At 46.0% G+C, this 54,145-nt stretch carries 74 protein-coding genes and 1 pseudogene (1 of these 75 cut by a window edge); 14 read left to right on the top strand and 61 right to left on the bottom strand.

The window, feature by feature from the left end:
- From DFQ00_RS11080 to DFQ00_RS11020, 13 genes are all read right to left on the bottom strand, one after another.
- Window positions 1-291: the 5' end (the start) of a phage tail tape measure protein gene (locus DFQ00_RS11080; RefSeq protein WP_110896528.1), read on the bottom strand. Its footprint begins 3,009 nt before the window's first position; the window shows 291 of its 3,300 coding nt (coding positions 1-291); its start codon is at window positions 289-291; the stop codon falls past the left edge of the window.
- Window positions 292-449: 158 nt separating this feature from the next.
- On the bottom strand, window positions 450-860 hold the full coding sequence (locus DFQ00_RS11075; protein WP_110896527.1) for a hypothetical protein: 411 nt from the start codon (window positions 858-860) through the stop codon (window positions 450-452).
- Window positions 861-981: 121 nt separating this feature from the next.
- Window positions 982-1,332 (bottom strand): hypothetical protein, encoded by a 351-nt coding sequence (locus tag DFQ00_RS11070; protein WP_110896526.1) that lies wholly within the window; start codon window positions 1,330-1,332, stop codon window positions 982-984.
- A gap of 133 nt (window positions 1,333-1,465) precedes the next feature.
- Window positions 1,466-1,909, bottom strand: coding sequence for a phage tail tube protein (locus DFQ00_RS11065; RefSeq protein ID WP_110896525.1), 444 nt, complete (start codon window positions 1,907-1,909; stop codon window positions 1,466-1,468).
- A 3-nt stretch (window positions 1,910-1,912) separates the two neighbouring features.
- Window positions 1,913-3,265, bottom strand: a complete 1,353-nt coding sequence (locus tag DFQ00_RS11060) for a phage tail sheath subtilisin-like domain-containing protein (RefSeq protein ID WP_110896524.1) — start codon at window positions 3,263-3,265, stop codon at window positions 1,913-1,915.
- Entirely contained in the window at window positions 3,246-3,494 is a 249-nt protein-coding gene (locus tag DFQ00_RS11055) for a hypothetical protein (RefSeq protein ID WP_244213783.1), read from the bottom strand. The genes DFQ00_RS11060 and DFQ00_RS11055 overlap by 20 nt, the downstream gene beginning before the upstream one ends.
- Entirely contained in the window at window positions 3,491-3,961 is a 471-nt protein-coding gene (locus DFQ00_RS11050) for a hypothetical protein (protein ID WP_244213782.1), read from the bottom strand. Before DFQ00_RS11050 ends, DFQ00_RS11055 begins: the two co-directional genes overlap by 4 nt.
- Window positions 3,961-4,485: an HK97 gp10 family phage protein gene (locus DFQ00_RS11045; protein ID WP_110896522.1), complete on the bottom strand. Its 525-nt coding sequence runs from the start codon at window positions 4,483-4,485 to the stop codon at window positions 3,961-3,963. The genes DFQ00_RS11050 and DFQ00_RS11045 overlap by 1 nt, the downstream gene beginning before the upstream one ends.
- The gene (locus tag DFQ00_RS11040) at window positions 4,475-4,798 is read right to left on the bottom strand and encodes a hypothetical protein (protein ID WP_110896521.1); all 324 of its coding nucleotides are present in this window, start codon (window positions 4,796-4,798) and stop codon (window positions 4,475-4,477) included. The genes DFQ00_RS11045 and DFQ00_RS11040 overlap by 11 nt, the downstream gene beginning before the upstream one ends.
- Window positions 4,795-5,181, bottom strand: a complete 387-nt coding sequence (locus DFQ00_RS11035; RefSeq protein WP_110896520.1) for a head-tail connector protein — start codon at window positions 5,179-5,181, stop codon at window positions 4,795-4,797. The genes DFQ00_RS11040 and DFQ00_RS11035 overlap by 4 nt, the downstream gene beginning before the upstream one ends.
- The gene (locus tag DFQ00_RS11030; RefSeq protein ID WP_110896519.1) at window positions 5,150-5,476 is read right to left on the bottom strand and encodes a hypothetical protein; all 327 of its coding nucleotides are present in this window, start codon (window positions 5,474-5,476) and stop codon (window positions 5,150-5,152) included. Before DFQ00_RS11030 ends, DFQ00_RS11035 begins: the two co-directional genes overlap by 32 nt.
- Entirely contained in the window at window positions 5,476-6,408 is a 933-nt protein-coding gene (locus tag DFQ00_RS11025; RefSeq protein ID WP_110896518.1) for a phage major capsid protein, P2 family, read from the bottom strand. The genes DFQ00_RS11030 and DFQ00_RS11025 overlap by 1 nt, the downstream gene beginning before the upstream one ends.
- A 29-nt stretch (window positions 6,409-6,437) precedes the next feature.
- Entirely contained in the window at window positions 6,438-7,679 is a 1,242-nt protein-coding gene (locus DFQ00_RS11020) for an XkdF-like putative serine protease domain-containing protein (RefSeq protein ID WP_110896517.1), read from the bottom strand.
- A 65-nt stretch (window positions 7,680-7,744) separates the two neighbouring features.
- On the opposite strand from DFQ00_RS11020, the gene DFQ00_RS11015 reads away from it, so the two are divergent.
- Window positions 7,745-8,029, top strand: coding sequence for a hypothetical protein (locus DFQ00_RS11015; protein WP_110896516.1), 285 nt, complete (start codon window positions 7,745-7,747; stop codon window positions 8,027-8,029).
- Here DFQ00_RS11015 and DFQ00_RS11010 read toward each other — a convergent pair.
- The 10 genes from DFQ00_RS11010 to DFQ00_RS10965 form a co-directional block, all read right to left on the bottom strand.
- Window positions 8,026-8,856: a phage minor head protein gene (locus DFQ00_RS11010; RefSeq protein ID WP_110896515.1), complete on the bottom strand. Its 831-nt coding sequence runs from the start codon at window positions 8,854-8,856 to the stop codon at window positions 8,026-8,028. The two genes, DFQ00_RS11015 and DFQ00_RS11010, sit on opposite strands and share 4 nt — an antisense overlap.
- A complete protein-coding gene (locus tag DFQ00_RS11005) occupies window positions 8,849-10,330 on the bottom strand; it encodes a phage portal protein (RefSeq protein ID WP_110896514.1) in 1,482 nt (493 codons plus the stop codon). The genes DFQ00_RS11010 and DFQ00_RS11005 overlap by 8 nt, the downstream gene beginning before the upstream one ends.
- Window positions 10,331-12,019, bottom strand: coding sequence for a terminase large subunit (locus tag DFQ00_RS11000; RefSeq protein ID WP_244213781.1), 1,689 nt, complete (start codon window positions 12,017-12,019; stop codon window positions 10,331-10,333).
- Window positions 12,016-12,903, bottom strand: a complete 888-nt coding sequence (locus tag DFQ00_RS10995; protein WP_110896512.1) for a phage terminase small subunit-related protein — start codon at window positions 12,901-12,903, stop codon at window positions 12,016-12,018. Before DFQ00_RS10995 ends, DFQ00_RS11000 begins: the two co-directional genes overlap by 4 nt.
- Window positions 12,904-12,947: 44 nt before the next feature.
- On the bottom strand, window positions 12,948-13,496 hold the full coding sequence (locus tag DFQ00_RS10990; RefSeq protein ID WP_110896511.1) for a hypothetical protein: 549 nt from the start codon (window positions 13,494-13,496) through the stop codon (window positions 12,948-12,950).
- Window positions 13,497-13,552: 56 nt separating this feature from the next.
- Window positions 13,553-13,762 carry a hypothetical protein gene (locus DFQ00_RS10985; protein WP_110896510.1) on the bottom strand — a complete coding sequence of 70 codons (210 nt, stop codon included), beginning with the start codon at window positions 13,760-13,762 and terminating at the stop codon, window positions 13,553-13,555.
- Between the two features lie 133 nt (window positions 13,763-13,895).
- The gene (locus DFQ00_RS10980; protein ID WP_110896509.1) at window positions 13,896-15,203 is read right to left on the bottom strand and encodes a site-specific DNA-methyltransferase; all 1,308 of its coding nucleotides are present in this window, start codon (window positions 15,201-15,203) and stop codon (window positions 13,896-13,898) included.
- A gap of 57 nt (window positions 15,204-15,260) precedes the next feature.
- Window positions 15,261-16,046 carry a hypothetical protein gene (locus DFQ00_RS10975; RefSeq protein WP_110896508.1) on the bottom strand — a complete coding sequence of 262 codons (786 nt, stop codon included), beginning with the start codon at window positions 16,044-16,046 and terminating at the stop codon, window positions 15,261-15,263.
- Between the two features lie 117 nt (window positions 16,047-16,163).
- Entirely contained in the window at window positions 16,164-16,412 is a 249-nt protein-coding gene (locus DFQ00_RS10970; protein WP_110896507.1) for a hypothetical protein, read from the bottom strand.
- Between the two features lie 252 nt (window positions 16,413-16,664).
- Complete coding sequence (locus DFQ00_RS10965; protein WP_110896506.1) at window positions 16,665-16,916, bottom strand: hypothetical protein; 252 nt, start codon at window positions 16,914-16,916, stop codon at window positions 16,665-16,667.
- Window positions 16,917-17,460: 544 nt separating this feature from the next.
- Here DFQ00_RS10965 and DFQ00_RS10960 point away from each other — a divergent pair.
- Window positions 17,461-17,712, top strand: a complete 252-nt coding sequence (locus tag DFQ00_RS10960; RefSeq protein ID WP_110896505.1) for a hypothetical protein — start codon at window positions 17,461-17,463, stop codon at window positions 17,710-17,712.
- On the opposite strand, the gene DFQ00_RS10955 is transcribed toward DFQ00_RS10960, so the two are convergent.
- The 7 genes from DFQ00_RS10955 to DFQ00_RS10930 form a co-directional block, all read right to left on the bottom strand.
- Window positions 17,684-17,959 carry a hypothetical protein gene (locus DFQ00_RS10955; protein WP_110896504.1) on the bottom strand — a complete coding sequence of 92 codons (276 nt, stop codon included), beginning with the start codon at window positions 17,957-17,959 and terminating at the stop codon, window positions 17,684-17,686. The genes DFQ00_RS10960 and DFQ00_RS10955 overlap by 29 nt on opposite strands.
- Window positions 17,960-18,220: 261 nt before the next feature.
- Window positions 18,221-18,973, bottom strand: coding sequence for an FRG domain-containing protein (locus DFQ00_RS10950; protein WP_110896503.1), 753 nt, complete (start codon window positions 18,971-18,973; stop codon window positions 18,221-18,223).
- 55 nt (window positions 18,974-19,028) lie between these two features.
- The gene (locus tag DFQ00_RS10945; protein ID WP_110896502.1) at window positions 19,029-19,508 is read right to left on the bottom strand and encodes an ArpU family phage packaging/lysis transcriptional regulator; all 480 of its coding nucleotides are present in this window, start codon (window positions 19,506-19,508) and stop codon (window positions 19,029-19,031) included.
- A gap of 86 nt (window positions 19,509-19,594) precedes the next feature.
- The gene (locus DFQ00_RS30135; RefSeq protein ID WP_279630400.1) at window positions 19,595-19,720 is read right to left on the bottom strand and encodes a hypothetical protein; all 126 of its coding nucleotides are present in this window, start codon (window positions 19,718-19,720) and stop codon (window positions 19,595-19,597) included.
- Entirely contained in the window at window positions 19,721-19,900 is a 180-nt protein-coding gene (locus DFQ00_RS10940) for a hypothetical protein (RefSeq protein ID WP_110896501.1), read from the bottom strand. It abuts the gene before it with no gap.
- Window positions 19,900-20,277: a LexA family protein gene (locus DFQ00_RS10935; RefSeq protein ID WP_167433669.1), complete on the bottom strand. Its 378-nt coding sequence runs from the start codon at window positions 20,275-20,277 to the stop codon at window positions 19,900-19,902. The genes DFQ00_RS10940 and DFQ00_RS10935 overlap by 1 nt, the downstream gene beginning before the upstream one ends.
- Window positions 20,274-20,738 carry an ASCH domain-containing protein gene (locus DFQ00_RS10930; protein ID WP_110896500.1) on the bottom strand — a complete coding sequence of 155 codons (465 nt, stop codon included), beginning with the start codon at window positions 20,736-20,738 and terminating at the stop codon, window positions 20,274-20,276. The genes DFQ00_RS10935 and DFQ00_RS10930 overlap by 4 nt, the downstream gene beginning before the upstream one ends.
- A gap of 85 nt (window positions 20,739-20,823) precedes the next feature.
- Between DFQ00_RS10930 and DFQ00_RS10925 the strand changes: the two genes are divergently transcribed.
- Complete coding sequence (locus DFQ00_RS10925) at window positions 20,824-21,723, top strand: HNH endonuclease (RefSeq protein ID WP_110896499.1); 900 nt, start codon at window positions 20,824-20,826, stop codon at window positions 21,721-21,723.
- A 1-nt stretch (window position 21,724) separates the two neighbouring features.
- A complete protein-coding gene (locus DFQ00_RS10920; RefSeq protein WP_110896498.1) occupies window positions 21,725-22,027 on the top strand; it encodes a hypothetical protein in 303 nt (100 codons plus the stop codon).
- Window positions 22,028-22,111: 84 nt separating this feature from the next.
- Here DFQ00_RS10920 and DFQ00_RS10915 read toward each other — a convergent pair whose 3' ends face one another.
- The 20 genes from DFQ00_RS10915 to DFQ00_RS29135 form a co-directional block, all read right to left on the bottom strand.
- Window positions 22,112-22,963, bottom strand: a complete 852-nt coding sequence (locus DFQ00_RS10915; protein WP_110896497.1) for an ICP22 family protein — start codon at window positions 22,961-22,963, stop codon at window positions 22,112-22,114.
- A gap of 21 nt (window positions 22,964-22,984) precedes the next feature.
- Complete coding sequence (locus DFQ00_RS10910) at window positions 22,985-23,401, bottom strand: RusA family crossover junction endodeoxyribonuclease (RefSeq protein ID WP_110896569.1); 417 nt, start codon at window positions 23,399-23,401, stop codon at window positions 22,985-22,987.
- A gap of 141 nt (window positions 23,402-23,542) precedes the next feature.
- Complete coding sequence (locus DFQ00_RS29145; protein ID WP_174812143.1) at window positions 23,543-23,698, bottom strand: hypothetical protein; 156 nt, start codon at window positions 23,696-23,698, stop codon at window positions 23,543-23,545.
- Window positions 23,699-23,736: 38 nt separating this feature from the next.
- Window positions 23,737-23,895: a DUF6906 family protein gene (locus DFQ00_RS29140; protein WP_167433668.1), complete on the bottom strand. Its 159-nt coding sequence runs from the start codon at window positions 23,893-23,895 to the stop codon at window positions 23,737-23,739.
- Window positions 23,896-23,907: 12 nt separating this feature from the next.
- The gene (gene dnaB / locus DFQ00_RS10900) at window positions 23,908-25,293 is read right to left on the bottom strand and encodes a replicative DNA helicase (RefSeq protein ID WP_244213780.1); all 1,386 of its coding nucleotides are present in this window, start codon (window positions 25,291-25,293) and stop codon (window positions 23,908-23,910) included.
- Window positions 25,294-25,306: 13 nt separating this feature from the next.
- Window positions 25,307-25,642 (bottom strand): hypothetical protein, encoded by a 336-nt coding sequence (locus tag DFQ00_RS10895; RefSeq protein ID WP_110896494.1) that lies wholly within the window; start codon window positions 25,640-25,642, stop codon window positions 25,307-25,309.
- Window positions 25,629-26,636: a MarR family transcriptional regulator gene (locus DFQ00_RS10890; protein WP_110896493.1), complete on the bottom strand. Its 1,008-nt coding sequence runs from the start codon at window positions 26,634-26,636 to the stop codon at window positions 25,629-25,631. The genes DFQ00_RS10895 and DFQ00_RS10890 overlap by 14 nt, the downstream gene beginning before the upstream one ends.
- A gap of 12 nt (window positions 26,637-26,648) precedes the next feature.
- On the bottom strand, window positions 26,649-26,912 hold the full coding sequence (locus DFQ00_RS10885) for a hypothetical protein (protein ID WP_110896492.1): 264 nt from the start codon (window positions 26,910-26,912) through the stop codon (window positions 26,649-26,651).
- Window positions 26,909-27,103 (bottom strand): hypothetical protein, encoded by a 195-nt coding sequence (locus DFQ00_RS10880; RefSeq protein WP_110896491.1) that lies wholly within the window; start codon window positions 27,101-27,103, stop codon window positions 26,909-26,911. Before DFQ00_RS10880 ends, DFQ00_RS10885 begins: the two co-directional genes overlap by 4 nt.
- A gap of 2 nt (window positions 27,104-27,105) precedes the next feature.
- Entirely contained in the window at window positions 27,106-27,294 is a 189-nt protein-coding gene (locus DFQ00_RS10875) for a hypothetical protein (RefSeq protein WP_110896490.1), read from the bottom strand.
- A gap of 4 nt (window positions 27,295-27,298) precedes the next feature.
- Window positions 27,299-28,006 carry an MBL fold metallo-hydrolase gene (locus DFQ00_RS10870; protein WP_110896489.1) on the bottom strand — a complete coding sequence of 236 codons (708 nt, stop codon included), beginning with the start codon at window positions 28,004-28,006 and terminating at the stop codon, window positions 27,299-27,301.
- Window positions 28,006-29,040 carry a recombinase RecT gene (locus DFQ00_RS10865; protein WP_244213779.1) on the bottom strand — a complete coding sequence of 345 codons (1,035 nt, stop codon included), beginning with the start codon at window positions 29,038-29,040 and terminating at the stop codon, window positions 28,006-28,008. Before DFQ00_RS10865 ends, DFQ00_RS10870 begins: the two co-directional genes overlap by 1 nt.
- The gene (locus tag DFQ00_RS10860) at window positions 29,041-31,119 is read right to left on the bottom strand and encodes an AAA family ATPase (protein ID WP_110896488.1); all 2,079 of its coding nucleotides are present in this window, start codon (window positions 31,117-31,119) and stop codon (window positions 29,041-29,043) included.
- Entirely contained in the window at window positions 31,116-31,322 is a 207-nt protein-coding gene (locus DFQ00_RS10855) for a hypothetical protein (protein ID WP_110896487.1), read from the bottom strand. Before DFQ00_RS10855 ends, DFQ00_RS10860 begins: the two co-directional genes overlap by 4 nt.
- Window positions 31,323-31,414: 92 nt before the next feature.
- Window positions 31,415-31,660, bottom strand: a complete 246-nt coding sequence (locus tag DFQ00_RS10850) for a hypothetical protein (protein WP_110896486.1) — start codon at window positions 31,658-31,660, stop codon at window positions 31,415-31,417.
- Between the two features lie 81 nt (window positions 31,661-31,741).
- On the bottom strand, window positions 31,742-31,972 hold the full coding sequence (locus tag DFQ00_RS10845) for a hypothetical protein (protein WP_110896485.1): 231 nt from the start codon (window positions 31,970-31,972) through the stop codon (window positions 31,742-31,744).
- Window positions 31,969-32,241, bottom strand: a complete 273-nt coding sequence (locus DFQ00_RS10840; RefSeq protein ID WP_110896484.1) for a hypothetical protein — start codon at window positions 32,239-32,241, stop codon at window positions 31,969-31,971. The genes DFQ00_RS10845 and DFQ00_RS10840 overlap by 4 nt, the downstream gene beginning before the upstream one ends.
- 4 nt (window positions 32,242-32,245) lie before the next feature.
- Entirely contained in the window at window positions 32,246-32,485 is a 240-nt protein-coding gene (locus DFQ00_RS10835) for a helix-turn-helix domain-containing protein (protein WP_110896567.1), read from the bottom strand.
- Window positions 32,486-32,592: 107 nt separating this feature from the next.
- The gene (locus tag DFQ00_RS10830) at window positions 32,593-32,877 is read right to left on the bottom strand and encodes a hypothetical protein (protein WP_146236147.1); all 285 of its coding nucleotides are present in this window, start codon (window positions 32,875-32,877) and stop codon (window positions 32,593-32,595) included.
- Window positions 32,864-33,025 (bottom strand): hypothetical protein, encoded by a 162-nt coding sequence (locus DFQ00_RS29135; RefSeq protein WP_167433667.1) that lies wholly within the window; start codon window positions 33,023-33,025, stop codon window positions 32,864-32,866. The genes DFQ00_RS10830 and DFQ00_RS29135 overlap by 14 nt, the downstream gene beginning before the upstream one ends.
- Before the next feature lie 145 nt (window positions 33,026-33,170).
- Here DFQ00_RS29135 and DFQ00_RS10825 point away from each other — a divergent pair, with 145 nt between their 5' ends.
- Window positions 33,171-33,443, top strand: a complete 273-nt coding sequence (locus DFQ00_RS10825; protein WP_110896482.1) for a hypothetical protein — start codon at window positions 33,171-33,173, stop codon at window positions 33,441-33,443.
- Window positions 33,444-33,698: 255 nt separating this feature from the next.
- On the opposite strand, the gene DFQ00_RS10815 is transcribed toward DFQ00_RS10825, so the two are convergent.
- Entirely contained in the window at window positions 33,699-33,923 is a 225-nt protein-coding gene (locus DFQ00_RS10815; RefSeq protein ID WP_167433666.1) for a helix-turn-helix domain-containing protein, read from the bottom strand.
- Between the two features lie 154 nt (window positions 33,924-34,077).
- Here DFQ00_RS10815 and DFQ00_RS10810 point away from each other — a divergent pair, with 154 nt between their 5' ends.
- The 4 genes from DFQ00_RS10810 to DFQ00_RS10795 all read left to right on the top strand — a co-directional run bounded on the left by DFQ00_RS10810 (window position 34,078) and on the right by DFQ00_RS10795 (window position 38,151).
- Window positions 34,078-34,452, top strand: coding sequence for a helix-turn-helix domain-containing protein (locus tag DFQ00_RS10810; protein ID WP_110896479.1), 375 nt, complete (start codon window positions 34,078-34,080; stop codon window positions 34,450-34,452).
- Window positions 34,453-34,770: 318 nt separating this feature from the next.
- The gene (locus DFQ00_RS10805; RefSeq protein ID WP_110896478.1) at window positions 34,771-36,132 is read left to right on the top strand and encodes an SNIPE associated domain-containing protein; all 1,362 of its coding nucleotides are present in this window, start codon (window positions 34,771-34,773) and stop codon (window positions 36,130-36,132) included.
- A 20-nt stretch (window positions 36,133-36,152) separates the two neighbouring features.
- Window positions 36,153-36,497, top strand: a complete 345-nt coding sequence (locus DFQ00_RS10800) for a hypothetical protein (protein WP_110896477.1) — start codon at window positions 36,153-36,155, stop codon at window positions 36,495-36,497.
- Window positions 36,498-36,603: 106 nt separating this feature from the next.
- Entirely contained in the window at window positions 36,604-38,151 is a 1,548-nt protein-coding gene (locus DFQ00_RS10795) for a recombinase family protein (protein WP_110896476.1), read from the top strand.
- Between the two features lie 6 nt (window positions 38,152-38,157).
- Here the strand turns inward: DFQ00_RS10795 and sigK are convergent.
- The 5 genes and pseudogenes from sigK to DFQ00_RS10770 form a co-directional block, all read right to left on the bottom strand.
- Window positions 38,158-38,589, bottom strand: a pseudogene (gene sigK / locus DFQ00_RS10790) (RNA polymerase sporulation sigma factor SigK); the annotation flags it as partial.
- Between the two features lie 239 nt (window positions 38,590-38,828).
- Complete coding sequence (locus DFQ00_RS10785; RefSeq protein WP_110896475.1) at window positions 38,829-39,521, bottom strand: GNAT family N-acetyltransferase; 693 nt, start codon at window positions 39,519-39,521, stop codon at window positions 38,829-38,831.
- Window positions 39,522-39,699: 178 nt separating this feature from the next.
- On the bottom strand, window positions 39,700-40,251 hold the full coding sequence (locus DFQ00_RS10780; RefSeq protein WP_110896474.1) for a TetR/AcrR family transcriptional regulator: 552 nt from the start codon (window positions 40,249-40,251) through the stop codon (window positions 39,700-39,702).
- Window positions 40,252-40,267: 16 nt separating this feature from the next.
- On the bottom strand, window positions 40,268-40,450 hold the full coding sequence (locus DFQ00_RS10775; protein WP_244213778.1) for a hypothetical protein: 183 nt from the start codon (window positions 40,448-40,450) through the stop codon (window positions 40,268-40,270).
- A 194-nt stretch (window positions 40,451-40,644) separates the two neighbouring features.
- On the bottom strand, window positions 40,645-41,580 hold the full coding sequence (locus tag DFQ00_RS10770; protein WP_110896473.1) for an alpha/beta hydrolase: 936 nt from the start codon (window positions 41,578-41,580) through the stop codon (window positions 40,645-40,647).
- A gap of 427 nt (window positions 41,581-42,007) precedes the next feature.
- Between DFQ00_RS10770 and DFQ00_RS10765 the strand changes: the two genes are divergently transcribed.
- Window positions 42,008-44,410, top strand: a complete 2,403-nt coding sequence (locus DFQ00_RS10765) for a galactose-binding domain-containing protein (protein WP_110896472.1) — start codon at window positions 42,008-42,010, stop codon at window positions 44,408-44,410.
- Window positions 44,411-44,502: 92 nt separating this feature from the next.
- Here the strand turns inward: DFQ00_RS10765 and DFQ00_RS10760 are convergent, their stop codons facing one another.
- Window positions 44,503-45,786 (bottom strand): MFS transporter, encoded by a 1,284-nt coding sequence (locus DFQ00_RS10760; protein ID WP_244213777.1) that lies wholly within the window; start codon window positions 45,784-45,786, stop codon window positions 44,503-44,505.
- Window positions 45,787-45,819: 33 nt separating this feature from the next.
- Window positions 45,820-46,746 (bottom strand): ADP-ribosylglycohydrolase family protein, encoded by a 927-nt coding sequence (locus tag DFQ00_RS10755; RefSeq protein WP_110896471.1) that lies wholly within the window; start codon window positions 46,744-46,746, stop codon window positions 45,820-45,822.
- A 467-nt stretch (window positions 46,747-47,213) separates the two neighbouring features.
- Here DFQ00_RS10755 and DFQ00_RS10750 point away from each other — a divergent pair, with 467 nt between their 5' ends.
- The gene (locus tag DFQ00_RS10750; RefSeq protein WP_110896470.1) at window positions 47,214-47,882 is read left to right on the top strand and encodes an HAD family hydrolase; all 669 of its coding nucleotides are present in this window, start codon (window positions 47,214-47,216) and stop codon (window positions 47,880-47,882) included.
- A 46-nt stretch (window positions 47,883-47,928) separates the two neighbouring features.
- Window positions 47,929-49,101 carry a mannitol-1-phosphate 5-dehydrogenase gene (locus DFQ00_RS10745; protein WP_110896469.1) on the top strand — a complete coding sequence of 391 codons (1,173 nt, stop codon included), beginning with the start codon at window positions 47,929-47,931 and terminating at the stop codon, window positions 49,099-49,101.
- Between the two features lie 219 nt (window positions 49,102-49,320).
- Here the strand turns inward: DFQ00_RS10745 and DFQ00_RS10740 are convergent, their stop codons facing one another.
- The 3 genes from DFQ00_RS10740 to DFQ00_RS10730 form a co-directional block, all read right to left on the bottom strand.
- Entirely contained in the window at window positions 49,321-50,211 is an 891-nt protein-coding gene (locus DFQ00_RS10740) for a hypothetical protein (protein WP_110896468.1), read from the bottom strand.
- Window positions 50,212-50,362: 151 nt separating this feature from the next.
- On the bottom strand, window positions 50,363-51,019 hold the full coding sequence (locus DFQ00_RS10735; RefSeq protein ID WP_110896467.1) for a YkyA family protein: 657 nt from the start codon (window positions 51,017-51,019) through the stop codon (window positions 50,363-50,365).
- Window positions 51,020-51,060: 41 nt separating this feature from the next.
- On the bottom strand, window positions 51,061-51,963 hold the full coding sequence (locus tag DFQ00_RS10730; protein WP_244213776.1) for a polysaccharide deacetylase family protein: 903 nt from the start codon (window positions 51,961-51,963) through the stop codon (window positions 51,061-51,063).
- Between the two features lie 316 nt (window positions 51,964-52,279).
- Here DFQ00_RS10730 and DFQ00_RS10725 point away from each other — a divergent pair, with 316 nt between their 5' ends.
- Both DFQ00_RS10725 and DFQ00_RS10720 read left to right on the top strand, forming a co-directional pair.
- The gene (locus tag DFQ00_RS10725; protein WP_110896466.1) at window positions 52,280-53,224 is read left to right on the top strand and encodes a DMT family transporter; all 945 of its coding nucleotides are present in this window, start codon (window positions 52,280-52,282) and stop codon (window positions 53,222-53,224) included.
- A gap of 157 nt (window positions 53,225-53,381) precedes the next feature.
- Window positions 53,382-54,145: sulfurtransferase (locus DFQ00_RS10720; RefSeq protein WP_110896563.1), on the top strand; the 764-nt coding region annotated here is incomplete at its 3' end.

Below are 54,145 nucleotides of genomic sequence, written 5' to 3'. Positions count from 1 at the left end.
TCGAAATGCTTCTGCACTCGATCGGGCCCGGCGGAACAAATCTCCGACTACTGCACGCCCCAGTTGCCTGGTCTCGTCAGCGGCCTGTCCGACTCTGGCCCCCAAATCCCGGGCTGACTCACTTGCACGATGAATGGAGGAAGAGAATTCGTGTCCCATCCGATCCGCAGCACGGCGCAGACCTCCAACATCGTCCTGCGTGTTTCTTAGCCCACTCTGCATGCGGCGCAGCGTACCAGATACGAGATCCCTTGCTTCAATTGGTACGGTTATCCTACTGGCCGTTGCCATAGTATGCACCCCCTTCCCGACCTATTTTTTGTTAAGCTTTTTCAACTCTTCCTCGGCCAACATCGATGCGGCCAAGCAAAAATGATATTGCCTGTTCTTGTTCACCTCATACGGCAAGACGTCCGCGGGCAGTTTTTTCTGGTTGATCCAAAAGGATGCTACCCAGCTCGCTTCTCCGTCTCGCCGGATGAGTTTTTTGCTTCTTTGAGCAATTCTTCCTTCGTTTCCCGGAAGTTCCGAACAGCTTTGGACAAGATGAAATAATGATCTGGATCGTTGAATATACGTGGTGGAAGTTCATTTTTATTCACGCAATTGTAAGCCTTCAAGAGTTCAATGTTCTTCCAGTCAAAGTCATGCTCTGTGGCTTTTACAATCATTGCATCGATGTCATTGAATGAACCTTTTGCAGTACCGTCATCGTTGTATGCTGCTTCATAGGCCCGCCGTAAATCCATTGTAGTCAGACGACGCACAGACCATTTCTCTCCGTCTACTGTCACTTCTATTTGTTCTGGTTCGGCTGCAGCTGTGCCGGCAGTAAGATATTTCTGTAACTTGTCGCTCATTGTTATTCCTCCAGTTAATATGTGATTTCTGTTTCATAGCATGTAAAAAGCCTGTAGATTACTCCTATTGGAGCTCGTCTACAGGCTTTTATAATGGTTTTTATTCTATCATTCTTAATTACTATCTTATATGAATATAATAAAAAACTCTCCCTACTCCACCCGGCAAGTCTGCTACCACGACAGCTTCTCCTGCTTTAAGACCAAGTACAAAACCGTTCCGATCTAAATAAATAGGGCTATTATTCCCTTGATCTCCACTAATCGAAAAATTTGAACCTGACAGATTCCTCGATTCCCCTACTCTAAGAGTAATTTCTATAATGACATCGTTCATAGCACTAACTTGAGAAGTCATTGATTGCGAGACTTGAGAACTTGTTGGGACTATTGAAGCATCAGCAAAAGATGTAGATCCCAAAGAGAAGCAGGCCGCAATAGAAACAATTCCTAACAATAATTTTTTACTCATTTTACATTCTCCCTTCATATTTGGAATACATTTCTATTTTATAATATATTTCCAAATTTATGAAGAGGGTTTTATTGGTAGTTTCGAACTTTGTGTGAACTATTCCTTTATCTCCATGAACTAAAATGAACTTTTATGCCATGTAATCTGGAAATTTCTCTACAAATTCAAAGTCTGTAGCCGTTCCCTCAAGTGTGATATCAATACCCGTATTGCTGTCGATCTGAGCAACCAAGATATCCATGTTCCCGTGGATATGAATACCTGTGAGCAAGACACGTTCTGTATTTCCGGTCTGCATATCTTCCAATGCGCCGGTAATGCGATCCAAGAACATTGTCTTACCTGCCTTGAAGTCCTCCAACAAACGGTAACGCAGACGGGATTCCAGCTTGGACATAACCAGTTTAACCGGGATTTCGTAGCCCACGATTTGTTTGGTCTTGGACATGCGCCGCGCCCGGACCACATCCAATGTTTCAGGATTCAGTGTGACTTCAATTTCCTTGATCGTTTGGATAGCATCGCCGTTGTCATCTTCCACGGATAGATTCCGGCCAATAAGTTCGCGTTCCATTTACTATGCCACCTCCCATGTAATGTAGAATGCTTCGATGGCATCAAGCGGTTTAGCGTAAAGTTTAAAGTATGCATAATCGAAGTCACTTACGTTGTTCGGATCTTCTACAAACGTATACCCTTCATCAATCGCCTTTTGGTTCCTACGGATCGCCAGATACTCCAAAACAGCTGCGATAAACATACCTCTGCCATCTTTGTCGTTATCCAGTTTGGCTTTCCACTTCTTCGCTGTGGAATAGATGTCGTTCAGGACCTGATCAATCGTCATTGAGACACGGATCTTGCCAAAGTCCTCACGTTCACCTGCGCCCATCGTAGTCAGTGTATTGACCGCCGACTCAATGATGTAGTCGTATCCGTCCCGCGTTGCCATCAGCGTACCCTCAGCAAGTCCTTTGATGACCTCGCTGTGGCTCCAATCAATGGCAGCCTGTGTCATCGGCACTTTAACCCCTGTAAAGGACTTATTTGCAGGCGTACCAGCCATTAGACCAGCCACCCATGCAGCCCATTGCACTGAGTTGTATGTTTTGCCGTTGATGTGTGTACCGGCAAGGGAGCAGTTGACGATGTAACGAGCGTTCATAGCCCTGCTGCGGGCATTATGTTTCTCAATGTCCGTATCATCCAGCGCAAGCCCTGCAACGACCAACTGAGCGAGTCTGCGGGCTTTTGTACGCCGATCCAGCAGCCATTGTTTGGCAGCAGCCTGGACAGCCGCATCCGTAGATGGCAGGTAGAACACGTCAAATGTCAGACCATCCACCCGATTAAAAATACGACTCCAATCGGATGCCGTGATCGATGCGGTACCGGACACAGCACCTGTCAGTGGTGTATATGCCACATCTGCCCAGGCAGCTGCTCCGGCTGACTTAAAGCGAACCATACTGGACTTCTTCAGCGCTTCTTCTGCAGCTGCTTTATCAGCCACGGTATAAGTCTCCGTGTCATAAATCCCTTTGGTATCACGTATGATGATCTCTTTTTTGCTGGCGTCCACCAAGCTTGCCCGGATCATGTACTCAAAATCATTCCCGCGTAATCCTGGATAACGCGCTTCAATCGTGTAACTATCCGTGACAGTAACAGCGGCAGCCTTCTCAGATCCATTCGTCACGCGATACCCGACCACAGTTGCCCCTGTTTCGGATGCCAGTTCCAACTCATCCACCTGCAGGCCGCTTTCCTTCAAACGTTCGGACGTATCCGCCATATCAACAGCTTGATTGACTGCGCCCCATTCTGCTTGATACGGGATCAGCACGCGACCCGTAACGGGTACTACTCTGGCCTTCGCCAGCGCAATCAGTTCCACATATCCGCCTGGCCTAACTCTCTGAATCGACATTCAACGTTTCCTCCTTCTGTGCCGATGGACGCAAGTATGCATCCAATCGGTTTTGTACTTCCTGGTGGGATAGCAGGACATCTGCTTTGTAATCAAAAAGGGCGCCCGCCACCTCGAAGCGTTCATGCTTCAATGCAGCTGCACCCTCAATCCATTCCTGCTTAGTCCGCTTGTTCAGGTCTTCCTGGACAGCGGCAGCGACAAGTTTTTCCTTGCGTGTTGTGCTCATGGGTTGAGCTCCTTTCCTTCATAGCCGATATGAAATTCATTGATCTTCGGTACCGGAATCTTCGGAACACTGAGCAGGTAGGAATACCTGAAGGTGACCTCAACCCTATCCTTTTCAGGTCGGTTGCGTGGTGGCTCCATAATCAGTGCAACACCAAAGCGTTTCGAAGCGTAGAGGTACTTCCTCTGGCGTAAGAACATGAAGAATGGCGTTAGATCAAAGGGAATAGGTTCCCCATCGTCTTCTTCCGCGATCCGTTCCTTATCAAAATGGAACACCAGACCCACGTCCTCCACAATTCGGTTAGCACGCGGGGTAATGACTCTATCAGATACGAGATCCGTTTCAATAAACACCGATGGCGTATCGAAGTTCCCCGCCAGCCACTGCGTCCGATCCCGCAAAATCGTCAGGTCCGGGTACACAATACGTACAATTTCAGCCCATGTTTTTAATCCAGCATCCATCAGCGCAACACCCTTTCCATTTCTCTATCGAGTCGTTGAATGATGAGCTGATTCATACCGCCTTCAAACTGGGTCACAGCAATGTCAAAGTATTTCCGACCGATGAAGCTGCGAGGCTTTGCCATAAATCCGCCTTTAGCATTACGGTCATACACAAAAGACCCACCTCTGTTCCAATACCCCGGAACAAAGTGAGCCTTATGGATTGTGTAGCCATCATTGATTAGCCGCGGATAGCCCCATGCCCCCTGATCGTTGGAACCAGACCTTAAATCAGATCCAACTTCCAAGGTGATCGCATTTCGGTCAACGTCCCATTCCCACACATTGCCGTCACCGCCTCGAGTAAACGAGTTCCACATCAGACCTGTATCAATTAGGCCTTGCCTATCGATCTCATCAATGATGTGGTTCAACAAGCTCTCACCCATCGCTTCAGCAACGTTGGTCAGAACACGTTTCATACCTTGATCAGCCAGCTTCCTGAATCGCCTGGCCAACCCGTCAAAGTCATTAACGATCATTGCCCTTCACCTCACACGTCAGCAGCAGTTCCATCCAGTACCGGCGCGGATTAGCATCCACCACCAAATAGCGGCGACCGAACAGTACAACCTCATCACTGATTCGAACATCAGCCGTTTTGGACACGCCAACTGTTTTCTTGACGATATACACAACAGGTTTAGCATCAGCCTGGCCAGATGTCTCCGTCTTGATCACATGACATTTGAGGTCCGCAATTTTGCTGCTCTTACGATCGTTAAACAGATCGTCACCGTCTCGCTTGCTGCCAACCCGGTAAACAGCAAGCGGCGTTTTAAATCGGTGATTCACAGTAGATAGGCCGTGATGTTGCCATCGTCCGGCCCTTCCTGTTGTTTCTTCACCCACAAGAATAGGATTGCATCCACGTCCGGGTTTCCCGTGGTCTTACCTGCTATGGCCTGCCGGGTGTATGTCCAAGCCCCATCGCTCTCGGAAGCATAGTTCCGGGCGACAGCTGCCAAATATTCCTCGCTATCCTGCAGGGCAAGCCCCTCAGCCAGCTTCACCCATGCGAGCATGAGCTGCCGATCCACGATTTCAGGGAAAGGAATGGGCAAATACAACTCTATCCGCACCTGGGCGTCATCGATGTACTGCTCCAGTTGTTCAGGCGTTGCTTCCTGAACGGGAGTTACACGGCTACGCTGTTGGAGGATCGTTGCTGTCAGCATTTTTACCGTCAGCTCCCTCCTCAGCTACCTCTCCACCTTTCAGCGCTTTAAGCAATTCGGGTTTCCTCATATCAGCGAAGCCCGGAATTCCTGCTAATTTCGCTTTATCCTTCAACTGCACAACAGATAACTCTTCCAAAGGAACAACCTTTTCCTGTTGCACTTCGAAGTCTTCACATTCACGGAAGTGCTTAACTACAGATTCACTTTCAACCAAGACAGGCACTTTCGCAACGAACCGGATTCCATGAAGCATTAGTGATGCATTTTTCCCACAATAAGTGATGTATGGCATTAGAACGTCACCCCTTCCGCATAACCTACAGCAGCAGGCTCTTCGAAAATAGCATCCAAGTCAGAATGGATAGCATAGAATCGTTTATCCGCATAGATGGCTTCTTTACCTTCCGTCGTTTTGCGGATTTGCATGTCATAGGTATTTACCAAAGCAAAGTTCTGGTGGTATGTGAAGATCACCGCACCTTCAGGCATGTGCGGCACTTCCTCAACGTCATAGGAGTTGATTTTTTTCACGCCGCCCATGATCTGCAGCTGGATGGATGCGCTGGTATCTTTTTCAGCCAGTTTTTGCAGACGCTCACTAAATGTGTTCGGGTGCATGAAATATTTGAACACCCCAGCTGCACGCAGACGCGTTGGAATAGAACGTTCCAATTCGAAGAAGATACCCACCTTTTTATCAGTAGGCAGTGTTGACCAGTCAATGACATTACCTTTTGTTTTCGCAACTTTCAACCAACCATCGTTAATTTTAAGGAAGTCATAATCGGGATCTGTATTCGGTGTGGCAACATCCCCGTTAAAGCCCAAGTCCTGCATATTGTCTCCGTAGTTCTTCGTCATTGCCGTCATGATGATAGCTTCAGCATCTTGACCGCGAACGCGCTGCGTTTGGCGGATGAACTCTTCCGTAATCTCGAACGGCAACACAACTGGTGCAACCGCATAAGGAACCTGCGGGAATGTAGGTCCTGTAATATTGGTGGCCATGTTGTTTTCTACCTTACCCCGCAGGTTACGACCAGTTACCCCAATTTTGTCGATTGTGCCCTTGGCGCTTGTGCGGGTAATCGTGCGAACGCCTTTCAAGAACTCCGTCGAATCGTAAGCCATGGCCATAAATGCATCCACTTGCTGATAGTTGAGGGCCGTTTGGTCCATGGATGTTACGGTAGTCGATTTAATGATTTGTCCATTGGTTTTCATATGTTTAATAGTCTCCCTTCGAATTTGAACTACAGCAGGTTGCCGAAGCTAACGTCGCCATCAGCTTTGTGAATATTCTCATCCTGCGCACCACCCTGTGCAGATCCACCTCGGCTGTTTTTAACAATCTGCACATCAGCTGCCAGTGTGGACATTTGTTCGGTCAGTGGTGCTAATGCCTTGGCGATAGCATCAGTTAAATCATCTGCTTGCGGCTCTGTTCCAGTGCCTGCATCCGGTGTAACAACATCAGGAGTACCTTCACCCTCCTGTTTCTTCAGCTCCGTAATCTCGTTGGTCAGGTCCGTTACCTGCTTGGCAATAGGTGCAACGGCTGCCTGAACGGCTTTTGCAATATCTTCCGGTTTCAAATCGTTTTCCTCCCCTTCGTCCTGCTCATCATCTGCAGGCGCTGTTTTGTTTTTAAGTTCCGTTAATGCAGCAATGGCGTCATCAACATGCTTGAGATTGCCCGCGGATATCTTTTTACCAGCCTTGGCGATCTGCTCAGGCGGCTTTCCGATGGCTTTCACAATGTCTTCCTGCACCAATACGTCTTGGGCGATCTCCACGAAATCCTGCAAGGCATCACGAATGATTTCGGGGTCTGTTTCCATCCCCGATTCCCACGAATCCCAACGAAAAAGAACCGCGTTCAAGGCGTCTTGAGCTGCCCAGAATTCACGGTTCTTTCGGTTCTTGTGGTACTTATCAGCAACTGCGCCCTTCTCAATCAGGCCGAGCGCTTTGGCAATACGTTTCATGAGGCTTTTAGAAACAGTCGTGTCTTCCTCGACTTCTTCACGCTTACCAACGCCCCACATACTGAATCCGGTGATTTCACCTTTCTGGATATCTTCCCAGGTACCGTCGTCAGTCACCTTCACACCGGCTACCCATGAACCTTTTGCAATTATCTGGTCGCCAATCTCCATATCACACGGGGCAATATAGGATTCAACTACGTACCCTTTGTCAGCGTCCAGGTCATGCTGCTTATCAATGTTGTAGGTGTGTTGATTCTCCATGAACAAGTGGGCTGCCTTCTCGATCTCAACAGCATCCATCATGTCACCATGGGCATCCTCAACATCAGGTTGGTATACAACACCGATAACGATGTGCTTTGTGTCGTCCACCTTTGCGATCTGTACTTGCTTCTGGATAGCATCTTTGCCCGCTGCCTTGATAATGGCAAATGGTACGCCATTGGCGCCCTTATCTACCAGCGACAAGTGCGTAATCTTTGCGTCTTTCATTTTGTAGGTCATCTCTTCTTTCACCTCCTCTCAAAGAAACATGGTATAATATCCCAAAACACATAAGGAGTGATTTCATGGCTACTTGGACCCCCATTGAGAATGCTAAAATTGTAGGAATATTGCCTGAATACAGAAGTTTATTGAAAAACGATGAGACTAATAATTCAGCTGGTCGTATTTGTGCTCAAGAACTTATCGACAATGACAAGCTAAACATTTTTACGGATCGTATAAACAAGGTTAAGTATCCGATAGACACACTAGCTAAGCACATTATCAGAATGGATGATATTGTTTCAGGAAATGCCATTCCTGAACACGCTGATGAATCGAACTGGGCAAACTGCTACAAATACTAATCAAGTACCAACTGCATCGTGCAGCGGCAATTTATGATTTCTTCAGGATCACCTGCAGTATCACCTGGATACATAAGTTTGCTCGACCCCACCTTAAATGGCTTGTCCAGCGCAACGATCTGGCCATTCGCTCTCCGGTGGGTTTTTCGTGTCCGAGTACCGACAGCCGACCGCCATTTCTTGCCCTTTGCGATTTCAGACTGTTTCCAGCCTTCCAACTTGCCTCCGTTAGCCGCTGCAGTGCTCATGGTCCGTGAAATCCGCTGAGCTCGTTGCATGGAAAAAGGACCATCTTCTCCCCCGGCTGCCTGTGCGCTGATTTCTTGAACCAGTAATGCACGTTCTGAAGGAGTGTTCCCTTCCTCGATCGCTTTTTCAAAACTTCGCAGCAATGTGTCCGTCGAAGACTGATTCATATCGGGAACCAGGCTGCGGATCTCCTTCACGAATTTCTTGGCCGCCTTATTCTTGGTAGTCCAAACCTTTTCCTTGTCCAGCTGCAGCAGCTCAGATTCTCCAGCCAGATTAAACAACGGTTCAAAAGCTTCTTGCACCGCTGTTTCAAACATGTCTGAAAACACGTCGGTCGCATGCAAGGCAATAAGAACTTTGCCCAACTCACCGATGTCACCAAGCGATTCCTCGCTCAGTTCAGCTATCGCGTCTTGAAGGGCTTGTCCCTGAAGCTCCAGAATCTCCATGATTCGATCCTCGCCCTGCTTGTACAACTCTTCGAGCAATTTGCGTTCCACATATGTCAACTCAAGACTATCCAGAAACTCATCATCATCTGCTTTAGCTATGAGTTCCCAGCAAGCTTCACACATGAGCGCCCACCTCGGCAGATCCTTTGCGAAGCAAACGCTTGGCGATGATAGACACACGCTCCTGCAGGTCGTCTGTATCCCCTGTTCCCTCCGAATCCAGAATAGACGGTTGGCTTCCTGCCAGCTGAGCAATCGGCGTATCCAGGTATTCCTGGCTGAACTTGCTCTCATCGATCGTCGTACCAAGGACATCCTCTGCGATTGGAATCAGGTCACGAACCAGCATAATTCCACGGTCAGCGATAAATTCAAGCATTGCCTTACGATCCTCTGGATCAATGATGCTTGGTGCCCGAAGCACCGCTTTAACCCGGAATATCCCCATAGCCGGGAACAAACGCTTATTGAAAATCTCATTCATAATCCACTTGCGATAAGGTTCAAAAACCTGTTCCTCTGCAAACTGCAGGGCTGCCTGAGCTGTCGCCCGGTTATAGTCTGAACTTTGACCGACAAGGATAGGAGGAAGCCGGAAAGATGACAGGATATCAGCTTTCTTCTCCTTTCCATAATCCAAGAACAAGGCATCTTGCTGCAGCAGGTCATTCAGCTTATCCAAATTGACGGATACCTTTTCAACCTTCTCGTCCATCGGTCCGCCCGTCTCTTTTCCTTGGGCTTCGAGGTACAGGATACCACCCTGAGACTGGGAACCCTTCACATTCTTCAGCAGCTCCATGGATTGCTTCGTAAGGCGTCCATTTGTGACCGTTAGGATCATGGACAACATCCTGCCATTGCTGAAATAGGATACGTTCAATTCCTCCGCTTCACGGGAACCGACTACACCAGGTGCGTTCCCAAACCAGCGGGGTTCACCGTAGGCCCCGTCATTGCCAATCTTCAACGGAATAACCTGATTCTCAGTACCTTCAGTACCGAATAACCGAAACCAAACTACGGATGTTCCCCGCTTCATGGCATAACGCCGAGCATAGATTTGTTGCGAGAATTCTTCAATCTTCTTGGTGGAACTGATCCGCCGTTTTCGTTTGATTGTCGCCGGATTACTCTCCTTGGTATAACGAACGTACTTCGGATCCATCCGGAAGATCGTCGGAAACTCACTCCCTGCAGGCCAAGCAACTTCCATGTTAGCCATACCCGTGCTTTCCAAATCTTCAATGAGCTGGCCTATGATCTCTTCTGGATTGTCTTCAAGGTTACAAGTCTCCAAGAAGCGTTCAGCTCGGTTCCATTCATCCTTGGCCGTTTCATCACTTTCCCCAGGCAAATACTCCAATGCGATACCATGTCCAGCTATGTTCCGCTTGTATGCCTCGATGCACTGAGGAATGATGTTGCTGTTCTTAACAAGTTGTCTGCAGCTGGTCGGATCATTACCCGGTTCGAATGGCAAAAGGCCATGTTGATCGTATAAGCTGTCGAATACATCAGGAAGCTGGGCACTGGATGGAATGTGCCTACCTTCTTCCTTTGCAAACGGAACCCAAGTCGCATTGCCTTCACTCAATTAAATCCACCCCGCTCCCCCATTGTGTTCTTCATGCTCCGATTCCTCCTGTTGCTGTTTTTTTTTCTTGAACCATTCAAACCATTTATCAGCTACCTGACGTACCTGCAGGGCAATCGAATATGCCATGATCCGGTCATCATGACAACCACTGTCCGCTTCAGCTTTCCCTTTGTTGTCGATGAACGTCATACATTCCCCGTACAACTCTGGACAGTAGATATCGTAAAGCTGATCGCGGATCGCTTCCTTGAAATCACTGATCATCACAGGACGGGTCGCCTTATTGGTTTCCCATCCAAGCTTGCCTTTCTTGTGAAGGAACAGCAGCGGATAATGACATGTGTTGAACAACGTATTTAGTACGGATTCCCCGGTGTTGTTGTTCTCAACAGCAAGCAATGCTGTGTTGTAATACAAACCCAACCTGTTCAGCTTCTTTCCGTACAAGTCCGTGTCCCATTTGCCATGAAGTGCTGCACACATTTCACCAGTTCGGGCATCAATCACGTAAGCAGCATCGTAGTCTCCATCCTCGGTCCCTTTGGCCGTATCTGCAGCTAAGATGTATCGTTTACCCGGTTCAGGTTGCTGATATATGACCAGTTCACCTGCGTGAGCCGGGATAACCTTCTCCTTAACAAAATCAATTTCATACAGGCTGCCTTTAAGTGTGATCGCATCCCGCAATCGCTTGATGAATTTGTTGTCGAAGATTCCTTCCCCGGAAAGCAAGAATGCATCGTCTGGTTCGGATGGGTACTCCTGATCGAATTGCCGCGGATCGCCGCCGCAATCATTTCGGATGGTGTACCGCCGCCACTGAAGTTGTTCATCATCCAAGCCAAATTTGTCTTTCAGCTCCATTTCTTCTTCGGTCAACTCGAAGCCAGGCGGTAACGGTTTGCGATAGTCCGGCATCTCGAACCATGCAAAAAAGAGCGGAGAAAAATCATTCTCGCCCTTAACGGCTGCATCCCATATTTGCTTAAACTCTTCCATGCCGTTCGCCGTGGACTCGATAATCCCGATGCTTCCCGCTTCCTTAGACAACGCGGCCAATAGTGATAACAGGTGTCGCTTCTTTTTTTTCGCTGGCCAAAACGCCACTTCAGATGCATGCAAGTAATGAATCGTGTCGGAACGGGCAAGTACACGGCTTTCAGCTGTTTGTACAGTAATCTTCGATTTTAACCCCGGGTTCCTGCGGCGGTCTGCCGTCCGGATCGCAGGATTCTCAAAGGTCAGCTTCTTGGCGTTGTTCTTACGGCTCATTGGCTGAATCACTGATGGCACACGTTCATAGTAAAGCTGGAACATATCGAATAGGTTGCTTGATGCATCGGAAGACTGAGCAACGATAAAAGCGTTCTTGGCCTCTTGTAGTGAAGTGAAATAGTAGATTAGGGCTTCTGTCACCGTGGAGAATCCCATCTGCCGGGCCTTCAGGATGATTATTCGCACGGGTTTACATGCTGCTATGTCCTCAAACACTTTGGCAGCATAACGCCGTTGGGCATCATTAAGGATCAGAGGAACCATGGTACCAGACTTGTCTTTAATCTTGAGCATGCGGAAGCAGAACTGCTCAAAATCAAGCAGGATCGCCTTTAATTCAGCCAGCTTGTCCGGGCGGTGCTGCAATTTTCGTTTGATCCGACGACGATGTTCATTTGCTAATGCAATCACCAATCTAAATCATCCCCATCGTTGTCTTCATCGTCGTCACCTTCTCCCTCGTCACCGCCATGACCCAATGCCTTATACTTGTCCAGTTCTAGACGTTCACGGGCAATTCTCAATTTCTCTTCTTCTTGTTGCAGGCTGGCAATCAGGTTTATGACCCGCAGCTTCTTATCCCTCGTCTTTACCAAAGCTTCCTCTTGTTTAAGGATTTTGTCCAGCTTAGACGTGACGAGTGTCGTAATCTCAGTGACCTTCATTCCTTCGGTGGTAACAGGCACTGTGATTTGCTTTCCCGTCTTAGGGCTCAACATAGAAACCTTGTCCTGACGTTCCATAAGCTCTTGCTTGATCTTACGTTCTTCATCAGTCAGGCCAGCTTCAAGCAGTTTGACTCGCTTCATATGCCGCCGCTCCTGCAAGGACAACATAATCAACTGTTCGTTGAGCTGCGCCAGAGGGTCAGTGTCAATCTGATTCATCATATCCTGTTCATCAGGCTCCAACGTATCAAGGAAGATCGTTTCATACATACCTGTTTTGAGTGCATGTTTGTTACGATAGGGGCCACCTTCACCCCCGCGGTTTCCCACAGCATTTTTATTCCCGGGTGGAGCACCACCGCGATTGCCCACAGCGTTCTTGTTGCCTTTGGGCGCTCCCCTTGATTTCGGAACGCTCCCATTTGTTCCATTTGGAGCGCTCCCTTTGGAATCTCCCAAAACGCTCCCATTCAGCTCGTCTTCCCAACGATCCATGGACTTCCATTTTCGCACCCGGGATTCGGGAACATAAAGAGCGGCGGCGATGTCTTTAAGCTTCATCGTCCCGCCGCTCTCCAGCCACATCAGTTTAGCCTTGTCCCGCTCGAGACTTCGTTCTCTGCCCATGCTACACCATCACCACCCCCAACAATAGAGTCCTCCGACTTGTCTTAAATATATCTTCTCTGCTTATTTTTTAGTAATGATGAATATTCAATGTGTGCTAATTTATGTGCTTCATCCCAGATATCACGTTCAGCAATTAACTGACCAACAAGTTTCTCTAAAAAAAAGAGATGTCCTGAACTAGAACTTGACCTTTTGAGGTTCTTTAGAATACTCAAAACAAACATTAAAGGAATAATACTCAATATTACTGATCCGCCTACTTGAATATAAGAGTTTATTACCTCTGAGGTTGTTTTAGATACCTCTTTAAGTAAATCTTTTAAACCAGTGATATACAAAGGCAACGCAAACGCTAAACTAGCAACAATTATAGGTGACGAGGTGATTACTTTTTTATCACTTTCTATAGTTGCAATAAGTTCAGATTGAACAATCAATAGTTGACTACGAGACATGACATGAAATTTCTTTTTAATTTCCTTTTCAATAGATTCTGGGAAATCCTTCACACTTTTGGAAGTAGCCTCTAGATATTTGATAGCCTCAATTATTTCTGAAAATCTATCATTCTGCTTTTTCTTTCTAAACAACTAATATCATCCTCCATTTAGATATTTATTACTTTATCGGATGATATCGATATAATTTACATAGAATCTCTTTGTAACCTTATATCCAGTTCAATTAACCGTTCCAAATCGGCAACGGTCTGCATCTGTATATGTCCAGCCTGCAGGTCACGAACCCACTGGGCAATGGCAGCCTTAACGATTTTGCGGTACTGCTCTTTGGATTCGAGGATGCCTTCCATCACCGCGAGCTCGTGCTGCAATAAATCTTCATCTGGTGTTCTCATGCGTACCCCTCGGCTTTCCGTGTAAAATGGAAAACGAGATAGCGGCGGTGTCGATAAATGCCGCGCGCGGCGGGCCGCTATCTCAGCCGGGGGATACCCTGGGTTGATGGGAGGACGTTACCGCGTCCTCCTTTTAATTATGCCTGGGAACAACACGAAGAATTAGCACAGGCTCAATGCCGGTGGACTCTTGGTATCGCTTCTTGATTACATCGCAAAACTTCGGATCAATCTCCATCGTTCTACAGATTCGGCCAAGCTGATCGCAGGTCATAAGTGTGGACCCGCTGCCTCCAAAGAGATCCACCACTGTATTCCCTGGTCGACTGCTGTTCTTAATCGGGATGGCCAATAGTTCCAGTGGCTTCTGCGTAGGATGTACGTACTTGCCGACATCCCCGCGGGACACTTCCCAGACCGTGGACGGTTCACCTTCTTCAACGGGTAAACCAGCTCGCCAAACTGTGCTTTGCCGGCGATCCCCGTACCAAGAAGGAGACTTCTTCTTCAAGTGAGCGTAGAAAACAGGCTCGTGCTGCCAACGATACTGTGACCAGCCGAATGATGCTGCGTTCTTCACCCAGACACATTGACTCCGAACAACAATGCCTGCAGCATTCATTGCATCCTCAAACTCTCGTTGATATGAAGACGGGTGGAATACGTATATCCCAGCTGTTGATGCCATCAAACCCGAATACCTCTCAAAAATGGCATGCAAAAAGCCCGCAAATTCCTCTGCGGGCATATCGTCGTTCTGTATGCTGCTTCGTCCATCTGCAGCCAGACGGGCTGAGTCGCTTTCGATAGCAACGTTATAAGGTGGGTCCGTCACTACCAAGTCGGCTCGCTCCCCATCCATCAAGCAGCCGACATCATCCTCACTGGTTGAATCCCCGCACATCAGACGGTGTGGACCCAGTTGCCAGATATCACCCCGCTGTGTTTCAGGAGTCTGAATATTATCCAGTGCACCTTGAACGTCAAAATCATCCTCAACTACGGGTTCCTCGATCTCTGTATCAGGAACTGTGCCGAAATCTGCAATCAGCTCATTAAGCTCTTCAGTATCAAAGCCAGACAACAAAAGGTCTGCCCCTTCAGCCTGCAGCTCGGCAAGCAGCCTACCCAAAGCCTCATCATCCCAACGACCTGATACCTTGTTCAAAGCGATATTCAGGAGCCGTTCCTGCTGATCATCGAGATCCACCACGGATACCTGCAGCTCAGTGTGGCCAAGCTCGTTGACCATGATCTTGTAGCGTTGATGGCCGCCGACCATGTTCCCGGTACGCTCGTTCCAGACGATAGGCTCCACATACCCAAACTGTTCAATGCTACGCTTCAGCTTCTCATACTCGGGATCGCCTGGCTGAAGGTCCACCCGGGGGTTGTAAGCTGCTGCGTTGATCTGATCGATTGGCACGATTCTGATGTTCATATCAATTACCTCCAAATAAAAAGCCACCCTAACAGGATGGCATGAAAAGTGGTTAAGTTATTTTATTTTTTTGTAACGTGTTAAAAAGCCGCTTGAGGTAAAAAGCCCCATTCTATGTGGGTCATTCCCAAGAGCACGATATATTACCTTTAATTCCTCGTTCGAGGTATCAACATTCAATAAATCTCGTAATAATTTCTTCTGTTCCTCTTTTAGATCATATTCATTAATAAAAGTTAAAATATAATAAAACAAATTAAGATAGGATTCTAACGTTCTTTCGTTTACCCACACTCCTAGCCCTACTTCCGACAAATGACCAAATGCGTCAGTTCCTTTTATCCATCCACTTCCTGCTGAGACGGTTATTCCCTCCATCCTCTTATTCTTTGTTCTAATCAAATCGTTCACTACACTCATGGCTGTTTGGAGATTCGATAAATTCTTCTGTCCCTCCAATTGATCAGCGGATCGAGCAGTTTCTAAAGTCTGCATCTCAATAGCTTTTCTTTGGAGCGCAAGCTCTTCTGTTTGCATTTGTATAGCTTCTCTTTGAAGGGCTAGTTCTTCCGTCTGCATTTTGATGGCTGACACTTGAATTTTCATTTCATCTGTTTGCATATCTATGGACTTATTTTGTGACTGTAGTTCTTGCCTTTGCACTGCAATCGTATAAATAAGGCCAGCAAATGCAAAACCTGAGAATAACGCATTTACTGCTCCAAACATATCTCCGAATGTACCGCGATAACTTGCATTTATCCATGTGTTTATGGCCCATCCTGAGCCCGCCCACACTAAAAATATCACTGAAGCAATAATTGCAATATACTTTTTCTTCATCTAACCACTCCCAACCTATTTCTGATAGAACAACTCCCAGTATCAGACAATAAATAACGATGGTCAAGACCTAACATGAGTGCATAAAAAAAGCACCTAAGGGTGCTCATACAGCAATTAGCTTCTTAGATGTACATGGTAAATGCCGCCTAAATAACTTTTACGATCCTCCGAGTGTCCATCTTTAACCATCGTAATAGAGTCCACAGTTCTTTTTGGACGAATCTTCCCAAAGATTTCATCACCCGGCTCCAAATGATAAAACCAATTGTAAGATTCGTTATGAACCTCTTCTACTGAAAGTTCAACTATCTTTCTGGGACCTTCATAGAAATGAATTTGATCTCCTGTTACGAACTTAGGCAAGGAAATTCCCCCTGAATAGATTATTTTGACAACTCTATCTTCCAGTATCAGACATTAAATAACGAAGGTCAAGAGTGATATTTGTGTTGAGTTGGTTTCAACGTATGGGTGACCTCTGTATTCGTGCGTACGCTCACTCAGCGCCTGTTCTCCGCTCTTCAAATGACTGCTCCCTGCAAACGGACGTTCTGATGCTGTGAAGCTTAAAACGGCTCACATTCTGTCATATGAGAGCTAAAGAAAAAGCACCTATTAAGGTGCTTCCTTTTCAATCGTCAATTGCATTAATCCACTCTGGTGTCTGACTTTGACTAGCTCTTGATTGCTATCGACTCTCACGATTTCATGATCTTTTTTGACAACACAAACCCAATGACCATCTTTATAGGTTCGTTCTTCATATTTTAGATCCCCATTTTCATAAGGTTCTGAAGTATATCTTCCATTTCTTACAAAAACGAATTTTTCACCTATATCATCTTTGTTGTACTCAAAATATGCCATAGACATCCCCCTTGTTAACACCATACTCATTCGACAGCTATGAGGGATTTTCCTTCTTCACACAACAATCAGGAGGTTTAGGACAGAACTGCTTAACGCCATCCCATCTGCCCCATACACAACCTTTGCATTTCTCAGGCTGCTTATTGGGTCGTGCCCGTTTCCTTTTACGTCTTCTGCTGCTGATCACTTGAATTCCTCCAATAAAAAAAGCCGATCCCGAAGGAACGACTTAAATGTGATATGTATTTGTTGGTGTTACGTCCTAAAAGCATGCGCCCGAAACGGTCGCCGCAAAAACGCTGCGCTCTTTGCTTTAAAAGCATACGTGCTTTGTAACTATAGAGGAAGAACAAGACCATTTTACATATGACACAAAATTCAGGTCAAGGAACAGAAAACGGGTGAGTCCCGATGAACTTGAACAAACCCGCCGTTTACTTCTGATTGCTTGCTATTTCGAATTTAATCCAACCTGATATTTCCTCTTTCTGCTAAAATGGAGTTGTCGCACACCATTTCAACCTATGAGGAGAGATTAAGCATGAGTTTTGAGTTTGATTTTGAAAGTAAAGTAAGGAATCTAGTTCCTGAATTAACAAATTCGCTAACTTCTAGACTGGATGAAGCTCTGAAAGATCCAAAGTATACGGAAATGGAATCCATGTTAGGTGATACCAATACTAAAATTGTTATGATGTCGAACATAACATTAGGGATGTCTGCTGAAATGACCCTCCAAATCTTGAAGGAGTATCATAAAGAACTCAGTTCTTATTTAGAGAATCAGAAATAGTATTACTGAGAATCTCTTTTAATGCTAGTTTTCCGTCTGGCTGCTGGAGCTTCTGAATGAATTGTTCAAGGCTCTCAGCGGCTCCTTGATCTTTCATGTGCGTAATCATGTTGCATGCCACTCCTGCAATTTGAGGAACCAAACTCATCGTGTCTATATCGACCGGCTCATTCTCAATCTTATTTCTAGCCCATTTCAGAAATGCGATTGCCGTTTCCTGAAGTTCTTTATCAATAGTAGTATCCATACGATCGTTCCTCCCTTCTAAATACATACTTCCCTACTACACATATCATACCGTCTTTGCTCGAATGCCTCCCGGTTAGCCCATCGGTTGCTTTGCTAAGAACTGGAAAAGGCGAGAAGAGGAACGCCCCAGTCATATGCCGCATGTGCAGCTGTGCGTTTCATTCTCGCCCGATTTCCACAATACAAATATATCAAGTCTAAAGTCCAACGAACTGTCTTTAACCAGCCAAAAACTGGGCATTTTTCGTGCGAAGAACGATCACTCTTCAACGCTCAAATAACGTCTATTTATATCTACACTTAATCCATCCAAATCAGGGTATATGGTAGAGTGGCTAATATTATTTAATTCCAAAAGAAAATGTATCTCCTCAACCAAATCTTTAGGAATAGGAATTTTCTTTAAATATCCATCTTCTACTATTTGCCCGCCCCATTCCATCTCTAATGGAACATTTGTGTCGCCCTGAATAGTAAACATGCCTTGTTGAATTATTTGCCTTGCACTATTTCTAATTGGTTGAATCGCTGCTGTTATAAATTTTTCTGGTTTAAACATAATATCTTCATATTTAGAGAGTAATGGCAAACTGAATATGGAATCTAAAGCTAAATTCATATAATTAAGTTTCGATGGTCGCAACATCCATAATACTGGAGTTATAGGATTTATAGTCGCAAAATATAATGCTGTCATAAGTGATGGCGTCCAGTCCAACAATCTCGTTCTAAGTCCATGATGTTGCATGATAAATAATAGTTCCCAATCGCGTTCACCTTTTAAATATGTATGGCCTTGGCTAATAAATGTTCGATATGCTGTCTCTTCTCTTTTCCTAAGATCATGTATATCCTTGCGTAACTTCTCAGAACGGAATAGTCCTGAATGAAGGGGGAAATCCACACCTTGTCCTCTGAACCAGACGCTTTTTATCGCATCTGTGTTTTTAAATGCTCCAATTTCATTTAAGAAATCTTGCATTGCATTTGTAAATGTATTTAATTGCTCCAATATATCCACCTCCAAGATTGTTAAACAAAAAATAAAGACCAGCTACAAGCTGGTCCTATAATACCATATTTGACTTAGGTTCATCCCATTTAGCCAGCCGCAATTGCATGGCAAGCAAGGACACTGCTTCCTTCTTAATACGTCGGAATGTGCTATCACTCACCCCCATTTCTCCACAGCTAATGTAATCAAACTCACCTTCATTATCCAAATAGCTCCGTTGAATTACCTCCCGTTGAACAGATGATAGCCTTTCCATGGCCAGACTGAGCAAACGGTCTTTCTCCTTCAGTTCCGCTTCTTTATCTACATTGTAAACAGCAATAGTCTCTGTCTGTTTGCTGATTGCATTGGTCGTCTGGTGTTCTCTATATACATACGCTTGTGTGACTGCTGCCTCTCGTCTCACGAAACCGATCTGCCGGTACTGCCGAACTGTCTCTAAATATTCCTCCACTGCCCGGCGGGTAGCTTTTTCATCGATAGGCAGTATGTTAAAAGTCAGTTGTAAGTTGTTTTTTCGGCGTTTCCCCATTTTGATCCCCTCACCGTGTTATAATTTTGGGTAAGGTTTATTCGATGTGTCCCCCGCCTGGCCGCCAAGCTTGCGGGGGATATTTGTTATACTGGAATCACTTCGCTGCAGAACTCGTTCCATTCAGCTTCACATTCTTCCATGCTCCAGCCATTTACCAAATCACTAGGATAATCATATTGCAAAAGCAATGCCCTAAAATCCCGTTCCAACTACCACTCACCTCCTCGCTTGTGATACTTGCTGTTGCTGTTACGCTGCTGTGGGGCAGTAACTGCCTTTTGTAGCTTGTCAGGCCGTTTGGGTGGATGCTCAGCCCCGATTGCTTTCAAATGATCAGCTATCTGCTCCGGTGTCCATACCGTTTTATCAACTTTGCGATAATCAACCATCAGGAGATCCTCCCCGTTTGTATGCCCTCCTGTAGATCAGCGAGCAATGCATACGCCGCCGCATCCTTGGCGTGTTGGTTACTCTGTTGCGCGATCCAATCCATGACACCTGCCTGGCTCACCATTGCAATCTTCTTGCCCGATTTATCTGTCAATGAAAGAGTGCGCACGCCACCTGCTTTATGATTGAGATATCCTTTTTGAATCAGCATATTGACATGTCTGAAAGCCGACGAAGGAGATTCGAACATAAACGCATCTGCAATCTCCCGAATACTTGGACCATAACCTTTTGATCCAATAAAACCCGATATAAAATCGTATACTTCTTGCTGCCGGCGGCTGAGCGGCTTGTCTGCTATGGATTTCTTTGTCATCTTACTTCCTCCCAATTCCATAAGCTGAGCTGGCCTTTCGCTGGTACCGGCTCCTGCAGCTGAACAACATCGTCAAGCTGCCAAGCAAAACGTCCGTCACTGTAGTCTCCAAAATGGTACTCATTGGGCATGTAGCCGCCCCATACATTTGTCCAACCTGTGTCGATGCTTAATCTTTCCACTATTCCTTCATCTCCGTAAGGGCGTTCTATGGTCCATACGTCGTTCAGATTCCCCTTTGCAATCACTGCCCCTGTTGGCAGCTCGCTCCAATCGTTAATACCATGTTTCAGTAACGCCTCGCGTATTTGAGGGATCAGGCAAGCTTCCTTGTCCACTTTTTGACCTGCATGGATCGCAATCGCTCCGCGATGCTTCGTCGCCCAGCTCCGGGTCTCCAGTGTTTTGACGCGCAATGCAACAAGTGTCGCCCATGGTTGAATGATGGTGACTGCCTTCATATCTATCTCCTTCCAAAGATTAATTGCCTATAAGGCAAAATCATGTAAAAATATATGAATTAAACATAGAGTAGGTGGTAGTTACATGACAGAATCAATAAGTATTGAATTAGCTAGAAGAGATTCCATGTGGAATCGTTTAGTAAGCGAGAACGACCCTAACAATGTAGAACCAGGAATACTTCGTGGGCTACGCTTCTTCTCAGGGCAAGCAGGCATATATCGAGATGCCACGACCACGCAGAGTTACACCGAAGATAACGCAGGAATAGCAGTTTCAATATTACATACAGGTAGGCATTATCCTGATGAAGTCTCTGAAAACGAAATAATATATCATTATCCAGTTACAAAGAGACATAGCTCGTTTGATAAGAATGAAATCCAATCTGCTAAAAATGCCTCTATCTTTAACCTACCGATTTTCGTGATTTCTGAAGTAGGAAAGATGAGGAAAGTGCAGCTGGGAAAGGTCGTTTCTTGGGATGACCTAGCTCAGAATTTTCTAATAGAATTGAACCCATTAGATTTTTCAACTCAACCAAATGAATTAGATCATCTTGATGATATCCCTTTTAAACCAACTGTTCCTCGTGCACCTTCCAGGACCGTTACAGTGAGTAACAGAGCCGGTCAGCCAAGATTCAAATTTAATGTAGTTAAACGTTATGGTCCCTGCTGCGCGGTATGTGCAATGCAAGCACTACCACTGCTCCAGGCTGCTCACATTATCCCAAAAAAATCAAATGGTTCTGACGATCCACGTAACGGACTTGTCTTGTGTGGAAATCATCATTTGGCATACGATTCAGGACTGTTTTCTTTTGACCCTGATACGTTAAAGATTCATGTCTCGACTAAAACCACCATGCAGAGCATACAAATCACTCGTCAAGATTTGAGCCATCTTCAGAAGTTACCTCATGACAAAGCTCTCAAATGGCACTGGAAGCAGTGGCAAGCTGCACAGAAGGAGCTTGAATAATATGAAAATAAAGACAGTATGGAAATGGACAAAGATTATTTGGGGACTAACGTATATAGGTTTTGTTGTAATATTTGTAATAGTACTAGGCTTCTTTATTGCTGGAATGCTCCAAGACAAAACAGCATTAATTGATACCGTAGCTATGAGCACTGTTACATTGTTACTTGCGTTTGCTTCACTACCTAATTTGTTAATCCAGCTACTCTCGCTTCTCGAAATCAATCAAAAGAAGACTTTTACTGCTACTAAAAAGTGTCCCAACTGTAGACATACTATTGACTTGAAAATCACTGAAGATTAAAAGTTTTGTACGTATGTTCTGTTTCATAGATCTAACTCTTCACCCCGACCAACTTTTGGCCGGGGATTCTGCTATGTGAAAGGTTTAGACTGCTACACCATCCTGCATCATTTTAGTGACACGCTTTTTGTATGCGCCATATTTGGAACTGATCTGGCCACTTGGAACGTTGATCTCTTTAGAAATCTCCATCCACGTCTTACCCTCGTTCCGTTGTTGTAGCAGTGCAGGGAAATCAGCAGGAGCGTCAGCAAGTTTGATGTCTTCAAAGATCGGGCGCTGAGAAAGGATGAACTTTTCAAGCTGCTCCTTATCGATTTCAGTCTTAACAACTTCTTTGTCACCCGCAGGCGGTTCTGTTTGGACAACCTGCTGTGAATCTTCAGGCAACTGCTGGTCGCCTTCATCACCCTCAGAAGTAAAGTCCATTTCTTTAGAACCAGACTCGTCCCCGCCTTCCTTCATCCAGTCTGGTAGATCGTCCGTTGGCGGCTCTCCTGCGCCTTCTTCGCTGATACGCTCCCCTTCGCCTTCTGGTGGCACTTGGGAAGCATCTCCGTCCTGCTCAGCTCCGTCTCCTTCTGGTTCTTGCGGATTGCCTTCACTATCAAAGAGTTCCGCTTGGTTCTCGTCTTTCTGCTCGTCACCTTGGCCTTCAATCTTGGTAACCACTCCAGACGAATCAGTTGTTACGCGGCGCCCGCTGTCCCAAGTATTGTACATGGGGTCACGCTGTTGGTTTTGGTCTTCGAAGTTAAACGACGCTTGCGGATCGCCGAGGTAAACCATGACTTCTTTTTCCTGAAGCTTAGCCAAAGAAGACAACTTCGCCTCAACTGCAGCAAGCGGGATAAGCAACTTGATTGTGACATCCTTTGTACCAACACTGATTCCTTTTGCTACCTCTGCTGAAAATTTCACCATATCGTTTGCCATGATCGTTCATCTCCTAAGAATTTATTTGGATAAGTCCTTGATTTTCACTTCGATTCGTGGTCGGAAACTGTATCTTTTTTGAGCAAATACCTCGACCACTTGGCTATCGTCCTTCCACATCACACCTTTTAACGCATCCTTAACACCCTTCAGGTAATTGTCCACGTCTGGTTTGCTGACTGGCCTAATCTCCCCCGCCTCAGCCAGTGCCGCCTTCTTCTTGCTGAATGATTTGGGTATCGGCCTGTACACTGTCAGCATCATTCCAAGTGGGCCTAACAGCAATGCATCCGGTGCATGTTCAGCGGCTGCCAATCGGACATAATCCTTGTAGTCCTTCGACTTCTCTGGATCGTACATTCGGACGAAACCACCCTGCGTTGACGCCCGGGGCCGCCCCTGCGCCACTGGCTCCCCGTAAACAGTAAAATAGATAATCATGTTTGCCGTAACTCCTTTACTCGTCGCTTGCGCCGTTGGCGCGCCGGCAGCATGTCCCGCCGAATGACGAAAATCTCGGCCAGTTTCCGACCATCGTCACCACGTACGACATAACTCAAATGTGTTTGGTGGTGCGGATCAATCGACTTCCGCATGCTGCACACCTCCGGTACCGACAATTGCATCAAACTCAGCGATCCCTTCAAGAAGCTCAGTTTGATCAATTCCCGCAAATTCTGCCTGCAGCTCGTCTTGATCGGGAACTTGTCCCGTCCGCAGAAACCGATGCTTCATGTACTCGTACACGGACCATCTGTTTAAAGTGCTGTCCATCATGCTCCCCGCCGAATAGTTCTCGGTTTACCTGAGAAGCGATGAACAATCACCATCATGCTTGGTGTATCCCTTTCAACAAGCCAGTTCTCCGCATTCAAGCCATTGGCTTTAATCTCAATTTTCTGACGTTTTGTCGGCCGTTTCCCCTGTTTCACGTCCGTTCCTCCTTATGCCCATTGGCGTTTATTCATGTCCTTCGGCTGTTGTGACTGCTGCGGTGGTGTTGGTCCAAAGGCATCGTTATGAGTGCGTTCGTAGTTGACGAATTTGTTGTACTGTTTTAGGAACACCAGCTCCACCGTTCCGACTGGACCATTACGCTGCTTCCCGATGATAATTTCGATGATGTTTTTCTTCTCAGTTTCCTGGTTGTAGTAGTCGTCCCGGTACAGGAAGGCTACGATGTCGGCATCTTGCTCGATAGAACCGGATTCCCTCAGGTCGGACATCATTGGACGTTTGTCTTGCCGCTGTTCAACGGCTCGGCTGAGCTGGGACAATGCAATCACTGGAACATCCAGTTCACGCGCTAAATGCTTCAATGTCCGGCTGATGTAGGAAACCTCCTGCTGCCGGTTCTCACCCGATTTGCCTTTACCTCCAGCGACTTCAATAAGCTGCAGGTAATCGATCATGATCATGGCCAGGCCCTTTTCCTTCTTGAGCCTGCGGCACTTGGAGCAGATGTCTTGAATAGTGATTCCTGCCGAATCGTCCACGTAGATATTCGTTTCAGCCAAGGCCCCGATAGCTTTGGTCATATTGATCCAGTCTTGATCTTCCATTTCGCCCATCTTCATTGCCGTAGCTTCTACGTTGCCCTCGGAGCTGACCATCCGTTGCGCGAACTGTCCTGCAGACATTTCCAAGCTGAATACTGCTACAGCTTCTTTGGTATTTTTCGCAACGTTTTGAGTGATGTTCAAGGCAAACGCCGTCTTCCCCACGGAAGGACGAGCTGCCACAATGATTAGGTCGCTGCGCTGGAGTCCACCAGTGATGCTGTCCAGATCAATAAACCCGGTATGAATACCATTGACGATGCCGTGCTTGACGTTGTATGCGCGAGTTTCAACGTCATCAACAAGCTGCATCATAATGCCCTTGATTGGTTTAAAATCCTCTTTCGGAGCAGCACGATCGGCAATCTTGTTATGTGATCGCTGGGCACTCGCAAGTAGTTGTGATACTTCTGTTCCACTGGCCGCCTGTTGGACCTGCAGAAGACTTGCCTGGATAAACTCTCGACGGATCGCCATATCCTCAAGTTGGCTGAAATAGTATGCGACATTTGCTGTCGATGGCACGCTTCGAGCAAGGTCGCTCAGGTAACTTACGCCTCCAATGTCCGTAAGTTCGCCCTTGTCCTTCAACCGTGAAGTCACTGTTACAAGGTCGATGGGCTGCTGTTCCTCTGCCAGCTCAGCTATGGCATTAAATATCAGGCTGTGGGCCTTGCCATAAAACGTATCTGGCTTTAAGTGCTCGGCCTGTTCCATGACTTCATCTGGTCTGAGCAACATCGCTCCCAAAGCCGCTTGTTCGATCTCCATGCTGTAAGGTAGTTCAATTCCTCCGAAGCTTTGCAAGTAAATCATCCTTCCATCCCGGCGGTGGCAGTGTTGCTTTCGCCCGGTTTACTTCTCGTTGGTCCAGGTAAGCCCGGGTTTCCGCCAACTCCCGTTCTCTTGCAGACTGGTCGGCGGCAAAGCCACGTATCTCAGAAATCTTGGGGTAAAAACTGCTTATCTTGATGTGGCGTTCAACGTTTTGTACAGCCGTTTCAAAAGGGAAATCCTTCAGCTCCTTGAGATGGCGATCCACGTTCTCGTCACTGTCATCAAAATTGGGATATTCATCGGTTATTAAAACAAATAACCTCAAGACATCAGCTCTTTCCACGAGCCTCCTCCTCTCTCAACCTTTGCTGTAAACTTGCTCTCTTTTGTTGTTGGCGGCTCAGTCTGCGTGGTTGCGTAGCCGCTGGCGTTGCCGAACTTGGAACAAGGTAAGGTTTAACAGGTTGCTGTTCGGCAGTTTGATGATTCTGCCAAGCTTCCTCGATCCCTTCGACGTAATATAAAAAGCTCTTGGGAAGCTTGAATGTGTTTCCCTCACGTTGACGTTTTGCCTCCAGCAGGCTTGCCATAGTTCGGATGGTAAAAGGGTTAGGCGTACCTCCGGCGACCATCTTACCCATGGCTAAACGCTCTTTCTGAGAAACGTTGAAATCCAGTTTGTTGTGCATCTTGCAATAGGCATCCAATATTTCAATCATTCCACCGCTTTCCTCACCGGGAGGTACTGGATTCAAAATGTCATCCCACGATTGCGAAGAATCTGCAGTAGTAATAGCAGTAGTAGTAATAAGATCTTTAATATCTTTTAGATCGGACAGTTTTGTCCGATCACTATCGGAAATTGGTGTGTGATCGGACATATTTGTCTGATCACTTGCGGACTGATCGGACAATATTGTCTTATCACTTTGATTGTGATCGGACATTTCTGTCTGATCACCGACTTCGGAATTAGGTCGTTTTGGAGGTTCTGCCTCGTGAGATCGGACAGTTTTGACTGATCTCTTCTTTGAATTTCGAACCTTCAAGATCAACCCTCTTGGTGCCCTGGTCACATCAATGTAATGATGCTGTTCCAATGTATCCAACCATCTGCTCACGGTTTTGTCGTTGACTCCGAAGAATCCAGCAATCTCAGACAGCTTCATAGGCTTCCCTTTGAGGACAATGCCCCAGACAGTTTCCTCCTCCTCAATCTCCTTCGTGGTTGAACTGATGCACCAGAGGAATAGCCATATCGCGTTGCCTATTTTCTTGTAGTGGTCTGGCTCCAAGATGCCGGAATAGATCGGAAACGGGTAACTGCCTTCGGGCATGCTGCTCATCCCCTAATGTTTTATTGCTGGCGTTGTCTTGTTAATCACTTCTACAGTGTTGTGAAGCCCTGCCATCATGTCTTCGACCAGCATTGCAGTTGCAGTGACGTGACTGTTCTTGTTAAACACGAGAGGTACAAAGCTGCCCATCGCGAAAGCCATAGTAGCCAGAAACGTATCTACAGCGTCATTACCAGATTGACGAGCCTGCTGGAATTGCTCAGTCCATGCTCTGATCAACTCATCCGCTTTATCATGTTGCTGTTCTTGTGTCATTTCGGTTGCCCCTTTCCTAATCCATTTCGGATTTGCTCTTGTACCCTTGCCCATGCATCAGCATATGCCTCGTCTGGATAGTCACCGTCATGCAGCTCTATAACGATGTTCGCTTCCACCTTCAGACTTTGGAAATTGCCGAGGTTTTTCGTGAATGAGGCCCCGACAGAGATTTGCTTTACCTTAGGCATTTTCAGTGCCCCTTTCGGTGTTGTAAAAATACGTGCGGATACTTGGCCCGCTTGACCTCCCAATCCGGGTAACCTCGCTGGAAGTAGGCAATCGTTTCACGCTGAAAGGCTGCCTTATCAGTGTCAAACAGCTGCCATATCCGCTTGCCCATCATGCTCTTTAACAGCGGCTTGCCAGTCAGATCATCCATGTGATCACCTACCTGCTACATACACTTGCTTGCCTGTGAGAGCCATAATCTCGCGTTTGAATAGTGCTTCGTCACTATTGTTGTCTGACAGATGGAGTAAGTGAATCTCTTGCACCCGCCGCATGTCATTCGCCCGGATGAAGTCCTTCACGTTCTCGAGCGAAAAATGAGAACGAAGCAATCTATGTTTCATCACCGCCGGCACACGACCAGCAGCAATATTTTGATTGAGTATATTGATTGAATAATTGCACTCCACCATGATGTGCGTAAGCCCAGTGAATCGATGCTTGATGTAATAGGTGTCTGTAGCAAACAGAAGCTTGTCCCCTGCTGTATTAGCGAGAAGGAAGCCCAAAGGCTCCGCAGCGTCATGTTGCACATCAAACGGTAGAATCGACCATGTACCGATGGTGAAAGGCTCAAGGGCAGATACAGGATATACACGGTGGCTGTCCAACCGCAAAGCATCTGCAGTACCGGCACTGGTGTAAATGTTGACGCCTGCCTTGATCAAATCTTTAACGGCTGCCGAATGGTCGCCGTGTTCATGAGTTACCAAGCACCCGGTCAACGATGAAACTTGGAAGGCAAGGCCGCGCTGAATTTCTTTGTAGCGAAGCCCTGCGTCCAACAGGAGCGGTGTTTTCCCGTCCGTAATCCGGTAGGAGTTACCCGCGCTGCTGGAGCCAAGGGAAGTTATTTCAATCATCAGAAGCCCGGCCCATCGCTATCAGGCGAACCTTCATCACCAAATTCCATTTCTGGTTGCCCATCTCCTGAAGGTACATCGTTTGGAACATCATCCAAGTGTGGCGGTGTGACATCGATAATGTCTTGATTGGCATTAGCTCTGATTTCTTCTGAAACCTCAGCTTCTGACAAGTCACTCTCAATTTGTTTCAAACGGAGATAATCATCATCAATTTTCTGACTGTCAATGGTGATGTCGTTATGAGCTGCTCGATAAAGTGTTTTCCAAACCATTTTGTCGTGCCAGCCTTCCACCGTTTCCGTACCTACCTTTTTACCGTTCTCCCATTTGTCTTTCTCGCCTCCCCAAAACTCGGGACTCGCTTTTTCTGGCTTCCTTTTCTCAATCTCCTTGAGTGTCATCATGACCAACTTGTTTTTCTCAGGAGTTTTTATAAATGAGTGGAAATAAAATCCTCCAAGGATAGTCCCGCGGTCAAAAGGGTTTTTAATTTCAAATTCATAACTTTCATGCGGGTGATTTGCATCTTTCTTAATAGGTGCAAAGTAATCATTGGAATAGACCAGCTCAACAGTTACATGGTCCGGAACGTCCAAACCGTATTTCACTGATTTAAGTTCAAGACCACGATATCCTTCGATGAAACCGATATCGTACTTACCTGTATTGTTATTTTTGAAAGGAATCAAGTTAATATGATTCGGCTGCGCTGGATCGAAACCAATACGTGCATATGCGACCACATCACGAGACAATTTATCCATGTTCACATTTGCCCAAGTTATAGGCAATGGATCGCGGTACTTCTCGGACTTCTTCAGACGTTTTTCTTCGGCTGCTTTCAGTACTCCATCCAAAGCGATAAAGTAGTTCTGTGCAAGTCGCTTTTGGAAGTTGGTTAGAGCAACCTCTCCAACGCTTGAACCAAATTCAGATATGACTTTCGTCATGAAACGTTCGGATTGTGTTGGCTCTGTTTTTGCAATAGCTTTCTCCCCTGTTTGGGGAGCCTGTTGGTTTTGTGTAGACAATTACATCGCCTCCTGGATGTCGTTATGTTCTAAGCGAAGCTTTTTGTTTCTGTCTCTCCAAGCAGTCTCAGCAGCTTCATAACTGCCGTGGTGTTTGATTGCTTCTTCCTGTACTTCCTCTGGCAAAGTGTTAAACGCTGGAGGAACGACCAAACGGATCATTTGGGCATTCGTAGGAATCAGTTGCGTCACGGCTTCGGCGTTATCGACAAAGATTGGAGCAGAGAATCCGTAATGCTGTCCCAACGTATTGATGATGTCCAAGCCGACATTGATGCGGGCAGCGTTGTTCAGACCGCCTTCGTACGGAACACCCTTATACAGCGTCTTGCAAACGTCCTTCAGGCCGCCGTTGATTTGCTCTTCGAACAATCGGAACCGTGCATATTTGAATTTGCTGTTGATCTTGGATTCCAACATGCTGACTTTTGTCCGAGTGAATTCTTCCGTAAGAAACAGCTCATGTTCCAGCTTTTCAAACTCCGCTGTAAGCTTCCGCTCTTCCTCGCTCAGCTCAGTGATCCGCTTCTCAGTAGCCGCTACTGTCGCCAGCTTCGCTTTGTCTGCTTCCAAGTCGTCCACCTGCCCGCGAAGAATACGAATCTCGGCTTGTACTTTTCCCATAGCATCAGCAGCAGAAGAACGAAGCTGCTCAATCTCAGCACGGACTTTATCTCCATCTCGTTGTATGGATTGATACTTTGTGTTGTCAGCAGGGTCAGCAATGTTGGTTTGTAGGCTCTGAAGGGTCGCTTCGGCAGCCATGATTTCAGCAGCTTTTGATGTGATTTCCTCCTGCAGTTGGGCCATTTCTCCATTGAGTTTTTGCAATTCTTCTTCGAGATTTCGCTTTTCTGCCGCGGCCAGTTTTCCATCGGCACTAATTGCTTCAAGTCGTTTGGACTTGTCCAAATTAAATGCTTCAAGCGCTTTGCCCTGTGCTGACTGCAGCTGATCTTCAGGAAGTGCTTGTCCGCATGTTGGGCAATTAGCGTCATGCTGATGCTCATGAACTGGATACTGAAGGCTATCAAGTGACGCCCACTCCGCACGAAGCCTTGTAACTTGACTATCAGCACGAGTGATCTGTCCTTTATATCGCTCGGCCTCACGTATACTTGCGTTTAATCTCGACTGTAGTTCAGAAGCTTCGCCTTTCAGTTGCGTGACCCATTCATGTTGACCAGCAACTGCTTTCAAGCCTTCTGCCTGAATTACTTGCTTTAATTCAGCCAGTTCAGCATTGATCTCACGTAAGCGGATCTCTTTGGCAGACAATTCGCCACCAGACTGTATCCGTTGAAGCTCAGCAGTCTTGGCATCCACCCTGCCGCGCATCGTATCAATGTCCTCTTGCAACAGTTCAGCGTCCAGGTCAGATACATCAGGCATGCTGCGGCGGGCCTCGTCAATGCGAACAGGAATTTTATCCAGCTCCTTATTGATTTCAGTCCGGCGAGCTGCGATCACTTTGCGGTGATCCTCAAGACTACGGTCGCCCAAGATGTCCGTCAGCGGTGCAAGTTGCTTATTGCCTGCAATAATCTCTTCATCCGTCATATCGCCGCACACATCAAGCAACACCTTACGCCGTGCATCAGGTTTAAGAATCTCGTTGAAGTACGCGGGATTGGTCAGTAGCTTGAAAATCTCTTCGCTGATTAACGCATCAACTTCGGTTTTGTATTGACCTTGCTTAACTGGTACGCCATCCACGTAATAATCCGTAGTATGGCCGCCAAACTCGGCAGTCGCCTGTCCACGCTTCCGAGTCCATTTCTCGCTGAACACCTTACGGAACGTCCGGCGGCGACGATCAACCATCAGGACAGCTTCGACTTCATGTTGCAGGCCGTGTTCAACAACTTTCCCGTTCTCATCCAAACCTTTGATTTCAAAGTCCGTCCGATTTTGGCTGTCTTTGCCGAACAGCGTCCATACAAATCCATCAAACAAAGTCGTCTTACCTGTGGCATTGTCCCCATATGCAGAAATGTTCTTGCCTGCAGCATCCAGTACAAAATCCCGAATACCCTTGAAATTGCGGAGGGTCAGGGATATCAAAGTGATTTGTTTCATGCACTTACAACCCCTTTCGATTGAAAGTGTAGAGTGATGGCTTGTGCCATTGCTGCAAGTTGATCATCATCGGCCATCAATTCAACCGATCCAAATGAACCGGAAACGGTAAAGATAGCAGGTGTGTAATGCATCGCTGGTTTAACAGCAGCGTCAATGGTTTGAGCGGATAAGTCGAGAGTGATAGCAGTCGTTTTACTCATAACGTCCTCCTTGTTTGACACGGCCACCCATGGTAAGATGGCCATGTATACTATTCAATTTTCAATGTTCTGAGGTAGCCCGCTGCAACGGGCTATTTTTCATTTAATTCCTCTTGCAATTCAGCATGAGCCTCTTGCACTTTTTCATGTGCTTCTTCCAACTCTTCTGCCTGATCTCGGATTGCTTCCAGTTGGGTAATCACATCGTTGAGCTCGCCTTCAGTAAATTCCGCTAATCTGCGAAGAATGTAAGGCGTGTTATTAATAGCGTCGTTAGTGTCATCTGCAAGACTGCTGAGCAGGTTCAGAACCTTACTCACTGATTCGTGTATTGCCATATACTCTGTTCCTCCCTTCATATGTATTTGCGGTTACCCGCGACGCCTCACGGCGTTTCGTCCGCTACCGCAGCGGACTCATCAGGCGGTAATTTGATCAATTGCTGCCACTGCATGGACCATGTACTCAGTAGGCAACTCCCGCAGACTCGCTGCAGCATTTTGCCAGCGTAGGAACACATTCATTCGCTCACTTCGATATGCATCAATGCTGACAGCCGCCTCCGTTGATGGAACCGCGCTGCTCTCCCGCAGGGCAAGTGTTGAAGCAATATAATTGTCGATGATCATTTGCGCCAGTTGCTCACTCATACTGATTCCCCCTTGCGCTTTTGCTCGGGAGAATGTAAAATTTGCAACAGAAGAGACTTTAACCGAGTTCTCAGACCAAGTGTCCGCCCTGCCAGGCGGGCATTTTTCATTTCTGCTTCCGCGAATCGAATCATCCGATTCAAATAATCCTCTGCATTCTCCATTCGTCCAGGCAACATTCTTTCAGGTTCGCTCTGTATCAGTTGTAAGTTATGTAAAGAATGTTTTCCTGCCTGCAGCGCTTCAGCTGCCAGTTGTTCACGAGTCATCTGTTTACCCTCCAATTAGTCTCTGGATCATGCCGATCCCGTCCATGCCGTATAAAAATGTGACTATCACTTCTCTAGCCCCTGTAACCTCGGCCCAGTTCATCATCGTGTGCATGTCGGGAATCTTATGATCCTTTTCGTATTTTGAAACGCAGGCTTGTGTTCGATTGAGCTTGTCCGCCAACTGTTCTTGGGTAAGACCCGCCTTTTCTCTGCAAGCCCGCATGATTGCCCCAAACTTCATTTCCAACCACGTTCACCCCCTCTCAGGAATATTCCAAATTGGAATGGAAATGCTATTAACAAGGGGAGTATCATATCCGTAGGAGCTTCCCCAGCTTTCTGATCCCTTCATCGTCCGCCGGCTGCCGGTACAGCTCTGGCGGATTTTCTTATTCTTTTGAGCTCTGCTTCACTGTCGCGTTTCAATGACCGCAGCTCTCGCTTTGGAATAAGATGTGGATTTTTACATTGACGTTCGAGTGACAACGTATAGTCAATCGCCTGATCCATTGTCATCTTGCCAACATGAACTCGGGTGACGACACCAGCTATAAAACATGCTCGGGATGTAGGCTTGATCCAGCGGAATCGCATAGGCTTGTCCTCCATTGGAAGCTTGTTAGGCTTCCTCATCGTTTTTGTTTGCCGCATCTTGAACACATGCCCAGGCTGCGGTTGCGATTTCCCTGTCAATTCGATCAAGTTCATCTTGATCTGTTGAGATATGATCGTTACAAATAAAGACCTTGGTTTCACCAAACTGATAAGCTGCTACGATCATGCCTGCATCCCTCCCGGGATTATTTATATGCGAACCTCGTTGTGGGACGGCCATTGTTTTTTTGAAACCTCCTTTACTGTTCGTCCTTCCTCCTTCTGCTAAAATGGAGTTGTCGCACCATTTTGTGGGAAAGGAGGTGAAAGATATGGATCATTACATTTATTTCAGACAACTTTCTGATGAAGATAAGTTAAATATGAAAAACGACCTTGAAAGATTTGGGTGGAAAATTGCTGGAGAAGCATCTATGGCTCATTCTCCAAATCACATTCCATCTGAAAGTAAAGTGAGTTTTTACATACTTTCTTGTCCTAATAACAAGGAAGTCCAGTTTCCAGAAGGCTATTTCCCTTCAAATAATGAGAAGTGCACTCTTTGTGGTTTACCAGTTTCGGTTACTTATTCGAAAACCCATTAGCCCTTGCCCATTCAAAAGCTCTTCTCATTAAAGCCATGTGTAACATGTCGATCTCTTCGTCACTGAGATCAGGAAAGATGAAGAATCTACTCGTCATAATCAATTTAGGTTGTTCAGAAGCTGCCGTAGTCGCGGCGGTTTCTGAAATAACCTCAACTTGCTCCAAAGTGATTTGAAATAATGTGAATCCGCAGACTTTACAAAAGTTATCTGTTGATGCGATTTCGTTACTAGCACATCGTGGGCACTGGTCCATCAGCTTGCTCCTTTCTTATTTCCTAAGAACTTTTCTTCAAAAAAATATCCGGGAGCAACACCTAACACTGAACAAATTCTCTCATATTCATCAGTACCTATTTTTTGTCTACTTGTCATCATTCGAGAAAATTTCTTAAATTGAATGTCCGATTTATCGGCAACATAAGTGAAAGTCAAACCTCGTTGCTTAATCAATGCTCGAATTTTCTTGTTAATTCTCAACTTTATCACCACCATTTTTCTTAATTTCTAAGAATGTTATATTTACATACTAATTCTTAGAATATGAGAAGTCAAGTGAATATTCTTATATTTCAAGAATAAAATCTTTGTTACTAGGAATTCCGGTATAATTTGTAGGTTAGGAGGTGTTCTTATGTCTTCAATAGGAGAACGCTTGCGAGAAGCGAGAGAGAAAAAAAACTTGCGTCAAACGCAAGTTAAGGAGAAAACAGGGATAAATAATAAAACTCTTAGTGGGTACGAAAACGGAGTAAGTCAACCTGATATGGATACGTTAAAAATTTTAGCTCAACTTTATGAGGTATCAATTGACTGGTTATATGGAAACACAGAAACTACTAATAAAATTTCTACCAATACTAAGAATTTTCTAAAAGCTATTGAACTATCTGACGAGCAAGCTCACAAGTTTATTAAAGATAATTTTGTTCACCATGGTAAAGAACTTTCAGATGAAACAATAAGAGAGATCATTTCTTATGCACGTTATAAAGCAAATCAAGAATAGACTTAGGGATCTCCCATCCTAGTTCCTTGAAAACAATAAATATTTCCTCTTTTAATTTGTCATCATTCATACTATCACTTCCGCTCCCATTTATAGGTTTCACAAGAACAAGTGTGCTCATAAAAAAATTCTAGCATTTGTGATGTAGGAGGTAAATGGTTGACAGGAAGAATTTAGGTAGATAATAAGACTGAGATTTGACGGTAAAATGACTTATTTGTGATGTTATTTCTTCTCATCCCTCACCTCGTGTTTCTGAAAATAACGAGGTGAGACAATACAAATTGCTTTCAAAATACAATAATAAGGAGATCTATTATGAGCATTTTTGATGTATTCAGATTAAAAAAAATAAAAGAGGAACTTCGAATTACTCAAGAAGAAAACAACTCTTTAAAAGATTTGCTTCGTCCTGAGCACGTTCAGTTGATAGAAATTCAGAAAGAAATCAGAAAATTGTCCCAAGAAAAAGAAAGTTTACATACTACGATTATGGATTATGAAGAACACTTATCATCAATTCAAAGAATTTATGAAGAAAAGAAAAACTCTCTACTTGCTATGGATGATCAAATACTCCTAGAATCATTTTCATTATACGAACCTAGATATGACTTCCAAAATAGCGCTATCTACAAAGAAAAATTGGAGTTAATAAGAAACGAACAGAAAGAAATGATAAAGAATGGAACTGCATGCGTAGGTAGTACAGATTGGTCAGTAAATAATAGTAAAGCTCAGGGCAAAAAAATGGTTAATGATATGGTTAAAATTGTATTACGCTCTTTCAATAATGAGTGTGATTCCTGTATCAGCAATGTAAAATTCAACAATATACAAATCTGCGAAAAACGTATTAATAGTTCGTTTGATACTTTAAATAAACTGGGAAAAATAATGCAAGTTTGTATTTCTGAATACTATCTCAAATTGAAGTTCTTAGAGCTTTATCTAGCCCATGAATATAAAGAGAAAAAACAACAAGAGAAAGAAGAACAGAAGCAAATCCGCGAACAAATGCGAGAAGAAGCCAAACTCCAAAAAGAAATAGAAGATTTAAGAAAAAACATTGAGAAAGAGCGAAAGCATTACTCAAACGCGCTTCAAAAAGTTGAAAAACAACTAGAAAATTGCTCCGATGAAGCCGAAGCTGCCCTTTTAAGAGCTAAGATCTCTGAATTATCAGAGAGTCTTACTGAAATTGAAAAGCAAACTGCTGATATAGATTATCGCGAAGCAAACCAACGCGCCGGATATGTTTATGTAATTTCAAATATTGGTTCCTTCGGAGAGAATGTTTACAAGATTGGCATGACTCGCCGTCTTGATCCGTACGATAGAGTCCACGAGTTAGGAGACGCTTCAGTTCCGTTTAATTTCGACGTGCATGCAATGATATTTTCAAACGATGCCCCGAAATTAGAAGCAACTTTGCATAGAGCCTTTGATGATCGCAAACTTAATCTAGTCAATTCAAGAAGAGAGTTTTTCCGTGTTACTCTAAAAGAGATTGAAGATGTTGTATTAAAAAATCATGATAATACTGCCGAATTTATAAGAAACGCAGATGCAGAACAATACAGAGAAAGTCTTGCTATGCGAAAAGTGAAACAGCCAGTCAATAATGATGCTAATCCCTTTTCATCTGGATATTTAGAAGTTGCAGTTTCATCAGAATAACCCCAAGGGAGGTAGTCTATTTGAAAAATGAGATAAGAAAAGGTGTTAATGAAGCTAAAGAAAGTGACAATGGAGTAACATGGCTTTTTACTGAAATATTCATCATTTCAGTTGTTCTGGGTATTTATTATACGTCTTGGTGGGTATTTGGAGGAGCAATTGTAGTTACTATGATCGCTTTAATGATTAAACCGCTGCGAATATTAATTTTAGTTTTATTATCATTAGCCTGTGGTTATGTAGGTTGGATAATTGGCCATTGGTTCGATAGCACAGCTGCAAGTGTTGTATTATCTGTTCTCTTTGCACTAGCAGCTGGCGGAGCTCACATCTGGGCTAATCAATGGTTAGATGATAATTCATAATAACAAGAAGCCCTTCGGGGCTTTTCTTTTTTTGTGGATTGATATAGTCGTGAAACGAGCCAACATACAGTAAACTATATAGGAACAAGACTTACAGGAGGTACAAATGAAAGCTGCCATTTATCTTAGAAAATCCCGTGCAGATGAAGAAGCAGAACGCCGTGGAGAAGGTGAAACCTTAGCCAAGCACAGAAAAGCGCTCCTGAAGCACGCTCGGTACGTTGGCGCGAATATCATAGAAATCTATGAGGAAATTGTGAGCGGGGAAAGCTTGGTCCACCGCCCTCAAATGCTCAAATTGTTGAAAGACGTGGAAGCCAAACTGTATGATGCCGTCCTGGTCATGGATATTGACCGTTTCGGACGCGGTAACATGCAAGAACAAGGCTTGATACTGGAGACTTTTCGAAATGCCGATACCAAAATCATAACCCCTCGAAAGACGTATGATCTGCATGATGAATTTGACGAGGAGTACAGTGAGTTTGAAGCTTTTATGGCACGTAAAGAGCTCAAGATCATCACACGGCGGATGCAAGGGGGACGTGTGCGATCCGTGGAAGAAGGCAATTATCTTGGAACACGCCCGCCTTATGGTTACGAGATTGAAGATATAACAAACGGTAGAACATTGAAGCCCCATCCTGTTCAGGCGCCTATTGTCAGACAAATATTTGAATGGTACGTGCATTCCGATCCCGAGCATCAGAAAGGTTCCAGCAAGATTGCCACTGCTCTGAACGCCCTGAAAATCCCTTCTGCAACGGGAAAAGACTGGATTCCTTCTACGGTATTAAACATACTCAAGAACGCTGTCTATACCGGCAAGATACAATGGAAAAAGAAGCAGACAAAGAAAAGTACAGAACCCGGCAAACGACGAACTGTGCGCACGCGTGATACCCAAGATTGGATCAGTGTGCAAGGGAAGCACGAAGCTATTATTGATGAGGTCACCTTTGCCAAAGCTCAAGAACGGATCTCGGGTAGCTACCATGCACCCTATCAGCTCGACGAAAATGGGAAGCCAAAAATAACAACGGCTTTGGCGGGCCTGGTGAAATGTGAGAACTGTGGTATGACGATGGTCTATCGCCCTTATACGAGTCAGCCCGCACACTTACGCTGCAATACCCCTTCTTGCAACACTCGGAGCAGTCAATATAAGATGGTCGAAGCCAAGATCATTGAAGGCTTGAAGGAATGGCTTGCCGATTATAAGGTAAAATGGAGTAAGCGGGAAAAGAAAGCACCCGATGAATCCATTGATTTCAGGAAAACGGCACTGGATGCTCTTGAGAAAGAGATGAAGGAATTAGAAGCTCAGAAAGAACGGCTTTATGATTTTCTGGAGCGAGGCATATATACAGAGGATGTTTTCCTTGAACGATCACAAAGCTTGTCTCAGCGCATTTCAGCAGCCGAACAGGCAATTGAACGAACTATACAAGAGATCAGTCTGGAGCAAAGAAAACAGAAGGCTCAGCATAATGTAATTCCCATTGCCGAGTCTGTGGTCAAGTCATATTATGAAACAGACGATCCAGTCAAACGTAATAAGCTGTTAAAATCCGTATTGCATAAAGTCGTCTATAAAAAAGAAAAACCCCAGCAAGGGGCGGACTTTGAAGTATATCTACACCCACGTCTATGATGTGGGTGTTATTTCATTGCCCTCTTTATCCGTGCCAATCGGGTCATGCAAGGACACGTCCTTACGTGTTTTCTTCAGGGAACGCAGGTGCATCAGAATTTCGTTTTCAATACATCTCGCGGCAAATGTGGCCAGCTTTGTGCCTTTGCCTTGCTGGAAGCTTTCGATGGCTTTGATCAAACCAATCGTTCCAATCGAAATCAGGTCCTCCTGATCTTCGCCGGTATTGTCAAACTTCTTGACGATATGCGCCACAAGACGCAGATTGTGTTCAATGAGCAGATTGCGCGAGTGGGCATTGCCTTCTGCCATGAGGCGCAGGTGTTTGGCTTCGTCATCCTCAGCGAGTGGCTGGGGAAACGCATTGTTTTTGACATACGAAACGAGTAACGTTAACTCTTTAATGAACAGGGCTATTGCGGTAAACAATCCGGGCACAGATGACACCTCCTGCAGTTTTACAACGATCTGGCCTGAGCACATAAGGGAACAGGGTCGATCTATTGTATGTGGGCAGGGGCCCAGAAGTGCACGTACATTTCAATCTGCAGCAAAATAAACAAACGGACACAAAAAATACATCTGATGAGGGGGAGTTCTTTTTTTTCAGATCGGCCCATCCTGTCTACCCGCTCACCCTGCTCATCGTTTCGGCTTCATATTAGAGTAGAGGCTGCTTACGCGTAGACCCTTGTACTTGAAGGTACTTGTAGTTTAACTTTAGCTGGAGCAACCGACATTTTGAAACTCCAGTTGCCGATCGTTTTCCCATTACGTTCAATGGTGGTATAGTCAAACTCCGTGAATCCATTCTTCGTATAGAAGCTGCGATTGAGTTCACTATTCGTAAATGTCACAAATGAGGCTAACGTATCGCCTTTGCTCTCTCTTTTGATATACGGAATAATACAATCCGTGAGCATTCGGCTTCCCAGTCTTTGTCCCCTGCATGAGTTATCTACAGCCAGCGATTCCAGGAACCAGGCTCCCTTTTTCGCACCTTTACTAGGCTCATGGCCTTCATTGAGGATTTTCAAAAATTTATATACTTTAATGATGCTGACGGTCTTGAATAGTCTGAACGCCCCCGCACCGAAATAGTCCAACAATCCAATTTCTCTACTATCCGGGCGATCCAGAATGGCAACACTTTTAATTTGATTGTCCTCTTCTCCAATGAAAACGACACTTTTTTTATAATAGGCGCCAATATACACCTGAAAGACTTCAGTCAAAAATTCAACAAAGCTGGCTTGATCGTTAAACTCGCCCCGGATTTCATCACACAATGGATAATCTGCGAATGACTCCGCATTTAGTCTTGCTACAACTTTCAGCTCGTCTACTCTTGGTTTTCTGTATTTCATCATATGTGTTACCCCCTGATTGTTCGCTATGCGGTATTTGTTTAAATCTTAACCTTTAATCAGGGCATCCGGTAATACACAGTTATACGCAGAATGTCCGTTAACGAACACTTTGCTGCATCGTGTTCGCTAACGGACATTCATTGGCTCTGAACTCCAGTTCAAGCAGATAACGGACTTCTCATTCTTCCCATAGAAACCCGAGCAGCTTGGAAAGGCACGAGACTAGTTCCTCCGCAGGCATGGCAAAATCGGTTTCAAACCACCACATCAACATGCCAACAACACCGGACGTATAATAAGCGACCAGAGGTGGCAGGCTCTCGCTGGCTAACACTACCCCCTCCTCCCTGCATACATGAAGGATATTGGTGAAAAAAAGGTTAAATGTCCGCTGCAGCAATTGCTTCAGCTCTTCTGGTACTTCTTCTACAAAAAGATTAACATACAGCTTTTTATTGTCACGAATATCAAGCAGAACCTCCAGAATCACTTCCTCTGGCGGGGAGTTCAAAATGATCTCTTCCAGCATTCGCGCCTCTTGCTGCATTATGTAGGAAATCAGCTTATATTTATCCTCAAAATGTGCATAGAACGTCGTGCGTCCCACGACAGCAGTCCGGCATATATCATTTACCGTAATTTTTCGGAATGGCTTTTGTTTAAGCAACGTATCCATCGCTTGTACAATGGCTTCCCTGCTTTTCATAATTCGAATATCCTCTTCAAGCACGCTATGAATCCTCCTTCTACACACTTACCGTATGGATCGAGCCTACCCGCTGCAGTAGCAGAAATCCGTTTTCTACACTTTCAATAAAGTATTTCCTCTCGCCAAACAAAATGACATCATTTGCAGCCAGTGTAACCTCACTTTTAAAATAAATGACATTATCGGTCTCCCGAAATGCCCCTTTATAATATATCACCATATTCCCCTCTTTCACGAAATGGTTCTGATGTAACGTTTCTAATGCTGTGCCTCTGGTACGATACGGTCTATCTTTAAAAATACACAAAGCCCCAGATTCTGTACAGGACAGAACTGAGGCTTGTGCTCATCCAGCGTTTCTCTTTTGTGTCAGAGCTGATCAATGGATGATTACTTTTGGATGGAAAGGGGCCATTATTTGAAAATTCGCTGAGAGAACTGGTACAATCCGCTGTTCCAAACAGACGGCTCATGTGCGCCTACATCCTGATACCAAATGTGCGGAACGTTCATGCTGCTGAGACTATTTTTAAAGTTCTGGCTGACCCACAGCAGTCCATCACTTGCCCCACAGGAGACCCAAAGCAATTTCAGCTTGCTTGCTGCCTGTGCAGGATTAGTGATCAACTGGTTCGCAGGCTTCGTATTTGGAGCGGCAGAGAAAGCACCCACCCAGGCGAACGTATCAAGGTTCGTCAATCCAAAGTTGAGGGACTGACCGCCGCCCATGGAAAGACCCGCTAATGCGCGGCTGTTCCGATCCTTGTACACCGGATAGTTTGCCTCAATATGAGGAATAAGATCCTTCAACAAATCCTTCTCGAACCGTTCAAACGCAGCAACCTTGTCCGGAGCAAAAATGTCTCCTACCGGACGGTCATCCTTCATTGCCCGACCATTCGGCATAACAACAATCATATCGGCCAGCTTACCTTCGGAATACAGGTTGTCCAGAATATTCTTCGGCTTCATTGCGTTAACCCACTCGTATTCATCACCGCCAATACCATGCAACAGGTACAGCACATTATATTTTTTGTTTGGCGAATATCCAGGCGGCGTGTACACCATTGCCTTCCGTGCATTGCCAACCGTCGTAGAATAATACGTAATCAGATTGGTGTTGCCATGAGGGATGTTATTCCGATAGCCATCATAACCAGGAGGCGCAGGTACAACCGGAGTTGAATTCAGAGTATTATTTACCCCGTTGTTGGATGCATTGGCAGATTCATATGCGGTGTTCTGAGCAGAAAGATCGCTGAATTCCGTGGCAGATGCCATCGTTGGGGCTAACATTGCTACAACCATCGAAAGACTTAAAAGGATAGAGATACGACGTTTTTTCATTTTCAATTTCTCCTCTCAATTTGGTTAAACTTTAGCAATACTTCTGTCATGAAAACCCTTACAAATAAATCCACCACCTCCCTTCCGTCCCTTATACAGCACGCTTGGCACATGACAGGATTAACAACGAAAGCCCTCTATACAGTTACTTATATAGTATATTTAAACTTATTTATCCATTTTTAGCAACTATATTTAAACGATTTTCGATATAAATAATATACATTCTACCAGTTTCACATTCCTAAATTGTAAAATAATGTTGTTAAATTGAATATTTTACCTTATTATAATCTGAAATGAGGGGGTGTGCCTACTAAAAATTCAATATCCTCGCATATTCTTCTTTGGAACATGTTTCTCACCATGAACCGACGACACGTTTTACCGTTTTGCAAACTATCTATTTTCTGGGAGGGAAAGGATCGTGTACAAACTTCGATCGTCGATTCAAAAAACATGGGCATCATTTTTAGTTATCACATTATTGCTTCCACTACTTGTAGGCCTATGGCCGTCCAATGCATATTCTGCATCTAACAACGAGGGTAAAATATATATAACGGCTGACAACGAATTTTCACTCTATGTAAACGGTAAGCAGATAGGGAAAGGGGAAGATTGGACCAAGACCTATACGTTCCCTGTTCCGGTCCAGCCGGGTACCAATGTCATTGCTGTGCAAGCTAAAGATTTCGGCGTATATGCCGGCCTTCTGGCAGATCTCGTTTACAATGATGAAAATCTCGTTACTGACTTCAACTGGAAAGCATCTGAACGATACATTGAAGGCTGGGAGCAACCAAGGTTTGATGACACATCATGGGCCCGTGCTTCTGACTTCGGGCGTTACGGCATTGAACCTTGGAAACAAATCGAAGGTATGCCGGAAGATACAAGTGCACGCTGGATCTGGGCGGGTAAAACCAACGTGGATACCCCCGTTACCGAAGCCTACTTCCGCATTTCATTTTATGTTTCGGAAGACGGACTGGCGATCAGCAACCCGTTTACATCTTCAGGACAGTTTGAACAAGTCGATTATCAATTAAAGCCGACTCAACCTATGCCTTCTTTTATTACGAAAAGGCTGCCCGCCTTTAATGCTGTTTTTGAAACAGTTGAAGAAAAGGGCTACATTGATCTTAATTCTCGAGAAGCCGCACAGCTTGGCAAGCTGCTTTCGCCCGGTCAGATTTTTCTGGATGAATCCTCAGCCCGAGCAATCAAGGTTGCGGGCACCAGCACAAATTCTGATGGAATACGCGTGGATTACACCACGCCTGGTGCGGATGAGCTGTTTGATTATTATGATATTCCCGAGCAAGAAGTTTCTTTAGAAGAGCGCAACATCGTTATGCCTGATTCCGACATGGTACTGGAAAGCAGCGAATGGATCAAGGATGAGGCAAGCGTTTTATCCGATATGAACACCGATGAGGAACAAGCAATCAAACATTTCAACATAGACAACACCGTGCAGCAAGATAACAACACCTTCGACGCTGAACTGCCTACCGATGCAACGTTTACGATGGCCGAGCCTATGGATACAGAGCTCCAGGATGTAGCTACCAAGGAGAACAACGAGGGCTTAATTCATCAGAGTAACGACAGCGTGGCTTCCCTCGACCCAAATCTGGCTAACTCCATAGATATGGATGACCTTGTTCGTGCCGCTGGAGCAGGTGATTTTGCCAATTGCAAAAAATCCGGTAACGAGTTTGTCTGTGATTTCAAAAAAGTGCTTGTCAATCAACAAAATGCAAACGGTAACAAGGTTTATGTTGAAGCAGGCGGCAAGCTTACCTTGATCACACCCAAAGTGACGGGAAAATACGGCTTCTGGGGAAAATATGATCTGAAATTTACTGCAGGCGAGAAGGCTAACATCTACATCAAGGGTGATGCCAAATTCAAAAAAGAAGTCAAAGTACCGATCATGGGCTTCAACATTGGCGCAAGCAGTCTCGGGTCTGTATCCGTTGGCGTGTTCCTGGTCATCGGGGTGGATGGCAATGTCACATTTGAATTCCAGGTGGATCAGGGGTACACCGTCACTCTAGGTGTCAAAGGTAAAACACGTGCCTATATTCCTGTGAAAATCCAGCCATACAGCAGTGTGAACCGCTACCTTACTGTCACTCATAAAATTGAAGGACAAATCACAGCCTGGGCAGGAGCCAAAGCCGAGGTCAGTCTGAAAATTGCAGGCAAAAAAATATTAGAGGTCAGTGTATTTGCAGGTATTGAAGCCACAGGGAAGTGGACAAGCAGCAACAGTGTGCCAAGTACGATGTCTCTGACCATTGATGCCCTTGTGAAAGGAGAAGGTGCTGTATTTAATAAGTCGTTCAAGCTTTTCGAACTGCGATGGAATCTCGTAAGGCTGGTGAAAAATCCGACCAATCCGGGAACAGGTCAGAATCTGGCGAGAAATGCTACCATTACGGTATCCTCGACCTATCCGGGTTATTCCGCAGCACGAATTAATGACGGCGACCGTAACACAGCTCTTGGAGAGAACTATAGCTGGGCAAATAATCGGAATTCCTCCTTACCCCAATATGTTGTGCTTGACCTGCCGGCACCCAGCTCCATCTCACGTATTGATCTGTACACGACCAAAGGTTATCCGCTTGCCAACTATGAGCTGCAATACTGGAATGGTTCAAGCTGGGTGAATCTGGTTCAGGTTACCGGCAATCAGGAGTTAACGCGATCACATACCTTTGCATCCGTTGACACCTCTAAGGTACGTGTAGTCGCCAGCCGAGGACCTTCTCATCAGCCGACCTATGTTCGGATCAATGAGCTTGAAATCTATTAAAATTTGCGCAGCAAGCAAGAAAACCTCAGCTTCCTTGTACGCAACAAGGGGCTGAGGTTTATCTCATATGACATGACTACATCCATTGTAATTTAGCGCGCCACTATGGACTGTCCAGCATCTGCCCCGTCAGACGAAGCCCTCCTGTCATGCAGGATCAGACTCCATAACAATCCAAGGAGTCCTAGCCCGGCAATCACAGCAGCATAGAGCGGAACCGAGATTAGCCCCGTGTGCGTTATAGCAAAACCACCGATATAAGCACCGGCCGCATTCCCGAGATTAAACGCAGAATGGCTTGATGTTGTCGCCAGCAAAGGGGCCTCGCGGGTCATATTCATAATGCGAACCTGGAGTCCAGGCATAATACCAAAGGCTGCAACTCCCCAGAAGAAAATGGTGGTCACTGCGAGAATCGGATTGTGAAGTGTCAGCGTTAAAACCGCCAGCAGCACTGCTAGAATGGCAAAGTTAACAATAAGTGAGGGCATGAGCTTCCAGTCTGCCAGACGACCGCCAACCATATTGCCCAGTGTAACCCCGAAGCCAAACAGCACCAGAATCCATGTAACACTCTGCTCCGCAAATCCACTAATATCCACCAGCATCGGTGTAATATATGTGAACACTGTGAACAAACTGCCACACCCCATCGCCCCGATTAGCAGCACAAGTAGTACCTGTGGCCGAATCAGATTGCGAAACTGTTGCCCCAGATTGGCCGGTGGCCCTTGGGGAATGACGGGAATAAATCGAATAATCCCTATCAGTGAAATGATGCCAAGGAGCGTGATCGCTCCAAAGGAAGATCTCCAGCCGAGCTGTTGACCGATAAATGTACCAAAAGGCACACCAATAATATTGGCAATGGTCAGGCCTGCAAGTACAACCGACACCGCACCAGCCCTTCGATCCGGTGTGACCAGCTTCGTAGCCAGAATTGAACCCACACCCAGAAATGTACCATGGGCAAATGCCGTCAGAATACGTGCCGAGATCAGCAGCCCATAGGTAGGAGCGATCACAGATAACGCATTACCGATGATGAAAATACACATCAGCAGCACCAGTAGTTTTTTCTGCGGAATCCTGTGAGTGAACACCGTAAGAATTGGCGCACCCACAGCTACGCCCAGCGCATAACCCGTAATGAGCTGTCCGGCCTGTGGAATACTTACATTCAAGTCCTCCGCCACATTGGGGAGCAGCCCCATAATGATGAACTCTGTCATGCCAATGGCAAATGCCCCTATCGTCAAACATAACAGCGATAATGGGAATGTCCTCTTTTTACCCGATGCAGAAGCATATGATGGCCCCGTATCTCCTGGCGGCGTTCCCGCAGAAGAATGAAGTGAGTGTTTTGTCTTGCTCATGATGATTTCTCTTCTCCCGTCTCTTTCTTGTGTCTATTGTGTTACCGATGTCCATAATGCTTCGTTCAAACGCTCAAAATCCTCTTTCATCGCCAGCTTGTCCTGCCAGTGCACAGGAATGCCCCTTTGCCCGTAATACGCTCCTGCCATTTGTCCATATACTGCACCGGTGGTATCCGCATCATCTCCCAGATTGACTGCCAGCAGTGCCCCTTCCTCAAAGCTGGATGACTTGTAGAATGCCCACAGTGCAGCTTCCAAAGAACGAACCACATAACCGCTGCCTTGAATCTCGGGTGGTTCTTTACGTTGATACGATCCCATGACCACTTCTTCGATAGCAGGTGAAAAAGACATCCCCGGCTCCGTCCGCCAGCGCTTCATCGTCTCAGGGGACAACATGGCTGCCTTGTCAGCTCCGCGAAACCCTGCTACAAGAATCGCCGCCAGCGCTTCACAGGCTTCTACACTCTCCAGCGCAGCATGTGTGGTTCGAGAGCTAAGTCCGGCGTAGCGAACAGCCTCTGCGGGTTGATGAGCATAAGCCATCGCCACCGGGGCAAGCCGCATAATAGAACCATTGCCCGCTGTCATTGGATCACTTGAACCACTATAGGGTTCCCCGGTTCGGACAAAGCGCTCCAGCGCATTTCGTGTCGCCCCGCCGATATCAAAGCATTCACCTGTACTGCTCATATAACCAACCTTGTACCAGTTCGTATACCGGCGCATTTGATCAGCGGCATCGAAGCCCTGCTGACGCACCAGGCTTTCTGCCAAGCATAGGGCCATGGAGGTATCATCAGTCCATTGGCCTGCTTTTAAACCAAACACACCCCCGCCTACCATATCTGTAACAGGCTCAAAGGTACCCGGACTGCTGAACTCAACTGTAGTTCCCAGTGCATCTCCCACTGCAAGCCCCATGAGACATCCATTAAAACGATCCTTGTGAAGCATATTGATTCCCCTCCTTGCTTGCTTTACTGTACATGCTTGCGCTCCAAAAAGCAGATGCATTTCTTCTATTATAAACGTGTCGAAAGCTGTTGAACGGTCCAATCTCATTTATTTTCACAAAAAAATTAAATATATTTCGCGTTGAAAACTCCACTTACTCTGTACACCGCTTACATGCAAAGCCCTTAACGGTTTGTAAGCCTCTTAATTTTCTGAAAACAAGTCATTTATATGAAATTTTTCAATGTTAATAATCATGACATACTTGACCCTTAACTTTGTCTTGTGTTACGGTTTTATTAGCTTAACCGCATATTTTTTCCCAAATTAATTTTTATTTGCGGTTTTTGCGTCAGATAACATTCCGCAGGTTAATGAATGTACGGGAATTGACTTGCAGAAAATTTTCAAAAATAATGTTTTTCTCAAAACCAAAAACAAATTCTGAAAACAGGAGGAACAGATTTATGATCAAGGCACTGATTTTTGACTTCGATGGAACGATTATTGATACAGAGACAGCATGGTACGTTGCATTTCGCGATGCATACAAAGAACATGGTGTTGATCTGACGCTGGAGATGTACTCCGGCTGCATTGGCACCAATCTCAAAACGTTTAATCCGTATGAGTACCTCATCACAGATTTGAATCTTCCGATTGATCGGGATGCGTTCAGGGAATCCGTTCAGTTGCAGCATGCTGCGCTCATGAACAAAGAGAAAATTCGCCCAGGGATTCAGACTTATCTGGAGCAAGCACGCGAAGCAGGACTCAAACTCGCCGTTGCTTCCAGTTCCAAGCGTGAATGGGTGGAGCAACATCTGGAGCAACTGAAACTGAAAGATTACTTTGAAGTGATTCGTACGGCAGATGATGTCGCCAATGTGAAACCAGATCCCGAATTGTACAATCAGGCACTTGATGCACTCGGAGTCAAAGCCGCCGAAGCTGTAGCAATTGAGGACTCACCGAACGGCGCACGTGCGGCTGCCGCAGCGGGTATGCATTGTGTTGTCATTACCAACACCATTACAGGAACACTTGAATTCGATATGCCACACCAACGGCTATCCTGCCTGACCGACCTCGAATTAAACGATTTGATCTCGAAGCCACTCGTCACCACCGTCTAAGGTCCGAACGAATTTCGTTATCCAATCTTAAAGGGGGAGTTCACACATGAAAGCTGTACATTTTGGTGCGGGCAATATAGGCCGCGGATTTATCGGTCATATGTTGTCCGCTTCCGATTATGACGTCTGCTTTGTCGCACGTAACCCGATGAAGATATCCATGCTTCAACAAAGACAGGAGTACCCAATTACACTCGCCAACAAGCAACAGGATACAACCATTGTGAACAACGTAACCGCCATTAACGTAAGTGAACAGCATCGCGTAGCGGAAGAGATCGCTTCTGCAGATCTGATCACAACGGCGGTAGGCGTGTCAGCCCTTGGCGATATTGCCGAGCCTATTGCCAAAGGCATCTATCTCCGTATGAAAGCCAATAATCACAATCCACTGCATATTATCGCTTGTGAGAACGCCATTGGCGGCAGCACCAGGCTGAAGAAACGCATCTATCCATTTCTGGATGAGCGCACGCGTGCTAAAGCCGAGCGTTATATTTCCTTTCCCAATGCAGCTGTGGACCGTATTGTCCCGGCTCAAAACCATGAGGACCCGCTACAAGTAACGGTTGAGCCTTTTTATGAATGGGTTGTTCACCGGCCCGCCCTGCTCGATGGCTTCAAAGAAATTCATGGGGTTCATTACGTCGACTCTCTTGAGCCCTACATCGAACGAAAGATGTTTACCGTTAACACAGGCCACTGTGTAGCCGCGTACTTGGGTCACATTGCAGGCTTTAAAACGATTCGGCAGGTCATGAGCAATTCGACTCTTCGTGCCAAAGTGCGCCATGTGATGGAAGAGACTGGAGCCATGCTGATTCGCAAACACGGTTTCGACAGTGAAAAGCACCAGAAATACATTGAAACGATTCTAGGACGATTTGCCAATCCGAATCTGACCGATCAGGTTACCAGGGTTGCACGATCCCCACTTCGCAAGCTCTCGCCTCACGACCGGCTTGTTCGTCCAGCGATGCAAGCCAGTGAATTCGGAATTGCTATTCCTCACTTAACCTCTGCGATGGCGGCCGCGATGTTATTTGATGACAGACGCGACGAGGAAGCCATGAAGATGCAGCACATCATTCGTGAAGATGGCCTCTCTGCTTTTATCCACGAACGCATGGGTATTCCCGAAGAGCATGCCGTTCATCAGCAAGTGATCACCCGTTATGAAGAACTTCAGGGGAGCAAACTAAAGACTGCACTCACCTGAACCTGCTGTTCAGGATGGGGGCTCAACCCAGCAGCATAACATGAATATAGACATACGCCGGGAGGAACCCATGCCTTATCCTGTTCCTTCCGGTTTTTTGACTTCGATCAGCCTGAAGACAAACAAAACCAAAAAGCACATCCCCTCTCTACTACAAGGAGATGCGCCGCTGACTTTGTTACTATACTGATCTATTTGTTCACTCATCTATCAATTCAACTATGATTTCATTATCGAGTTGATTGATGCATAGACCATAGGCAGGAAACCTTCAGATGGTTCACCGACTGGTGCATCTATGTGAAAAATGAATCCATTACCGTCCAGTTCCTTGACGATCACATATTGCGTTTTCTTCTCATTCTGAGACATCATAAACAGTCTGGCATCTTTCATTGGACCATTACTAAGCTGTTCAGCGGTCAGTTCCTTGACCTCTCCGTTCTTGGCAAGCTCTTTTCTGGCGTCCATCTTCAACTCCTCGAGATCGAAGTCAGAAGAAAGCTTCTCCATCTCTACTTTATACGCCGGATCAATCTTCATCGTTAACTCATGCTCTTCTGCATCAAACGCCATCGGCTCAAAAATATATAAAGAATATCCTTTGGCTTGCGCCAGTGTTACTGGTCTCTTCTCCGTTATTCCTTCGACCGTTACTTCGAGTTTCGACGTTGCTGGTCGGTCAGAGGTTACAGCTTCTCCTGTACCCGAGCCTTGGTTATCGTCATCCGCAGATGCGACCTTGGTAATCTCGGTAAGCACCCGTTGCTTGATCGACGAGTCGATTGTTTTCTCTACGTATTTAAACTGGACCGTATCCTCATCGTCAAGATCGTCCATTAACTTCTGCATATCCTCTCCCACTTGGAAGGACATCGCTTTGTCATTGACCCGAATCTCAACGGTATGCGGGTCTGCCCAGCCCGTCAGAATCCCGCTTGCTTCAATGACATCACTTTCCTGCGGCGGCTCTGTAGCTGGTGATGACTCCTCCGTATTGTTCACAGGCGGCTGCAATGCAGGTGCACTGCTACCGCAAGCCACAAGCGAGAACCCCATAAGCAGTACCAGTAATGTGGTGCTGACCTTTATTGTGTTCCCTTTTCGCATATGAACACCTCCGTTAACTTATACGCAATGCTGCTTGTCCATGTTGCTGCCCAACTAACATACAATCGTTGCATACTAGTACTTACACGAAAGGCAGGCAGATCAATCACGTAAACACGGTATTGGACAGCGCACCTCGCCTGTCGGCTCTTTAACCCGCCTGATCCAGCTTGACTAATTGAGCATGAGCAGCATTGAACGCCTGTGTCTGCAGGTTGAATTGTTTGCGTACTTCACCCAGCTTGGCATACGCTTCATTACGCGTGCGAATGGCACGTTTAATTTTGACCAGATTCGGCTTGGCACTTGCTCTCATCAATCCGTACAGCTCTTCTTCTGCACTCAGGCTGCTTTCGTAAGAGGCAACAAACAGCTCGAACGTTTTGGCTCTGGCCTCGTATTGATCAAGCACTTTTCCCGCGTGAAGGAGTGTTTCTGGCTTCTCGATGGTAAGCTCCTTCAACGAATGACGCAGCGCTTCTGTCTTCTCCGCTGTCTCCTGCATCACTTTCCCGGTCTGCTGAAGCAGATCTCTTCGTTCCTTGATGTGAACCTCAGCCTGATCCAGCAACGGTTCGATATTACTGTTTTTACTTTTGCCTTTGCTTAAAATCGACTTGTATAATTCCATATCCTCTTCTTCATACTTGGTCATGGCCTTCAAACTCTGATCAATCTGCTGACCACCCTGGACCAAACGATTCACCTGATTCGCCGCTGGCTCCTGTGGCTCTCCACATCCACTAAGCAGAAGCATCAGCAGCAGACTGCAGGCTGCAAGTATTATTTTTCGACGCGTAATTTGCATGTGTTCTCCCTCTCTTGCATTACTCTCTATCCACGAATGAACTATAGACGGGTATCTCCGCTAAAGTTGACAACCCAGTGTGCGTTCGGATCATACACCTCAAACTCGTAGCCACGTTCCTCCAGCAGCTTCATAATACGCGGCAACGCCTGTACCGTCTGTTCCCGTTCATGCATCAGAATAACTTCTTTATCCCTGTGCACACTGTTGCTCACCCGAGCTACAATTTTATCCGGCTGACCTGGCAGGTTCCAGTCCAGTGAGTCTGTCGTCCAATCCCACATTTTGAATCCCGCAGCTGCGATATCCCCTCTGAAACCTTCGCCGATCTGCGGACTGCTTCCATATGGAGCACGGATGAGATGTGGTGTATACCCGATCAGCTTCTCAACCATCTGCTGCTCTTTTTTGAACTCGTTCACAAAGTTCGCTGAGCTTCCGCTCTTATACAGCTTTTTATAGTTATGTGTCATGCTGTGAAGACCAGGATAGCTGCCCTCCTTGACCAACCGTTTCACCGCATCCCGATGCTCATTCAACTGACGTCCCACCATGAAAAAGGTTGCCTTTGCCTCGTGCTGCTTCAAGATATCCAGCAATTGATCTGTATAGATGCTCGGCCCGTCATCAAATGTTATGTACGCCACCTTGCGAACCTGCCCCAGAAATCTTGCAGGCTCCTCTTTTGCCTCAGGTGTAACCTGAATCATGCCCAGCTTGGCGGGCTGCTCAATTACGGCAATAGGGGGCGGGGCCGCTACCGTTTTAATCCAATGAGTCATACCGATGAACAGATATGTCAAACCCGCAACAAACAGAGCTATAAGCATAAGAGCTACACTCAACCTGCCGTATCGGATTTTTCTTCGTCTATGGGTTTGCTTACGGCTCATGCTGCGAATCGCATTTCCATACTCTCTCGTTGCTTCTTGTTGTGCTCTCACGTACTGCCCACTTCCTAACTTTCATTTTTTCCCGATTAATGGAATATTATCTCGACTATTGTCTCTATATAGAAGATTAATAGAAAACTGGGCCCTGAGAATGACAGAATAGTTACAAGCTCGGTTACAATCTGCTTATCTCTTTTCCATGTTTCTCTAATGGATGCTCATCAGGTAATTTCAACTGTCTTTACAGGCAAAAATCTCTCTAAACTTCCTAGGTTTCCTTCAGTTTATTTCTATCTTCCCTGTGGTGACCTTCTCCTGTATAATAAGATGATTTAGGTCATATTATTTTCAAGAAGGAGTTACACCCATGTCAAGTATAAACCGTGCCGGCAAATCTATCTATTTGTTATTTTTTGTCGGCATTATTGCCATTTCATTCTCCTCTATTTTTGTACGCTGGTCTGACGCAGATGTTGCGGTCATTGCGATGTATCGTCTATTTTTAACTAATCTGATTATGCTTCCTTTCCTCTGGCCTCACAGGCATGAGATGATGCGGTTGAATTTCCGTCAATGGGCTTTACTGCTCGCCTCCGGTGTCATGCTTGCCCTGCACTTCCTGCTGTGGATGGGATCATTGCGATTAACCAGTGTGGCGAGCTCCACCGTCATCCTTGCCTTGGAGCCCATTCTGATTCTGGCCGGCTCGGTCTGGCTGTTCAAAGCCAAAATCAACCGCATGATGCTGATCGGCATGGGTATAGCGCTGTTCGGGTCCATTATCATCGGTGCTGGTGATTTCCAGGTGGCAGGCACTGCGCTGAGAGGGGATATTTTGTCCTTGCTTGGCACGATGGCGGTAGCTGTGCATATGCTTCTGGGTCAATTTTTGCGGACGGGTCTCAGTGCCTTTTCGTATAACTTCTGGGTGTTCCTTGTTGCTGCCTGCACGTTTGCCGTTTACAATCTGTTCATGGGTCATGCTTTTGGCGGTTATGCCGCTTCAGAATGGGGTATCTTCCTGCTGCTCGCTATCGTACCTACGATCTTTGGACACTATCTCTTTAACTGGCTGCTACAGTATATGAATGCAACGACGGTGTCGATGGGTGTGCTTGGAGAGCCTGTATTCTCTTCCTTGCTGGCGTGGGTGCTACTGGGAGAGTCGCTGAGTACGCTGCAAATGTCAGCAGGTGTTGTGATCCTGTTCGGCGTGTGGATTTTCATTCGTTATGGCAAAACCAAACCACAGTCTATTCCGGCCGATGCCCCCATCGCCGCTCCAGGTTCTGTTGAACCCAAGACGGTATAATGGTTGCTGCCAAAAAAGCTGATCCGCTTCGGAATAAGGAATGGACACTGCAAAAAGTCGGAGCCTGCAAACCTCAGAATCTGACGGTGCAAGAACTGAAATTATGAAGGAATTTCGTAAAAAAAACAATCATTACATATAAAGGCGGTGTGTTGTTATGAAAAATATTGTATCCATGCGCTGGCTGCTCGCCAGAATGTACGAACCGGACGTTGTCATTGCAGACTGTCGCTTCCTGCTCGGTCAGCCTGAAGTCGGGCGTGAGGCTTACGAAGCCGGACATATTCCAGGGGCGATCTACCTTGATCTCGAAAAGGATCTGTCCGCTCCCGTAACCGAGCATGGCGGGCGTCATCCGCTCCCTGATCCGGCTGCACTCGCAAGCCGTCTTGCCAAAGCAGGCATCGGCTCCAATAGCCGGATCATTGCTTACGACGATCAAGGCGGCTTGTACGCCTCGCGCTTATGGTGGCTGCTTCGCTACCTGGGCCATGAGCAAGTATATGTTATGGACGAGGGCTTCTCCGCTTGGCAGAACGCCAAGTTCCCGGTAACAACGGATGTGCCGGTGCAGATTCCATCTTCGTTTGAAGCGAACCTGCAGCCACAGATGCTGGCACATGTCGAGGATGTACAGCATGCTTCCACCACTGGCAGCGCTGTGATCATCGACTCCCGCGATGCCCGCCGCTATGCGGGTCTGGAGGAACCTATTGATGCCAAGGCTGGGCATGTTCCGGGGGCCGTGAACTATTTTTGGAAAGACGTGCTTGGTGCAGATGGTCGCTGGTCTGATGTTGAGGCATTAGAGGAGCGGTTCGTGAAGCTGGGGAAAGATGATGCCATCATCGTCTACTGCGGCTCAGGTGTCTCTGCCTGCCCGAACGTGATTGCGCTGGAGGAAGCGGGATTCTCGAATGT

The sequence above is a fragment of the Paenibacillus barcinonensis genome (assembly GCF_003217495.1).
GTDB classification, from domain to species: domain Bacteria; phylum Bacillota; class Bacilli; order Paenibacillales; family Paenibacillaceae; genus Paenibacillus; species Paenibacillus barcinonensis.
The sequence above is the reverse complement of the archived record's forward strand: the minus strand, read 5'-3'. Positions and strand labels throughout refer to the sequence as shown.

Excerpts from the sequence above, each read along its gene's own strand:
- DFQ00_RS11075 (WP_110896527.1), bottom strand. The coding sequence starts at position 860 with ATGAGCGACAAGTTACAGAAATATCTTACTGCCGGCACAGCTGCAGCC.
- DFQ00_RS11070 (WP_110896526.1), bottom strand. The coding sequence starts at position 1,332 with ATGAGTAAAAAATTATTGTTAGGAATTGTTTCTATTGCGGCCTGCTTC.
- DFQ00_RS11065 (WP_110896525.1), bottom strand. The coding sequence starts at position 1,909 with ATGGAACGCGAACTTATTGGCCGGAATCTATCCGTGGAAGATGACAAC.
- DFQ00_RS11060 (WP_110896524.1), bottom strand. The coding sequence starts at position 3,265 with ATGTCGATTCAGAGAGTTAGGCCAGGCGGATATGTGGAACTGATTGCG.
- DFQ00_RS11055 (WP_244213783.1), bottom strand. The coding sequence starts at position 3,494 with ATGAGCACAACACGCAAGGAAAAACTTGTCGCTGCCGCTGTCCAGGAA.
- DFQ00_RS11050 (WP_244213782.1), bottom strand. The coding sequence starts at position 3,961 with ATGGATGCTGGATTAAAAACATGGGCTGAAATTGTACGTATTGTGTAC.
- DFQ00_RS11045 (WP_110896522.1), bottom strand. The coding sequence starts at position 4,485 with ATGATCGTTAATGACTTTGACGGGTTGGCCAGGCGATTCAGGAAGCTG.
- DFQ00_RS11035 (WP_110896520.1), bottom strand. The coding sequence starts at position 5,181 with ATGCTGACAGCAACGATCCTCCAACAGCGTAGCCGTGTAACTCCCGTT.
- DFQ00_RS11030 (WP_110896519.1), bottom strand. The coding sequence starts at position 5,476 with ATGCCATACATCACTTATTGTGGGAAAAATGCATCACTAATGCTTCAT.
- DFQ00_RS11025 (WP_110896518.1), bottom strand. The coding sequence starts at position 6,408 with ATGAAAACCAATGGACAAATCATTAAATCGACTACCGTAACATCCATG.
- DFQ00_RS11020 (WP_110896517.1), bottom strand. The coding sequence starts at position 7,679 with ATGACCTACAAAATGAAAGACGCAAAGATTACGCACTTGTCGCTGGTA.
- DFQ00_RS11015 (WP_110896516.1), top strand. The coding sequence starts at position 7,745 with ATGGCTACTTGGACCCCCATTGAGAATGCTAAAATTGTAGGAATATTG.
- DFQ00_RS11010 (WP_110896515.1), bottom strand. The coding sequence starts at position 8,856 with ATGTGTGAAGCTTGCTGGGAACTCATAGCTAAAGCAGATGATGATGAG.
- DFQ00_RS10995 (WP_110896512.1), bottom strand. The coding sequence starts at position 12,903 with ATGGGCAGAGAACGAAGTCTCGAGCGGGACAAGGCTAAACTGATGTGG.
- DFQ00_RS10985 (WP_110896510.1), bottom strand. The coding sequence starts at position 13,762 with ATGAGAACACCAGATGAAGATTTATTGCAGCACGAGCTCGCGGTGATG.
- DFQ00_RS10980 (WP_110896509.1), bottom strand. The coding sequence starts at position 15,203 with ATGAACATCAGAATCGTGCCAATCGATCAGATCAACGCAGCAGCTTAC.
- DFQ00_RS10975 (WP_110896508.1), bottom strand. The coding sequence starts at position 16,046 with ATGAAGAAAAAGTATATTGCAATTATTGCTTCAGTGATATTTTTAGTG.
- DFQ00_RS10965 (WP_110896506.1), bottom strand. The coding sequence starts at position 16,916 with ATGGCATATTTTGAGTACAACAAAGATGATATAGGTGAAAAATTCGTT.
- DFQ00_RS10960 (WP_110896505.1), top strand. The coding sequence starts at position 17,461 with ATGAGTTTTGAGTTTGATTTTGAAAGTAAAGTAAGGAATCTAGTTCCT.
- DFQ00_RS10955 (WP_110896504.1), bottom strand. The coding sequence starts at position 17,959 with ATGGATACTACTATTGATAAAGAACTTCAGGAAACGGCAATCGCATTT.
- DFQ00_RS10945 (WP_110896502.1), bottom strand. The coding sequence starts at position 19,508 with ATGGGGAAACGCCGAAAAAACAACTTACAACTGACTTTTAACATACTG.
- DFQ00_RS10940 (WP_110896501.1), bottom strand. The coding sequence starts at position 19,900 with ATGGTTGATTATCGCAAAGTTGATAAAACGGTATGGACACCGGAGCAG.
- DFQ00_RS10935 (WP_167433669.1), bottom strand. The coding sequence starts at position 20,277 with ATGACAAAGAAATCCATAGCAGACAAGCCGCTCAGCCGCCGGCAGCAA.
- DFQ00_RS10930 (WP_110896500.1), bottom strand. The coding sequence starts at position 20,738 with ATGAAGGCAGTCACCATCATTCAACCATGGGCGACACTTGTTGCATTG.
- DFQ00_RS10925 (WP_110896499.1), top strand. The coding sequence starts at position 20,824 with ATGACAGAATCAATAAGTATTGAATTAGCTAGAAGAGATTCCATGTGG.
- DFQ00_RS10920 (WP_110896498.1), top strand. The coding sequence starts at position 21,725 with ATGAAAATAAAGACAGTATGGAAATGGACAAAGATTATTTGGGGACTA.
- DFQ00_RS10915 (WP_110896497.1), bottom strand. The coding sequence starts at position 22,963 with ATGGCAAACGATATGGTGAAATTTTCAGCAGAGGTAGCAAAAGGAATC.
- DFQ00_RS29145 (WP_174812143.1), bottom strand. The coding sequence starts at position 23,698 with ATGAAGCATCGGTTTCTGCGGACGGGACAAGTTCCCGATCAAGACGAG.
- dnaB (WP_244213780.1), bottom strand. The coding sequence starts at position 25,293 with ATGGAGATCGAACAAGCGGCTTTGGGAGCGATGTTGCTCAGACCAGAT.
- DFQ00_RS10890 (WP_110896493.1), bottom strand. The coding sequence starts at position 26,636 with ATGCCCGAAGGCAGTTACCCGTTTCCGATCTATTCCGGCATCTTGGAG.
- DFQ00_RS10885 (WP_110896492.1), bottom strand. The coding sequence starts at position 26,912 with ATGACACAAGAACAGCAACATGATAAAGCGGATGAGTTGATCAGAGCA.
- DFQ00_RS10880 (WP_110896491.1), bottom strand. The coding sequence starts at position 27,103 with ATGCCTAAGGTAAAGCAAATCTCTGTCGGGGCCTCATTCACGAAAAAC.
- DFQ00_RS10875 (WP_110896490.1), bottom strand. The coding sequence starts at position 27,294 with ATGGATGATCTGACTGGCAAGCCGCTGTTAAAGAGCATGATGGGCAAG.
- DFQ00_RS10870 (WP_110896489.1), bottom strand. The coding sequence starts at position 28,006 with ATGATTGAAATAACTTCCCTTGGCTCCAGCAGCGCGGGTAACTCCTAC.
- DFQ00_RS10860 (WP_110896488.1), bottom strand. The coding sequence starts at position 31,119 with ATGAAACAAATCACTTTGATATCCCTGACCCTCCGCAATTTCAAGGGT.
- DFQ00_RS10855 (WP_110896487.1), bottom strand. The coding sequence starts at position 31,322 with ATGAGTAAAACGACTGCTATCACTCTCGACTTATCCGCTCAAACCATT.
- DFQ00_RS10850 (WP_110896486.1), bottom strand. The coding sequence starts at position 31,660 with ATGGCAATACACGAATCAGTGAGTAAGGTTCTGAACCTGCTCAGCAGT.
- DFQ00_RS10845 (WP_110896485.1), bottom strand. The coding sequence starts at position 31,972 with ATGAGTGAGCAACTGGCGCAAATGATCATCGACAATTATATTGCTTCA.
- DFQ00_RS10840 (WP_110896484.1), bottom strand. The coding sequence starts at position 32,241 with ATGACTCGTGAACAACTGGCAGCTGAAGCGCTGCAGGCAGGAAAACAT.
- DFQ00_RS10835 (WP_110896567.1), bottom strand. The coding sequence starts at position 32,485 with ATGAAGTTTGGGGCAATCATGCGGGCTTGCAGAGAAAAGGCGGGTCTT.
- DFQ00_RS10830 (WP_146236147.1), bottom strand. The coding sequence starts at position 32,877 with ATGAGGAAGCCTAACAAGCTTCCAATGGAGGACAAGCCTATGCGATTC.
- DFQ00_RS29135 (WP_167433667.1), bottom strand. The coding sequence starts at position 33,025 with ATGATCGTAGCAGCTTATCAGTTTGGTGAAACCAAGGTCTTTATTTGT.
- DFQ00_RS10825 (WP_110896482.1), top strand. The coding sequence starts at position 33,171 with ATGGATCATTACATTTATTTCAGACAACTTTCTGATGAAGATAAGTTA.
- DFQ00_RS10810 (WP_110896479.1), top strand. The coding sequence starts at position 34,078 with ATGTCTTCAATAGGAGAACGCTTGCGAGAAGCGAGAGAGAAAAAAAAC.
- DFQ00_RS10805 (WP_110896478.1), top strand. The coding sequence starts at position 34,771 with ATGAGCATTTTTGATGTATTCAGATTAAAAAAAATAAAAGAGGAACTT.
- DFQ00_RS10795 (WP_110896476.1), top strand. The coding sequence starts at position 36,604 with ATGAAAGCTGCCATTTATCTTAGAAAATCCCGTGCAGATGAAGAAGCA.
- DFQ00_RS10785 (WP_110896475.1), bottom strand. The coding sequence starts at position 39,521 with ATGATGAAATACAGAAAACCAAGAGTAGACGAGCTGAAAGTTGTAGCA.
- DFQ00_RS10775 (WP_244213778.1), bottom strand. The coding sequence starts at position 40,450 with ATGGTGATATATTATAAAGGGGCATTTCGGGAGACCGATAATGTCATT.
- DFQ00_RS10770 (WP_110896473.1), bottom strand. The coding sequence starts at position 41,580 with ATGAAAAAACGTCGTATCTCTATCCTTTTAAGTCTTTCGATGGTTGTA.
- DFQ00_RS10760 (WP_244213777.1), bottom strand. The coding sequence starts at position 45,786 with ATGAGCAAGACAAAACACTCACTTCATTCTTCTGCGGGAACGCCGCCA.
- DFQ00_RS10755 (WP_110896471.1), bottom strand. The coding sequence starts at position 46,746 with ATGCTTCACAAGGATCGTTTTAATGGATGTCTCATGGGGCTTGCAGTG.
- DFQ00_RS10750 (WP_110896470.1), top strand. The coding sequence starts at position 47,214 with ATGATCAAGGCACTGATTTTTGACTTCGATGGAACGATTATTGATACA.
- DFQ00_RS10745 (WP_110896469.1), top strand. The coding sequence starts at position 47,929 with ATGAAAGCTGTACATTTTGGTGCGGGCAATATAGGCCGCGGATTTATC.
- DFQ00_RS10740 (WP_110896468.1), bottom strand. The coding sequence starts at position 50,211 with ATGCGAAAAGGGAACACAATAAAGGTCAGCACCACATTACTGGTACTG.
- DFQ00_RS10735 (WP_110896467.1), bottom strand. The coding sequence starts at position 51,019 with ATGCAAATTACGCGTCGAAAAATAATACTTGCAGCCTGCAGTCTGCTG.
- DFQ00_RS10725 (WP_110896466.1), top strand. The coding sequence starts at position 52,280 with ATGTCAAGTATAAACCGTGCCGGCAAATCTATCTATTTGTTATTTTTT.